This window comes from Rhodanobacter sp. T12-5 (genome assembly GCF_008329435.1).
Classification (GTDB): Bacteria; Pseudomonadota; Gammaproteobacteria; order Xanthomonadales; family Rhodanobacteraceae; genus Rhodanobacter.
Genome location: NZ_NPKN01000006.1, coordinates 57,672 through 114,934, shown reverse-complemented (window position 1 = coordinate 114,934; position 57,263 = coordinate 57,672). Strand labels below are relative to the sequence as shown.

Below are 57,263 nucleotides of genomic sequence, written 5' to 3'. Positions count from 1 at the left end.
TAGCGCAGGCGCTCACTGGCCCGTGCTTTGGCGTGCGCGGCGATCGGCTGCTCGATCAGCTTGCTGTCCGTCTGCCCCGGCAGTTTGTAGCGCAGGCGCAGGAAAGCCAGTTCGTTGCTGCCCTCGGCCGGCGCGGCGTGCTCGGCATAGCGCAGCGGGTCGATGCGTGCCGCAGCCGAACCGGTCGGGGTGATCTCATAGATCGCGGTGACGTTGGCACCCGCGCCGATCTCGCCGGCGTCGACCTTGTCGTTGTTGAAGTCCTCGCGCTTGAGCATGCGCTTCCCGTAGCCGATCAGTCGGTACTCCTTCACCTGCGCCGGGTTGAACTCGACCTGGATCTTGACGTCTTTCGCGATCGTCAGCAGGGTCGCGGACATTTCATCGACCAGTACGCGGCGACCCTCCTGCAGGTTGTCGATGTAGTGGTGGCTGCCGTTGCCCACGTCGGCCAGCGTCACCGCCATCGCGTCGTTGTAGTTGCCTTCGCCGAAGCCCAGCGTCGTCAGTGCGACGCCGCTCTTGCGGTGGTCCTCGATCGTCGTCTTCAACGCTTCCTGGTTGACCGTGCCCACGTTGAAGTCACCGTCGGTGGCCAGGATCACCCGGTTCACGCCGTCCTTGATGAAGCCCTGCTCGGCCTGTGCATAGGCCAGTTCGATACCGGCGCCGCCGTTGGTGGAGCCGCCCGCGCCGAGGCTGTCGATCGCCGCGTCTATGGTGGCGTGCTGGTCGCCGGCGGTGGAGGGCAGGGCGACGCCGGCGTAACCGGCATAGGTGACGATGGACAGGCGATCCTCCTTGCGCAGCTCGTGCACCAGCTGCTTCAGCGAGGCTTTCAGCAGCGGCAGCTTGTCAGGTTCGTTCATCGAGCCGGAAGTGTCGATCAGGAAAACCAGATTCGATGCGGGAATTTCCGTGGCCGGTACGCGATAGCCCTGGATGCCGATCAGCAGCAGCTGGCGTTCTGCATTCCACGGTGCCGGTGCCAGCTCGGTGGCGACGCTGAACGGCTGCGTGCGATCCGTCGGCGGCGTGTAGCCGTAATCGAAGTAGTTGATGAACTCCTCCGCGCGCACCGCATCGGCCGGCGGCAGCTGGCCTTGGTTCAACATGCGGCGCACGTTCGTGTACGAGCCGGTGTCGACGTCGATGCTGAAGGTGGACACCGGCTGCTCGCTCACCAGTTGCACCGGGCTGGAGTCGCGGTGGGCGTAGTTTTCGGTGTCGATGTCGCTGGGCATCGGCTGCATGGGCGGCATCATTATCGGCGTCACGCGGTGTCCGCGGGCCGCCATGCCCTTGCCCGTCGCCAAGAGCTGCATCGACAACGCAGGTTGTTCCGACGGGAGGGATCTCACGGATACTGGCGCTCGGACCTCGTTGAAAGCCTTGTCGGCAGGTTCGGCCGGGGGAGGCGCGGTCGGCGGTAATGCGGGTGGTGTCCGGTCGGTCGTTGCCGGCGTGTCCGCGATGGGTTTGGATACGCTGCAGCCGGCCAGTATCACCAGCAAGGCAAGCAGCAGACTGCGCAACAGGGCCTTCGTGTTCATGGGGTGCTTCTCCTCCGGGTCGTGGAAGATGAAACGCGGTCGTGGCGCAAACGGGGTTGACCGTCGCGCGGTAACATGGCGCCCTGTGCAAGATCCATCGGAACGACATGATCAACAACGACGTACTGCGCGCGATCCGCTACATGCTCGACCTCAGCGACGGCAAGGTGGTGGACCTCATCCACCTGGCGGACGCCGGTTACCCGATCGAAAAGGAAGACGTGCAGGCGTTCCTGAAGAAGGACGACGAGGCCGGCTACGTCGAGTGCAGCAACAAGGTGCTTGCGCTGTTCCTCGACGGCCTGGTGTTCCACCGTCGCGGCAAGGACGACAGCCTGCCGGCGCGCCCGCCGGAGAAGCGCGTCACCAACAACGTGGTGTTGAAAAAACTGCGCGTGGCGTTCGAGCTGAAGGACGTCGACATGCACGAAATCCTAGAAAGCGCCGGCTTCCCGGTTTCCAAGCCGGAACTCAGCGCACTGTTCCGCCAGGCCGACCACAAGAATTTCAAGCTGTGCGGCGACCAGCTGCTGCGGAATTTCCTGAAGGGGCTGACGATGCGGGTGCGTGGAAATGCCTGATTTGTCTTGACCACGCGGTTGCGCAGTGGCCGTGCCAACCTGAGAAAGCAGCTTCGCACCGGTTCGACGGTCGCGGCGATGATTACAGCGATACCGCCGGATAGTGTTCGACGTACGACTCGCCATCGCAGCCGTAATAGGTCACGCGACGTTCAAACAGATCGACGTCGTAGTGGATCACGCCAGCGTTCCATGCCGCAAGCAGAAAGGCCGGGAAGCTGCTTTCCCCGGCCTGGTCGGTACGCAGTGCCTGGATCAGCGCTGACTGGTCGAAGCGAGGCACGTCGACGCTGCCCGATACCAGTGGCGTACCTTGCTGCAGCACCGCGCCGCGATCGGTCAGGTAAAGGCTTTGACAGGCGGGGAGTTGCCACACATTCCGCGTCACTCCCACGCTCCGCAGGGTTTCGGCAAGATACGGAAAGCCGCCTACTCGCGGGCGACCGGCCATGGCCTGCGCCTGCGCTGCCTGCAGATGGGCAATCGCTTCACTCATGGCGTTTCTCCTGATGCGTGCATGAAAGATCGGGGTCCGGGCTTCGATGCGTACTGCCTAGTCGACAGGTACCGTGCTGATCTGGTGGGCGTCGGCAAGTTTTTGCAGAAGTCTGCGAAGCTCGCGCCGCTCGCTGGTGGCGAGGGCGGCAAAGAAGTGTTCGTCGTTGTCGTTTGCGATACGGGTGAGGGTGGGCAAGAGGCGCTTTCCGGACCGGGTCAATGCCAGCAAATTCGCGCGGCTGTCGTGCTGGCTTGGGGTACGCACCAGCCATTCCTTGGTCTGCAGCTTGTCCAGCACTTTCGAGATGGCGCCGCGGGTCATGCCCATTGCATCGGCGAGGGACGCGGCGGTGATGTCGGGATGCGTTTCGATCTGGTTGAGTGCTACCCATTCGGCGACGGAAAGCTGTCGCTCCTGCAAGGCGCCGGCGAAAGACCCGGACACCTGATTGGAGACCAGCCGAAGCCAGTAGCCCAGATGGATCTGCAGGGGGTTAGGGGAGGTTTCGCCTTTCGAGGAGTTCTGCATGGTTGGCTTCGCCAGACGAGTTCCATGGAACTCATATTGTTTCCATGGAATTCATATGTCAAGTGCCTCGCCTGAGGCTGCGGATGCGACTCAGGATGCCAACGTCTCGTCTGACCTCACGGTCGCCTTGCGCTCCTGTTTGCCCCAGCCCACCGAGGGTCCGCGAATGGCTGTCCATACCGAGCGCACCACCACGTAGTACATCAGCTGGCGGTAGCCGAAGCGTTGCAGGACGAGCCACCACAGCAGGCTCCACTTTTCCTTCTTTTCCATCGCGAAGGCGAGCGCGGCGGCGGCCAGGTCGACGGCCATGAAGGCGGCGTAGAACACCAGCATCCTGATGAGGTTGGTGTCGTCGAATTGGCCGCGATGCTGCAGGTAATCCAGGCCGGTGCCGACGATCTGCCACACGAGCACCAGATCGACCAGCGGCGACGCCACCGAGAAGAGAATCTGGAACAGCCACACCTGCGGCAAGGCGATCGTGCCGAGCGCGCCGTAGCGCGGGTTGAAGGTGGCGTTGCGGTGTTTCCACAGGCATTGCAGGGTGCCGTAGGCCCAGCGGAATCGCTGGCGGGCGAGGCCGCGGGCGGTGTCGGGGGCTTCGGTCCAGGCGATCGCATCGGCGTCGAACAGGGCGTGGTAACCGGCTTTCTGCACGGCGATGGTGAGGTCCTGGTCTTCGGCCAGGGTATCGGCGGGAAAGCCGCCAAGCAGTTCCAGCGCCTCGCGTCGCCATGCGCCGACGGCGCCGGGCACCACGGTGATCGCACCCAATGCCGCCAGCGCGCGACGTTCCAGGTTTTGCGCGGTGATGTATTCCAGTGCCTGCCACAGCGTGATCAGGTTGATGCGGTTGCCGACCTTGGCGTTGCCGGCCACGGCGCCGACCCCGGGGTCGACGAACCAGCGCACCAGACGCGGGATGGTGTCGGGTTCGAACTGGGTATCGGCGTCCAGCGCGACCACCACGGCACCGTTCGATTCGCGCAGTGCGGTGTTGACCGCATGCGCCTTGCCGCCATTGGGAATGGTGATGAGCCGCACGCGCGGATCGTCTGCATAGTGCTCGGTGACCACCGCCGAGGTGGCGTCGATGGAGCCGTCGTCGACCACGATGATCTCGAGATTCCGGTAGCGGCTGCGGAGGATCTGGCGGATCGAGCTGGCGATCACCTTCTCCTCGTTGTAGGCGGGGATCAGCACGGATACCAGCGGCGGATCTTCGCCGAGCACCGGCGGCACGCGGCGTCGTTCGCGTGCACGGTTGAGCAGGGCGAGGCCGCCGAGCAGCAGTAGTCGAGCGACACCGAGGGTGATGGCGGCGGTCAGCAGCCAGCGGATGAAATGGCCGAACCATCCCAGCGCCAGGAACACCGAACGATCGGCCCATTGCGACAGCGAGCCGGGCGGAAGTTCCGGCATGGTCTGCGCGCGGGTGAGGCCGGCCAGCGCCGACACCGTGACGAAGTCGTAGCCCTGCGCGCGCAGGCCGTCAATGATGCGCGGCAACGCGGCAATCGTCTGCGAACGCTCGCCGCCGCCGTCGTGCAGCAGGACCACCTGACCCTTGCGATCCGGGTTGGTGGTTTCGATGCCGCCGAGCACGTTATGGACAATGGCGTCGACGCCGGGGCGCTGCCAGTCTTCGGCATCGACATGCAGGCCAACCGAGAGGTAGCCCATTTTCTGCGCGATCTGGATCGGCACCAGTTCGTCGGCGGTGGTCGGCTCGGCATCGCCGAAGTAGGGCGCGCGGAACAGCCGCATCGAGTGGCCGGTGAGTGCTTCGAACAGCCGCTGGGTGGCGTTGAGCTCCAGCGCCACGATGCCCGGCGGGCTGTCGCCCAGGTTCGGGTGGGTGAAGGTGTGGTTGCCGACGTCGTGTCCTTCGGCGACCTCGCGCTGCACCAGCCGCGGCGACATCTCGGCGTTCGCGCCGATGATGAAGAACGTCGCCGGTACGTGCTTCGCCTTGAGGATGTCGAGGATCTGCGGCGTCCACTCCGGGTCGGGGCCGTCGTCGAAGGTCAGTGCGATCTTGTGCGGCAGGGTGCCGGCGCGCTGGATCACGTAGGAGCTGGGCAGGGCGGTGTAGCTTTCGTCGTCGATGCTGCCATCGTCCTTGTCCAGTTCGATGGTGCGCGCGCCGGGCGACGGTTGCGAGGCGATTTCCAGCACCTCGCCCTGGCCCTCGATGTCGATGTCCTGGCCCTGGCCGATCGTGCGCAACTGGTCCGGTGCGGCCGCACCGTAGTTGCGACCGAGCACCGACCAGACCGACGGATCTTCCGAGCCCAGCCGCCAAAGGGCGTAGCCGTAGGGCTTGTAGTCGTCGGCGGCGTGGATCTGGTTGTACGCCGTGGCACCGTCGAGGAACCAGACCTGGTGCGTGCTGCCGTCGTCTTCGCTGTAGGAGAAGTGCGGGTTCTGCGTGTCCGGATCGAAGCTGATCTCGGCCTGCGCATCGGCGGCGCGGTCCATCGCGTCCTGGAAGGTCAGTGCCTCGGCATTCTGTCCGTGCGACCAGTCGTAGCCGTAGCTGCCGATCGCCACGATGGTCTGGTCCGGATCGAGCGTCTTCATGCGCTTGTCCAGCGTCTGCTCGAACCAGTCTTCGGCGGCGATGCTGCCCGGGTCCTTGCCGGCCCAGTGCTGGTCGTAGGCCATCAGCAATTCGAAGTCGACGATGTCGGCGTAGCCGGCGTAGTCCCAGTCGGCGTCGTCGAATGGCACCGACAGCACGATGCCCCAGCCGTGCGGATCGAAAGCATTGTTGAGTTCGGACAGGAACGCCTTGAGGTCCGGTTGCGCGCTTGCCGGGATGTCCTCGAAGTCGATCGTCACGCCTTGGAAATGGTTGGCGGAAAGGAACGCGACGATCTGCGCGATGCGGGCCTGGCGCATCGAGGGATCGGCCAGCAGGCGCGCCAGGCCCGGACCGTCCCAGGTGCCGCCAACCGCGTTTTGCAGCAGCGGCAGGATCGGGGTGGACGGCTTCTGCGTGCGGATCAGGTTCAGCGCCTTGGCGTCGATGCTGGTATGCAGCGCCATGTCCGCGCCGCTCACGCTCATCCAGGTCGGGATCACCCAATCCAGCGTGGGCAGCGCGCGCTTCAGCGACGGGTAGCTGCTGTCGTCCCAGTTGACGTAGAAGCCGATCGCCAGCGGCCGGTCGGCGGGCTTGTCCAGCGATGGCGGCGGGATGTGCAAGGCGGCCGCCTTGCTGGCATGCGTGCGCGGGGCGTGCAGCTGCTTCTGCCGTGCGCGCACTTCCGCGGCCAGCTTCGCCGCCGGCTTCAGCAGTTCCGGCGCGGCGGCCTTCACCCCGGCCAGGGCGTGGCGGGTCCTGGCGTGTTCGCCGATATGCAGGCCGACCATGTTCGGCCCGACGAAAAGGCTGGCGGCGCATGCCACCACGAACAGCGTGCTGATCACGCCGGCGAGCAGTGCCAGACGCGAGACATGGCTGGCGCGCCGGCCGGTGGGGTCGAAGAAGATCGGTTTCTTTTGCATGCCGGGGTCGGATCGACGAATGCCGCAGGTCGCCAGTTGGAATGGACCCGAACGGCGTTGGCGTGACTGCTGAGGTCGGGGATGCGCAGTATCGCCTATCCATCGGGTTTCCACGCGGGATCGGACACCGGGTCGGTCAGCCGGCGTTGCCCATCGGCCAGGCTGCCGCGAAGGACGCAGAAGCTGTTGATACTCACAACTTCTCGAATGTGCCGCCGACGTGGTGCGGCGGCATGGTCCTGAGTCGGGTTGTCGGCCTTCCGGTGGTCGAGCTTGGATGACGCCACCCGGCCGGCGATATCGCAATTTTCCGCGGATGCACGCTCCAATACGCTTAGCAGAGCCACCCGCTGCCTGCAAACAGGGAGTTTTCGGTGCCTATTCGATCACCGGACCCGGGACTGGCTCGCTGAAGTCCTCTGGCGTCAACCGCTGGGTCAGCCGGAACACGCCTTCGTGGATCTTGCGCGGCAGTACCACGTCGAGGACGGTGGTCTGGTGCGGACCGAGCATGCTGAAAAGGTCGTCGCGCGCAACGCTTTTTGCCAGTGCGTGGTGCACCAGGCCGCTGAGGTCGAGCGGCTGCACGCTGGCGCCGTAGGGACGATGGCTGGCGACGGCAGGGCGCAGCGTCTTGCGGCTGTTGCGTGGATCGGCAACGCGGTCGTCGCCGGCCAGCAGGCTGTGGTCGAGGAACAGCGAAATGGTGGTGCGGTTGTGCGAGTTGGCCTGGCGGTCGAGCATGAAGCCGGCCGGCAGGAGGTCCGGGCTGGCCTGGATACCGGCGGTGAGCAGGAAGCCGGCGCCGGTCAGCGGTTCGCCGGCTTCGTCGGTGAGGCGCACGATCAGCTGGCTGCGCGGGTCGTGGATGTGCACGCGCGGTGCGAACGGGCCGGCCGGTTCCAGTTCCACCTTGTCCGCGTCGCGCGCGGCGTTTTCGCGCTCGAACGCATCGCAGAGTGCGGCGTAATCGTCGGCGCTGCGGATCAGCAGGCAGCGCAGGATCGCCTGCACGGTGGCGGGCGCGGCGCTGGCCATGATGCCGTGGGCCTCGCCGGAGTGTGCCGCGCCGGCGATCAGCTTGAATGCACAGCGCGGGCCCCGGCTGAGGGTGAGCGCCAGCGCATCGACGCCGCCGGACGCATCGGCTTGCGGCGACAGCACGGCATGCTGGCCATTGAGATTGGCCGCCGCGATGCGCACCACGCCGTCGGACCCGTCTTCGCCGGTGTAGCTGTTGAGGTGGTCGTACAGCGACCGGTCCGGGCGGTCGCCGATCAGCACGAACTGGAACTGCCCTCGTTTGAGCGGATCGTCGCTGTGGATGTAGTCGAGGTTGAGCGACAGCGATTCGGCGCTGCCCAGTTCCAGCCAGTCGAGAATGCGCTGGCCCGGATCGACGCCGGCGAACCACGACTTGAGCCGGCCCAGCATGCCCTTGCCGAGTTGCGCCAGCGCCGAGCCGTAATTCGCCGGGGCCAGCATCACCAGGTGGCTGAGCTTGATCGTGCTGTGCGTGGCGGGCTTGTCGCGTTGCGCGCGCAGCCATTCACGCACCACCGGGCCGCCGGTCGAGTGGGTGATGCAGGCGAAGCTGGCATCGCGCAGATGCAGGTCGCGCAAGGCATGATCGAACGCGCGCACCAGATCGGGCATGGTGACCGCATCGTCGAAGCTGACGTATTCGGACAGCCAGATATCGGCGAGTGTGAGCGACAGGCCGGCCGCGGCCGCTTGCTGCTGCAGTTGCTCCGGCAGCTGACCATAAGTGGACGTGCTGGTGACGCTCCAGCCGTGGACGAAGACGAGAGTGGTCATGGCCCGCTCCTGCTGCGATGGCCAAGCCTAACCAAAGTCGCGCAGCGGAACAGCATGTATTTTCCATCGGCGCGGGCCGCACCGGCATAATCGCGCTTCATTCCTGCTGCCCTGAAAGTCGACGGCGTCCATGACCCAGACTGTGCTGCTCATCCTGGTCCTGCTGGCGATCGCGTTGGCGTCGTTGCAATGGCATCGCTGCAGCCGCGCGTTGCTGGCGCTGACAGTGATCGTGGGGCTGGCGATCGGCTGCGGCCCGGTGCCGATCGGTTTGCTGATCCGACTGCAATCCGGTGGCACCGCGGACGCGCCGGTTGACTGGGGCCAGCGCAATGCGATCGTGCTGCTCGGCGCAGGTACGGTACGGACGGCTGGCGGACAGGTGGAGCCGAAGCTTTCCGCGTATGGGCGCATCAGCAAGGCGGTGATGCTCTATCGCGCCTGTCGGCAAGTTGGCCGGCTCTGCAAGGTCGAGGTGAGCGGCGGCGATGCGCAGCGGTTGGGCAAGTCCGAAGCTGCAGTCTATTCGGATGATCTGCGGCAGCTCGGCGTCGACCCGGCCGACCTGCTGCTCGAGTCGCGCAGCATGAACACTTGGCAGAACGCGCAATTCAGCGGTCCGCTGCTGCGTGCATGGGGCGCCGACCGCGTGCTGCTGGTTACGTCAGGCTTTCATCTGCGCCGGAGCATGCTGTATTTCACTCACTTCGGGATTCAGCCGACACCGGTGCGCGCGGATTACCTGGACGGCGAGATGTCATGGCTGCCGCTGTCGCGCAACTTCAGCATGACCGACGTGGCGCTGCACGAATACGCGGGCATCGCGCGGTACTACTGGTACAACGCGATGGGCTGGAACGTGCAGGCGACCAAGCCCGGCGCGTTGTAGAAGGCGATGCTTTGCTGTGCTGTGGGAGCGACTTCAGTCGCGATGCTCTTGGCTTCAAGATCGGAAAGCATCGCGACTGAAGTCGCTCCCACAGAAGGAAGGCAATCCTGGCGTCACGATTCGCGCATCACCATCAGCCGGATCTCGCTCATGTCCTCGATCGCGTAGCGCACGCCTTCGCGGCCCAAGCCCGACAGCTTGATGCCGCCGTAGGGCATGTTGTCCACGCGGAAGCTGGGGATGTCGTTGACTACCACGCCACCTTGTTCAAGTTCGTTCCATGCGCGCATCGCGTGGGCGAGGCTGTCGGTGAAGATGCCGGCCTGCAGGCCGTAATCGGAGTCGTTGACCATTGCGATCGCGTCGTCGAACTTCCCGAACGGGGCGAGCAGGGCGAACGGACCGAAGGCTTCCATGGTGTTGGCTTTGGCGTCGGCCGGTACGCCTTCCATCAGAGTGGCGTCGAGCATGTTGCCGCTGCGCTTGCCGCCGCAGAGGATCCTGCCGCCAGCCTTTTTCGCTTCGAGGATCCAGCCATGCAGACGCTCGGCGGCGGCCTCGTCGATCATCGGGCCGAGGAACACGTTCTTGTCCTTCGGATCGCCGGCCTTGAGCTGCTTCGTGGCGGCGACCAGCTTGCGCTTCAGCGTGTCGTAGACGTCGGCATGGGCATAGATGCGCTGCACGCCGATGCAGCTCTGGCCGGACTGGTAGAACGCGCCGAAGATCAGCCGCTCGACCACCTTGTCCAGCTTCGGGCCCTGGTCGGCGTCGACGATGCACGCGGCATTGCCGCCCAATTCCAGTGTCACCTTCTTGTGCCCTGCGCGCGCCTTCAGGTCCCAGCCGATCTGGCCACCAGTGAAGGAGAGCAGCTTGAAGCGCGGATCCTCGACCAGCGGGGATGCATGCGCACCGTCCAGGGTGAGGATCGAGAACGCGCCCTTCGGCAAGTCGGTCTCGGCCAGCACCTCGCCGATGATCAGTGCGCCGATCGGGGTCTTCTCCGACGGCTTCAGCACGAACGGGCAGCCGGCCGCGATCGCCGGCGCTACCTTGTGCGCCACCAGGTTCAGCGGGAAGTTGAACGGCGTGATGAACGACACCGGCCCCAGCGGCACGCGTTTCGTGTAGCCATGATAGCCGTCCAGACGGCTGGCCAGTTCCAGGTTGATCGTCTCGCCGTTGATGCGCACGGCCTCCTCGGCGGCGATGCGGAAGGTCTCGATCAGCCGGGTCACCTCGCCGGCGGCATCCTTGATCGGCTTGCCGGCCTCGATGCACAGCGCCTCGGCGAGCTCGTCGCGGCGTTCGGCGAAGCGCTGCGCGCAATGCTGCAGCACCGCCTGGCGCGCCCACGGCTTGTATTCCCGCATCGGCTTGGCGGCCTTCACCGCGGCGGCGATCGCCTTCTCGGTGACCCTGGCATCCGGCACGGCGACGCGGGTGGCTAGCTTGCCGCTGAACTTGTCGCGCACGTCGAGCATGTCCTTCGACGTCTGCGGCTGGTTGGCGAGGTAGTAGGGATAGGTTTTCTTGAGCATGGAGGTCTCCCGGTCAGACGGCAGCGCTCAGTGCGCGGATCTGCTCGTCGAGGATGCGGTGATTGTCGGAGTAATCGATGGCCAGGTCGATAAGGTGCACGCCGCCTTCGGCATAGGCGCGCTGCAAGGTCGGCAGGAACTCGTCTGCGCTGGCCGGTCGGTGGCCGTGCGCCCCGTGTGCTTCGGCGAACAGCACGAAATCCGGGTTGCCGAACTGCATGCCGTAGTCGGCGTAGCCCATCTCGGCCTGCTTCCAGCGGATCATGCCGTAGGCGTCGTCGCGCAGCAGCAGGATCACCAGGTCGAGCTTCAGCCGCACGGCGGTTTCCAGCTCCTGCGCATTCATCATGAAGCCGCCGTCGCCGCAGATCGCCAGCACCTTGCGTCCGGGATACACCATCTTCGCCGCCATCGCCGAGGGCAGGCCGGCACCCATGGTGGCCAGCGCGTTGTCCAGCAGCACGGAGTTCGGCTGGCGCGCACGGTAGTAGCGGGCGTACCACAGCTTGTACATGCCGTTGTCCAGGCACAGCACGCCGTCGTCGGGCATGAAGCGGCGGGTGTCGGCGACGATGCGCACGGGATGCATCGGGAAGCGCGGGTCGTCGGCGTGTTCCTCCAGCTGCGCGTGGAACGCGGCGCGCACCTTGTCGAAATAGCCGAAGTCCCAGTGCGTCTGCGGGTCCAGCGCATCGGTGAGCCGCTCGACCGTATGGGCGATGTCGCCGACCACCTCGATCTGCGGGAAGTACACGGTGTCCACCTCGGCCGAGGCGAAATTGATGTGGATCACCGTGCGTCTTCCCTTCTGCATGAAGAACGGCGGCTTCTCCACCACATCGTGGCCGACGTTGACGATCACGTCGGCGGCATCGATCGCGCGATGCACGAAGTCGCCATCGGACAGGGCGGCATTGCCAAGCCACAGCGGGTGATCCTCGTCGACCACGCCCTTGCCCATCTGGGTGGTGAAGAACGGCAGGCCGAGCTTGTCGATGAAGGCGCGCAGGGCGACGGCCGTGCGCTGGCGGTTCGCGGCGGCACCGATCATCAGGATCGGCTTGCGTGCATTGCTGATCGCTTCGGCCGCCTGAACCAGCGCGGCATCGTCCGGCGACGGTCGCCGCGCGTATCCGGTGGGCAGCAGGATCGCGTCCTCGACTTCGTCGCGGGCGATGTCCTCGGGCAGTTCCAGATGCACCGCGCCGGGACGCTCCTCCTCGGCGCGACGGAACGCCTCGCGCACCCGCGCCGGGATCGTCGGCGCCGAAACCAGTTGGCGCGTGTACTTGGTCAACGGCTGCATCATGTCGACCACGTCGACCAGTTGGAACAGACCCTGCTTGTGCGTGCGGATCGGTTTCTGGCCGGTGATCATCAGCATCGGCATGGCGCCGAGCTGGGCATAGGCCGCCGCGGTGACCAGGTTGGTAGCGCCGGGCCCGAGCGTGGCCAGCGCCACGCCGGCCTCGCCGGTCAGCCGGCCCCAGGTCGCGGCCATGAAACCGGCGGCCTGCTCATGGCGGGTCACGATCAAGCGGATCGAGGAATCGCGCAGCGCTTCGACCAGATCGAGGTTTTCTTCGCCGGGTACGCCGAAGATGCTGTGCACGCCCTCCGCCTCAAGGGCCTTCACGAACAACGCTGCTGCCTTCATGCCACGGCTCCGAGTTAAAAGCGTGCAGGATGCGAGCCGCGGCGTTCAGTTTCCGTGTAGGTCAGCCCCTGTCGACTCGCAACGGCAATTCGCCATCGGCAAGACGTGCGCGCAAGGGCGTGCCCACCGCGACGCCCTGCGCCGAGCGCAGCACCTGGCCGTCCGCATCGAACAGGATCGCGTAGCCGCGCTCCAGCGTGGCCAACGGGCTGACCGCGTGCAATGCATGGCCGGCATGGCGCAGTGTTGTCTGCCTGCGTTCGAGGAGGTGGGTGATCGCGCGGCGCAGACGTTGATCCTGTTCGACCAGCCGGCGCGCGAGCAACGACAGGTGCGCGCGCGGATGCTGCGCCAGCAATCGTCCATGCAGCCGCTCCAGCCGCGTGTGGCGCAGTTGGCTTTGTTCGCGCAGCACGGCGGTGAGGCGGTGTTGCAAATGCTCCAGCCGCTCGCGATCGCGTTGCAGCCGCGCCTGCGGCCGCTGCGCCTGCAGGCGTGCCAGCAGGTGGTCGACGCGTTGCGCATTCGCCTGCAGGCGGCGTTGCTCCAAGGTAGCCAGGCGCTGCTGCAGTTGTCGCAGGTGGTGGCCGACCGCCACCGCATCGGGCACCAGCAATTCGGCGGCAGCCGAGGGTGTGGGTGCGCGCAGGTCGGCGACGAAGTCGGCGATGCTGAAGTCGATCTCGTGGCCGACGGCGGAAACCACCGGCACCGCGCTGGCATGGACGGCCCGCGCCACGGCTTCGTCGTTGAACGCCCACAAGTCTTCCAGAGAACCGCCGCCGCGGGTCAGCAGGAGCACGTCGTAGCGCGTGCTGGCCGAAGCCTTGCGCAGCATCGCCACGATCGCCGGTGGCGCCTCGCGACCTTGCACCGGCACCGGCAATATCTCGACATCGGCCAGCGGCCAGCGTCGGGCCAGCACGCTCAAGACATCGCGCACGGCGGCGCCGGTGGCCGAGGTGATCACGCCGATGCGCCGCGCGTAAGCGGGCAGGGCGCGCTTGCGCGCTGGATCGAACAGGCCTTCGGCATCGAGCCTCGCCTTGAGCTGCTCGAACTCACGTTGCAGCGCGCCTTCGCCGGCCGGCTCCATGTATTCGGCGACCAACTGGAATTCGCCGCGCGGTTCGTACAGGCCGACCTTGGCACGCAATAAAACCTGCATGCCGTCGACCGGGCGAAAACGCAGCGCGGATGCCTTCATCTTGAACATCGCGCAGCGCACCTGGGCGCCGCTGTCCTTCAACGTGAAATACAGGTGACCGGAGGCGGGCTTGGCCACATTCGAAAGTTCACCCTCGATCCACACCTGCGGCAGCGCGTCGCCCAGCAGGTCGCGCACCAGCCGGTTGAGCGAGCTGGGAGTGAGGACGTGGCGTGGCGTGGCGTTGTCGGACGGCGCTGGCATAAGGGCGTGAGCCTAGCATGCACGCAGTATCAAGTTGTGAGAAAACATCCGCTTGACGCAGGAAACGCATGAAAGACATCAAGAGAAGAACCCGGCCTCAATCGTCGTCGACGTCGCGCAGTTTGCGCCAGCGGCGTTTGCGGTCACGCCAGCTGCGGATACCCAGGTTCAGCGCGAACCAGGCGGCAATGACGCCGAACGGCCAGCCGATCCATGCCGGCCATGCGAAGGCGATCACGGCCAGCGCGGCGAGCGCGATGGTGCCGATCAGCAGCGGCCCGCTGGAGGTGTCGCCGAGCACGCGGCGATTGGTCAGCGCGGCGCCGACGCTGTTGGCGATGCGCAACGCGCCGGCGGCAGCGCGACCGGAACTGCCGCCGGCATGACGCACCCGCGGCGGCCGCGATTCGCTGCTGCGCACGTGTTCGCCGCTGCCCCGGCGTCGACGGCGGGCAAGCACGATTTCGGTGGCGTTGCCGAGGTCGCGTTCGTATTGCTCGGCCAACTGGCCGGCGAAGCCGGCATCCTCGACGGCCACGTCGAGTTCGCGGTTGCTCAGCCAACTGGCGATGTTGAGGTTGGACGAACCGACCCGCGCCCATTGCCCGTCGGCTACCGCGGTCTTGGCATGCAGCATCGAACCGTTCCATTCGAACACGCGAATGCCGGCCTTCAGCAACGGTCGATAACCCGAGCGCGACATGCCGGCCACCACGGGGATGTCGCTGCTGCCCGGCACCAGCAGGCGCACGTCGACGTCGTCGCGCGCGGCCGCCACCAGCGCCTGGACGTAGGGGGCGAGACCGACGAAATAGGCATCGGTAAGCCACAGGGTCTTGCGTGCCGTCGAGGCAATCAATTGGTCGAGCCGATACATGCCGGCGGTGGCCGGCTGGGTGGCGATCAGCCGCAGCGAGACATGGCCGGGGGGAGTGGCCGGTGCCGGAATGGGCGCGAATTCCCGCAGCGAGGCCCCGATCTCACCCCAGCTTTGCGCGAATGCGGTCTCCAGCTCCGCCACCGCCGGACCGCGCAGCGCCACGCCGGTGTCGCGCCACGGCGGTACGTCGCGAGCCGGGTCGCCGAGCCATTTTGCGCTGATGCACACGCCGGACAGGAAGCCGTGCACGCCATCGACCACCAGCAGTTTGCGATGGTCGCGGCTGATCCAGCCGAACGGCTCGCCGAGCTGCGGCGGGTTGAATACGCGCACTTCGCCGCCGGCTGCGCGCAACGGCGCCCAGAACGACCCGCGCGACTGACCGAAGCAACCGATCCAGTCGACCACGACCGCGACGAAAACGCCCGATTGCGCCCGTTCCACCAGCGCATCGCGAAACGCCCGGCCGACCTCGTCGTCGCGGATGATGTAGTTCTCCAGCAGCACGCGCTGCCGAGCGCCGCGGATCGCCGTCAGCCAGGCGTCGTAGTGGGCGGCCGCATCGATCAGCAGTTCGACCGCGTTGCCGTTGAGCAGCGGTGCGCCGGCGGCACGGCTGAGCGCCTGTTCCGCCAGCAGGCGACTGGGCGTGGAGGGAATCAATGGCTTGGGCATGTGCCTGAGTGTAGGTCATCACCCGAGACCTGCTTCATCAGCTCGACACTGCGCGGTGCGGCCAGTCCACCGTAGCGGGTGTCGATGTCCTGCAGCAGCTTGCAGGCGGCACCGTGGTTGCCGTTTTCCAACCGTGCCTGCGCTTTCCGCAACTGGTCGCGCAAGGACGCGTCGATGCGGGCACGGCATGCCGCGAGCTGTTTCGAGGCGGCCGGCACGGGTTGCTCCAGCGCAGACAACGCCTGGGACCATGTCGCCTGCCCCGGCGGCTCGTGTCCGCTGCGGGGTGCATTGATGCTGGTCATTCCAGCGACGCACCAGTGCTGCATCGCTTCGCGGCTGCGGCTGTCCATTGCCTGGTGGAGGTCGTCGCGCTGGCCGGTCAGGTACACCAGTCGGGTGCCCTGCTGGAATCGGCGGAACAAAGATGCCGGCGGCAGCGGCAGCTGTGCGGTGCCGATCGGGTCGCTGCCTGCGATCAGCAGGGCGCCGCGAAAAAGATCGGGATAGCCCAAGGCAAGACGCAGGGCGACCCGCGCGCCGCCGGAGAAGCCGCCGACGTAGACGCGCTGCGGATCAATCGGGTAGCGCTGGCTGAGGTTGTAGGCGGCGAGCAGGGCGAGTGGTTCGCGCCGGTCGAGCACATCGGCGTCGTTGCCCGCATGGGCAGGGCTGACGAAGATCATGCCGTGGCGATCCAGCGCCGGGATCCATGCCGCGGGCACGCGTGCGTCGTCCCAAGGCGGCACGAATACCAGTAATGCGTAGCCGTGCGCAGGTGCCTGCGCGGGCACGTGGACGACGAACTTTTCCTGGCTGAGGTCGACGGATTGCTGGCGCACGGCGTGACCGGGCCATGTCGCTTCGAGGGTCACGCGGCCGGCGTTCAGCGGGCTCAGCAAGCGACGGATCATTTCCGTGCTGCGTGACAGCGGCGAGTATCGGGCGAATACCGCGTCGTGCTGCGTGCCGGCCGCAGATGCGCCGGGCACGTCGCGGGCGCCTGCGAGCAACGGCAGCAGGAAGGCAACGGCAGGGAGAAGGCGACGCGCGATCATGCGCGGACGGTAACACTGCACGGCCAGCCGTTCGAACGTTGCGGTCGTGCCGGCAAGTGATTCCGGACCGACCTGTCCGTCCGACAGGGAAAGCGCAGACGCTGTTGCGCCAGCGCTTCAGGCCAGCGTGCGCAGCTTCGGTTCGCGCGCCCACTGGCGCGTCTTCGCCGCCTTGATGAAGGCCGCCGTGTCGCCGGCATCGACGACACCGGCATCCTTGCCGACGCCACCGGCCTTCAACACGGCTTGTGCGCCGGCGTCGGCGGCGATCGCCTTGAGGTGGCCGAAGGCGTCACGCACGAAGTCGACGGCGGCGGCTTCCTTCGCCAGCAGCTTGCCGGCGTCGGCGGACAGCACCAAAGCGACGGCGTCGAATACCAGCGACGGCGTGCCGGCGAGTTGACCGTCCGCCGGCTGCAGCTTGCCGTCGCCGAGTTTCGCGCCGCCGACCTTCAGCGCGACGATCTTGACTGTGGCGCCGGCGGATTCGGCCGCCTTGCGCAGCGCCTTGATGGTGGCGGCGTCGGAGCCGTCGTGGATCAGGATGCCGACGGCGCGGCCTTTGAGCGTGTCTTTCATCTTGCCGATGATCTGCAGGGCGGGCGACACTGGCTGGTCTTTCGCCGGCACGGCTTTGGGCTGCGCCGGCGGGAAGCTCGGCAGGGCAAGGCCGTTGGCGACGCGATGGGCGAGATCCTCGTCGACGTTGCGCAGGTGGCCGACCATCGCTTCACGCACGTGCAGCGTTTCCACCTTCGACAGTTCGAACACGAAGGCGGAGGCGATATGCGCCTGTTCGGGTTTGCTCTGGCTGAGGTAGAACTGGCGTGCCTGGCTGTAGTGGTCGGCGAAGCTCTCCGCACGGATGCGGCCTTTGGCACCGTCGCCGGCCGGCTCGGCAAAGCTGGGAAAGCCGGCGGGTGTGGCGCGGGCCGAGGCGGGATCGAGCGAACTCGGCTCGTAGTTCACGCGGCCCTTGGGTACCTGCATCTGCATGTGGCCGTCGCGCTGCTGGTTCGCGAAGGGACATTTCGGCGCGTTGATCGGCAGCTGGTGGAAGTTGGGTCCACCGAGGCGGATCAGCTGCGTGTCGAGGTAGGAGAACAGTCGGCCCTGCAGCAGCGGATCGTTGCTGAAGTCGATGCCCGGCACGATATTGGCGGGGCAGTAGGCAGCCTGTTCGGTCTCGGCGAAGAAGTTGTCGGGCCAGCGGTCCAGCACCATGCGGCCGATCACGGTCAGCGGTACCAGTTCCTCGGGAATGATCTTGGTGGCGTCGAGATGGTCGAACGGGAAACTGTCGGCCTGTGCCTGGGTGAACAACTGCACGGCCAGGTCCCACTCCGGGAAGTTGCCGGCCTGGATCGCTTCGAACAGGTCGCGGCGGTGGAAGTCGGGATCGGCGCCAGCCACTTTCACCGCTTCGTCCCACACATGCGACTGCAGGCCGAGCTTTGGCCGCCAGTGGAACTTCACGAAGGTGCTGTCGCCGCTCTCGTTGATCAGGCGGAAGCTGTGGATGCCGAAGCCCTCGATCATGCGCAACGAGCGGGGAATCGCGCGGTCGCTCATCGCCCACATGATCACGTGCATCGCTTCGGGCGTCAGCGAGATGAAATCCCAGAACGTGTCGTGCGCGCTGGCGGCCTGTGGAAAGCCGCGATCGGGTTCCATTTTCACCGCGTGCACCAGGTCCGGGAATTTCATCGCATCCTGGATGAAGAACACCGGGATGTTGTTGCCGACCAGGTCCCAATTGCCCTCCCTGGTGTAGAACTTCACAGCGAAGCCGCGGATGTCCCGCGGCGTGTCGATCGAGCCCGCTCCGCCGGCCACGGTGGAGATACGCGTGAACAGCGGCGTTTTCACCCCGACCTCGGTGAGGATTTTCGCGGTGGTGTATTTCTTCAACGATTTGGTCAGTTCGAAATAGCCATGCGCCGCCGAACCACGCGCATGCACGATGCGCTCGGGGATGCGCTCGTGGTCGAAGTGGGTGATTTTTTCGCGAAGGACGAAATCCTCCAGCAGGGTCGGCCCGCGCGGGCTGGCGCGCAGCGAGTTCTGGTTGTCCGCAACCGGGATGCCCTGGTTGGTGGTCAGCGGCGGGTGCGAGCCGCCGGCCATCTGCTGCAGTTCGTCGCCATGGCCACGGGAGTCACGTGGGTTGCCGGGCGTGCTGTTTTTGGCGGCGGGGGAAGATTTGCCGACTGTCCTGGACTTGGCCATGGTGTGCTCCGGATACGGGGATGGTGCAAGGCGCCAGTGGACATCCTTGCGCCAGCGGCGTGAACGCGACGTCGCCCGTCTTCCGCGTCGGATTGCTGACCCGTCGTGTTCCACAGGGCGCGGCTGAGCGGCCGGGATGGGCATGGTCGGTGAAGTCGCAGGCGTGTGCGATGGCTGCGGCGGTGAGTGATGTGGTTCGGTGCAGTTCAATGCCGCATGCGTTCGGGCCTGCAGCAAGGCCTCCGCCACATCGCGTTCGCAGTCCCGCCGGGAACGCGATCATCCGCTTCGACGGCCCTGATCCGCGCGAGTTGTCGCTCGCCGACGCACGTCAGCCGCTGCGCATCACGCCGGCCGGTACGCCGATGGAGTTGACCGTCCGCCGTGGCAAGGCAACGCCCACGGCAAAGCTGGCTTTGCGCGATCTCATTCCCGCGCATGCACCGCCGCTGGAACGCTGTGCCGGGCTTCCGTCTTGTTGCCGGTGGCGCCAAAGCCACAAGAAAAAGGCCTCGCATGACGAGGCCTTTTCGGTGGCAGGTGGCGACAGGCGGAAGGTTTACGCTTCGGCCGTCTCCTTGTACGCATCCACCGGGATGCACGCGCACATGATGTTCTTGTCGCCGTAGACGTTGTCGACGCGGGCGACCGGCGGCCAGTACTTCTGCAGCTTCAGGCTGGCCAGCGGGAAGGCGGCCAGTTCGCGCGGGTAGGCGTGGGTCCACTCGCTGGCGCTGACCATGGTGGCGGTGTGCGGGGCGTTCTTCAGCGGGTTGTCCTCGCGGTCCAGCTTGCCTTCCTCGATCGCGCGGATCTCGTCGCGGATCTGGATCATCGCGTCGATGAAGCGGTCCAGTTCGTGGCGCGATTCGCTCTCGGTCGGTTCCACCATCAAGGTGCCGGATACCGGGAAGCTCAGCGTCGGCGCGTGGAAGCCGAAGTCAATCAGCCGCTTCGCCACGTCCTCGGCGCCGATGCCGGTAGCGTCCTTGAGCGGGCGCAGGTCGAGGATGCACTCGTGCGCGACCAGCCCGTTGCGACCGGTGTAGAGGGTCGGGTAGTGCGCTTCGAGCCGTTTGGCAATGTAGTTGGCGTTGAGCAGGGCGACCTGGGTTGCCTTGCGCAAGCCCTGCTGGCCCATCATCGTGATGTACATCCAGCTGATCGGCAGGATGCTGGCGCTGCCGAAGCTGGCCGCCGAGACCATGCCGACCGGGCTTTGTTCGCCAAGCCTGCGTGGCAGGAACGGTTCAAGGTGCGACTTCACCGCGCACGGGCCGACGCCCGGGCCGCCGCCGCCGTGCGGGATGCAGAAGGTCTTGTGCAGGTTCAGGTGCGACACGTCCGAGCCCCACTGGCCGGGCTTGGCCACGCCGACCAGCGCGTTCATGTTGGCGCCGTCGGTGTACACCTGGCCGCCGTGCGCGTGCACGATCTCGCAGATCGCCACGATGTCTTCCTCGAACACGCCGTGCGTGGACGGGTAGGTGATCATCAGCGCGGCGAGACGATCCGAATATTTCTCGGCGGCGCGACGGATGTCCTCGACGTCGACGTTGCCGTTGGCGTCGCACTTGGTCACCACCACCGTCATGCCGCACAGGTGCGCGGAGGCCGGGTTGGTGCCGTGGGCGGATTCGGGAATCAGGCAGATGTCGCGATGCGCTTCGCCGCGCGAGCGGTGGTAGGCGCGGATCGCCAGCAGGCCGGCGTACTCGCCCTGCGCGCCGGAGTTCGGCTGCAGGCTCACCGCGTCGTAGCCGGTGCATTCGACCAGCATGGCTTCCAGGCCGTCGATCAGTTCCTTGTAGCCTTGCGCCTGCGTGGCCGGGGCCAGCGGATGGATGTTGGCGAATTCCGGCCAGGTGACCGGGATCATCTCGGCGGTGGCGTTGAGCTTCATGGTGCAGCTGCCCAGCGGGATCATCGTGCGATCCATCGCCAGATCCTTGTCGGCCAGCGCGCGCATATAGCGCAGCAGTTCGTGCTCGCTGTGGTGCGTGTTGAACACCGGGTGGGTGAGGAAGTCGCTCTTGCGCAGCAGCGTGCGTGGCAGCGCGTCGTGGACTTCGGCATCGAGCGCGTCGATGTCGATCGCGGCACCGAACAAGCCCGCCAGTGCGACGACGTCGGTGCGGGTGGTGGTCTCGTCAAGGCTGATGCCGAGGCTGCTGGCGTCCAGCTCGCGCAGGTTGATGCCGGCAGCGCGGGCCTTGGCATGGACAACGGCGGCGTCGATGCCGGTGATGTGCAGCGTATCGAAGAAGTCGCCGCCCACCTTCACGTCGGCCCGACGCAGCGCGACGGTCAGGATCGCGGCCAGGCGATGCGTGCGGCGCGCAATGCGGGTGAGCCCGGCGGGGCCATGGTAGACCGCGTACATGCTGGCCATCACCGCCAGCAGCACCTGCGCGGTGCAGATGTTGGAGGTGGCCTTCTCGCGGCGGATGTGCTGCTCGCGCGTCTGCAGGGTGAGGCGGTAGGCGGCCTTGCCTTCGGTGTCGATCGACACGCCAATCAGGCGGCCCGGCATCGAGCGCTTGTACGCGTCGCGGCAGGCCATGAAGGCGGCGTGCGGGCCGCCGAAGCCGAACGGCACGCCGAAGCGCTGCGAGTTGCCCACCACGATGTCCGCGCCCCATTCGCCGGGTGCGGCGATCAGGGTCAGCGCGAGCAGGTCGGTGGCGACCGCGACCACACCGCCACGCGCGTGCACGGCATCGGCGATCGCCTGGTAATCGTTGATGCTGCCGAAGGTGTCCGGGTACTGCAGCAGCACGCCGAATGACTCGGTGCCGGCCGCATCGCTGTCCGCGCCGACCACCAGTTCGATGCCCAACGGCTCGGCGCGCGTGCGCACCACTTCCAGCGTCTGCGGATGCACGCCGCTGGACACGAAGAACACGTTGGACTTCGACTTGCACGAGCGCTTGGCCAGGGTCATCGCTTCGGCCGCGGCAGTGGCTTCGTCGAGCAGCGAGGCGTTGGCGATCTCCATCCCGGTGAGGTCGGCGCACATCGTCTGGAAGTTGATCAACGCCTCCATGCGGCCCTGCGAGATCTCCGCCTGGTACGGCGTGTACGCGGTGTACCAGGCCGGGTTCTCCAGGATGTTGCGCAGGACGACGTTCGGCGTGAGGGTGCCGTAGTAGCCCTGGCCGATGAAGCTGCGGAACACGTCGTTCCGGTCGGCGATGGCGCGGATCTTGGCCAGCGCCTCTTCTTCGGTGATCGCCCTGGGCAAGGCCAGTGGCGCGGCGGACTTGATCGCGCCAGGGACGATGGCGTCGGTCATCGATTCGAGCGAATCGTGGCCGATCACGCGCAGCATCTGCGCGATCTCGGCGTCGTCCGGGCCGATGTGGCGTTCGATGAAGGCGCCGTGGTGTTCGAGGTCGCGCAGGGAGGTCGGGGTGTTCGGGGTCATGACTTGGGCATCCGCAGACAACGTGCCGTGCCGCACGCGGGCGCCCCTCTGTCCTTTTGCCTGAGAGTTTGGAAGCGCGATGGCTGCGCTTCGTGCACCTTCGGCGCCGGATTCAACCGGTCTCTCCAGAGTGTTCGCACATGATGGTATGGGAGCCTGAGCGATTACGGGCGTTGCGTCTTCGGCAGCGGCCGTACCTGTGAGGGCCGGCTGCTTCTCCCACCATGCGTTTACCTCCACGATTATACAGGGCGCGCGGTGCGTGTTGCGGTCCGCCGGAGTGCGGTTCAGAAACCTCCCGCGTTATGCTCGAACGCCCATTCCCCGACCCGCTGGAATCCCATGATCCGTATCGGTGAAATCGACCATGTGGTGTTGCGCGCCATCGACATCGCGGCCATGCAACGCTTCTACTGCGACGTGCTGGGATGCCGCGAAGAGCGACGGCAGGACGAGATCGGCCTCGTGCAGTTGCGTGCCGGTGCGTCGCTGATCGACCTGGTTGGCATCGACGGCAAGCTCGGCCGCCACGGCGGCGCGGCGCCGGGAAGCGAAGGCCACAACATGGATCACCTGTGCCTGCGCGTGGAAGACTACGACGAGGCCGCGATCCTGGCGCATCTCAAGGCGCACGGCGTGCGCATCGGCGAGCTGGGTTCGCGCTATGGCGCGAAAGGCGAAGGTCCGTCGATCTACCTGTACGACCCGCAGGGCAACATGGTCGAGCTGAAGGGGCCGGCGGTCGGTTGAAGCGGGCCTTCCGGGCTTTTAACAAAACCCGGAAAAGACGAAGGCCACCATAAAGGCGGCCTTCGTTTACAATTGGTGCCCAGGAGAGGACTCGAACCTCCACGGAGTTGCCCCCGCTAGCACCTGAAGCTAGTGCGTCTACCAATTCCGCCACCTGGGCAGGTGTCACGTTGCTCGGCGAGCTGCGTGAGCCGCGTAATCTAGGCATCTCCCCGCGGCTTGTCAACACTTTTTCACATCCGTTCACTGCGACGTGGCATTCTCCGCGGCGCAATCATCACAAGGATATTGAGTGACCAGAAAAACTCCCCCCTCATCCGGCAATCCCCCAGTCCAGCGTTCCGCGAAGAGGCCTGCCAGGCAGGCGCCGCGCGCCGCATCCGCACCGGACAAGCGCAACAAGGCCGCTACAGGCGCCGTGCGCGACCCGCAGGCCGATCGCGAGGCGCAGCGTTATGCGCGTCCGATTCCCAGCCGTGAAGCGATCCTCGCCCTGCTCGAAGAACGCGGCGAACTTCTGACCGAGGCGCGCATTGCCGAAGCCCTCGCGATGCATGACGAAACCGATCTGGAGGCGTTGCGCAAACGGCTCGCCGCCATGGTTCGTGACGGTCAGTTGTTGCTCGGCCGGCGCGGCGGTTATGCACCAACGCAAAAACTCGATCTGATCGCCGGCCGCGTGCTGGCCAATGCCGAGGGCTATGGCTTCCTGCGCCCGGACGAAGGCGGCGAAGACCTGTACCTGTCGCCGCAGCAGATGCGTGCGGTCATGCACGGTGATCGCGTGCTGGCCAGTGTGGTCGGCATCGATCGCCGCGGCCGCAAGCAGGGGGCGATCGCCGAGGTGCTTGAACGCCGTTCGCCGCGGCTGGTCGGCCGGGTCGTGATCGACAACGGCGTCACTCTGGTGGCGCCCGACGATCGCCGCCTGAATCAGGACGTGATGATCAAGCCCGGCCAGGAACAGGGGGCACGTTCGGGTCAGATCGTGGTGGTGGAAATCACCGACCCGCCGACCTCGCAACGCGGCCCGATCGGCGAGATTCGCGCGGTGCTGGGCGAGCGCCTGCAACCGTCGCTGGTGGTGGAGATGGCGATCGCCAGCCACGATCTGCCGCACGAATGGCCGGCCGAAGTGCTGCGCGATGCGGCGCAGGTGGAATCCGTGGTGACCGCGGCTGAGCGGAAAGGCCGCACCGACATCCGCGAGCTGCCGCTGGTGACGATCGATGGCGCCGATGCGCGCGACTTCGACGATGCGGTCTATGCTGAACCGAAGCGCGGCGGCGGCTGGCGGCTGATCGTGGCGATCGCCGATGTCTCGCATTACGTGCAGGTCGGCAACGCGTTGGATCGAGAAGCCTACGAGCGCAGCACCTCGACCTACTTCCCCGGTTTCGTGGTGCCGATGCTGCCGGAGACCCTGTCCAACGGCATCTGTTCGTTGATGCCGAAGGTCGAGCGGATGTGCATGGTGTGCGACATGGTGGTCGATGCCGAAGGCAACGTGACCAAGTCGAAGTTCTACGACGCGGTGATGCTGTCGCATGCGCGGCTTACCTACGACAAGGTGTGGGAAGCGGTGGGCCTGAATGATGCCGACGCCCGCCACGAAGTGGCCGATGTGCTGCCGCAGCTGGAAAACCTGCACGCGCTGTACAAGGCGATGGCGCAACAGCGCAAGCGTCGCGGTGCGATCGATTTCGAGACGCCGGAAGTGAAGTTCCGCCTCGACCAGACGGGCAGCGTCGAGTCGATGGGCGCCACCGAGCGCAACGATGCGCACAAGCTGATCGAGGAATGCATGATCGCCGCCAACGTGCAGGCGGCGCTGTTCCTGGAGAAGAAGAAAATCTCCGCGCTGTTCCGCGCGCACGAGCCGCCGCCGGCGGAGAAGTACGAGGACCTGCAGCAGTTCCTGCGCGAATTCAAGCTGCGCATGCCGCCGGTCGACGAAGTGACGCCGGCGGATTTCTCCGAGATCCTGCGCATGGTCAAGGATCGCCCCGAGCGCGAGCTGATCCAGAACGTGCTGCTGCGCTCGCAGAGCATGGCGGCGTATCAGCCCGACAACCGCGGCCACTTCGGCCTGGCGCTCACGGCGTACGCGCACTTCACCTCGCCTATCCGCCGCTACCCCGATCTGCTGGTGCATCGTGCGATCCGCTACGCGTTGACCGGCCGCAAGCCAGTCGAATACACCTACAGTCCCAGCGACATGGCGGCGATGGCTATCCATTGTTCGCAGCGCGAGCGTCGTGCCGAGGAAGCCGAGCGCGACGTCGACGAGCGCTTCAAGTGTGCGTGGATGGAAAAGCACATCGGCAGCGAGTTCGACGGTCTAGTCACGGGCGTCACCTCGTTCGGCCTGTTCGTGGAACTGGACGAATCGAAGGTGTCCGGCCTCGTGCACATCAGCCAGCTCGCCAACGACTATTACCACTTCGACGCCACCCGCAAGCTGCTCAAGGGCGAACGTACCGGCGCGCAGTTCCGCCTCGGCGACCACGTGCGCATCCAGGTGCTGCGCGCCAGCCTGGAGGATCGCAAGATCGACTTCCGGCTGGTCTCGCCACGCACGCCGGCGACGCCGCCCGTGGGCAGTGGCAAGGCGTATGACTATGCGGCCAGCGGTGAGCGCTATTCGCTGCCGAAGAAGGCAACCGCCACGAGCAAGACATCGGGCATGTTCGGTCGCGCCGCCAAGGCCATCGGTCGTGCGTTTGGCCGGAAGGAAGCCGAGGCCCCAGCACCAGCGTCAGCCCCGGCCCCGCGCAAGGCAGCGGCAAGCGATAATCCGCCGCGCCGCGCGCATGGCTCGTCCACCGGCCAGCATGCCGGCGAGCAGCGCCCGGGACGCAAGGCCGAGCAGTCGTCGGCCAGACGTCCGCGCAAGGAAGGTTCGGGTAGTGGGTCCGCCCGGCGCGGCGCAGCACCGGCGCCGGCTCCGGCGGCGGCCGCCGCGCCGAAGAAGAACGCCCGGCGTCGTTCGAAACCGAAACCGAAAGGCCAGTCATGAGCGAGAGTTGGATCGTCGGTATCAATCCCGTCGAAGGTGCGCTGAGCAATGATGCCGAGCGTGTGCGCGAGGTGTTGGTCGAGAACGGCCAGCGCAACGCGCGCGTGCTGGATCTGGCGGAGCGCGCGAAGAAGCTGAAAATTCCGGTGCAGCATCGTCCACGCGATGAACTGGACAGGCTCGCCGGTGAAGCGCGCCACCAGGGCGTGGTGGCGCGTTACGAGGCGGCGCCGTCGGCGCACGAGAACGATCTGGCCGCCTTGCTCGAACGCGACGGCAGCGACACCCTGGTACTCGTGCTCGACGGTGTCACCGATCCGCACAACCTCGGTGCCTGCCTGCGCAGCGCGGCCGCGGCGAAGGTCACCGCGGTGATCGTGCCGAAGGACCGTGCGGTCGGCCTGACCCCGGTGGTGCGCCGTGCTTCGGCAGGCGGCGCCGATCGGGTGCCGCTGATCGCGGTGACCAACCTGGCGCGCACGCTGCGCGAGCTGAAGGATGCCGGTGTGTGGATCACCGGCCTGGCCGGCGATACCGACACCACGGTTTACGACGTGGACTTCAGAGGACCTGTGGCGCTGGTGCTGGGCAGCGAAGGCGAGGGCATCCGTCGCCTGACCCGCGAGCTGTGCGATTTCGTGGCGAAGATCCCGATGCCGGGCACGATGGAAAGCCTCAACGTTTCCGTCGCCACCGGTGTGGTGCTGTTCGAGGCCTTGCGCCAGCGGAGTGCAAAGCGATGACCACCTTGTTCTGGCATGACTGGGCCGGCTACGTCGGCGTGGTCCTGGTGTTGTTGGCGTTCCTGCTGCTGCAGGCGCACAAGCTGCACGGCAATGGCCTTGTCTACCAGTTGATGAACATCTTCGGCGCGCTCGGCGTGTTGCTGTCGCTCGTGTTCGGCAGCTTCAACCTGTCGGCGTTCGTGATGGAAGTGGCCTGGGCCGCGATCGGCATCTACGGCGTGCTGCGCGGGTTGCGGGTGAGTCGCGAGGAGCGTTCGCGATTGCCTTGATGAGAGGGCATTGCCTCTCGCCGTCGACTCACTTGCCCAGCTTGGTCATTTCCGGATTCGCGGTGAAGTCGCGCTTGCTGCGCTGCTTGTTGAGCGGTTCGCCGGTGACCTGGAACCACACGTTCTCGGCGATGTTGGTGGCGTGGTCGCCGATGCGTTCGATGTTCTTGGCCATGAACAACAGGTGCGTGCACGGCGTGATGTTGCGCGGGTCTTCCATCATGTAGGTGAGCAACTGGCGGAAGTAGCCGGTATAGGCCTCGTCCAGCACCACATCGTTTTTCCACACCTGGTAGGCCGCTTCGGCATCGCGATCGCGATAGGCAAGCAGCACTTCGCGCACCTCGCTTGCCGCCAGATCGGCCAGGTGGCTCAGGCCTCCGACCGGAGCCACCGGGGCGACCATCGACAACGGGATCGAGCGCTTGGCCACGTTGGCGGCGTAGTCGCCGATGCGTTCGATGTCGGCAGCGATGCGCAGCGCAGCGTAGACATTGCGCAGGTCGCCTGCCATCGGCGCACGCAGCGCCAGCAGACGGATCACGTCGTGGCTGATCTCATGCTCCAGCTGATCGATCGCTTCGTCATTGCCGACCACGTGTTGCGCCGCACGCTGGTCGCGGCGTTCGAGCACGTCGATCGCCGCTTCCAGCTGGGTCACCGACAGTTCGCCCATGTGCACGATTTCGCCGGTGAGGCGGGTCAGCTCGCTGTCGTAGCTCTTGATGATGTGGTCGGTGCCGGTGTTCATGGTATGCCTCGTGTCTTGTTCCCTTCTCCGTCGGGGAGAAGTTGCCCCGAAGGGGCGGATGAGGGTTCGGGCGGAGCGTGAACCTTCTTCCCGGTCCCTCTCACCCACAAGGGAACTCCCTTCGGTCGCGGAGGGAGAGGGAGTATCTAGTTAACCAAACCTGCCGGTGATGTAATCCTCGGTCTGCTTCTTGCTTGGCTTGGTGAAGATCTTCTCGGTCTGGTCGAACTCGATCATTTCGCCCAGGTACATGAAGGCGGTGAGGTCGGAGACGCGCGCGGCCTGTTGCATGTTGTGGGTGACGATGACGATGGTGAACTGGCTTTTCAGTTCTTCCACCAGTTGCTCGATGCGGCCGGTGGCGATCGGGTCGAGCGCGGAAGTCGGTTCATCCAGCAGGAGCACCTCGGGCTTCAGTGCAATCGCGCGGGCAATGCATAACCGCTGTTGCTGGCCGCCGGAGAGGCCGAGTGCGTTCTGCTTGAGCTTGTCCTTCACCTCGTCCCACAGCGCGGAACTGCGCAAGGCCTGCTCGACGCGGTTCTCCATGTCCGCTTTCGACAATTTTTCGTGGTGGCGGATGCCGTAGGCGACGTTCTCGAAGATCGTCATCGGGAACGGCACCGGTTTCTGGAACACCATGCCGACCTTGCTGCGCAGGCGGTTCATCGAGTAACCGGGATCGAGGATATTCTCGCCGTCCAGTTCGATCGAGCCTTTCGCTTCGAGCTTCGGGTAGATCGCGTAGATCCGGTTGAAGATGCGCAGCAGGGTTGATTTGCCGCAGCCGGACGGACCGATGATGGCAGTGACCTGCTTCTCCGGGATATCCATGTCGATGCCTTTCAGCGCATGGAAGCCGTTGTAGTAGAAGTGCAGATCGCGCACGGTGAGTTTCGGAGACACCGCCGCTGCGGCCACCACCGGCGTCGGGTTCGTGGCGATGGCGGAATCAGTCATGGGACACCTTGGTGCGGGAAAGGATCAGGCGCGAGCCGAGGCTCAGCAGCAGCACGAACATGGTTATCACGAAAGCGCCGGCCCAGGCCAGAGCGTGCATCGCATCGCCGGGGTCGTTGGCGTATTGGTAGATGATCTGCGGCAAGCTGGACATCTTCTCGATCGGGTTGATAGCCATGTAGTTGTTGCCGAACGCGGTGAACAACAGCGGTGCGGTCTCGCCGCTGATCCGCGCCAGCGCCAGCAGCACACCGGTGATGATGCCGGAGCGTGCCGCGCGTATCAGTATCTGCAGGGTCAGCTTCCACTGTGGAACGCCGAGCGACAGTGCCGCCTCGCGCAGCGTCGACGGCACCAGCCGCAGCATCTCGTCGGTGGTGCGCACGATCACCGGCAGCGCGATCAACGCCAGCGCCACGCCGCCGGCGAAACCGGAGAACGAGGTCGAGCCATGGGTCAGCGCGGTGCTCGGCAATACGATGATGGTGTAGACGAACAGGCCCATCACGATCGACGGCGCCGACAGCAGGATGTCGTTGAGGAAGCGGATCGACTCGCCGAGTTTCGTGCGGTTCGCGTATTCGGCCAGCCAGGTACCGGCCAGCACGCCGATCGGGGTGGCGATCGCGATGCCGATGAAATTGATGATCAGGCTGCCGACCATGGCGTTGGCGAGGCCACCATCCTCGCCGTAAGCCGTGATTTTGGTGAACAGTTTCAAGTCGAGCGCGCTGATGCCCCGGCGCAGGGTTTCCCACAGTATCCAGGCCAGAAACGCCAGACCAACCAAGGTGGCCAGCGTGCTCAGCAACATCGCCAGCGCGTTGGTGATACGACGGCGCAGGTAGGGCGAGTTCATCAGCGACCTTCCTTGCTGGCCAGTCGGCGCAACATCAATCGAGCAATCAGCAACACGATGAAAGTGACCACGAACAGCAGGAAGGCCAGCGCCATCAGCGCGGACTTCTGCAGGCCGGACGCCTCGCTGAACTGGTTCGCGATGGTCGACGCGATCGAGGTCCCCGGATCGAGCAACGAGGCTGACAGATGCATGGCGTTGCCCAGAACGAAGGTCACTGCCATCGTCTCGCCCAGCGCACGGCCGAGGCCGAGGAAGATGCCACCGATCACCGCAGAGCGGGTGTACGGCAGCACGATGTCCCACGACACCTCCCAGGTGCTGGAGCCCAGCGCATAGGCCGACTCCTTCAACCGTGTCGGCACGGTCTGGAACACCTCGCGCATCACCGATGAGATGAACGGGATGACCATGATCGCCAGCACGATGCCGGCGACCAGGATGCTGGCGCCGAACGGGTAGTCGCTGCCGAACAGTTTGCCGACGAACGGCACGTGTTGGGCCACCCACGACAGCTTCCCGTCGTCGGGCTTGTTGCCGAGGTTGCTGGTCAACCACGGCTTGATATGGTCGGCAAAGAACGGGGCGAAGATGAAAAGCCCCCACATGCCGTAGATGATCGAGGGGATGCCGGCGAGCAATTCGATCGCCGAGGCGACTGGCGTGCGCAACCAGGCCGGCGCGACTTCGGAAAGATAGAGTGCAATGCCGAAGCTGATCGGTACCGCGATCAGCAGGGCGATGAGCGAGGTGACGATGGTGCCGTAGACCGGCACCAGGGCGCCGTAGACGTCGTTGCCTGGATCCCACTCCGAACTGACCAGGAAGTGCCAGCCGAACGTGGCAAACGCATCGCGACCGCCCCACAGCGTGGCGCCGGCGGCACCAAGCAGCGCGGCCAGAACGATCAGCGCGCAGCCCTTCAACAGCCAGCGGAACAGCCGCTCGTGACGGGCGTCACGGCGGCTGCGCTGTTCGAGGATGCTGGGTGCGATGTCGACAACTGGCATGGGGCTTGGTGTTCCGATGGGTTATCGAATTGATCTGTGCGGCCTTTGCGGGAACGGCTTCAGCGCGATGCGTCTGTCGCGAGAGCATCGCGGCTGAAGCCGCTCCCACAGCGTCAACCAGGCATCAATGCTTGAATTCTGCAGCCCAGTACGCCTCGATTTTGCTGACCAGCGCATTCGGCAGTGGCACGTAGTCCAGCTCGCTGGCGGACTGCTGACCATGCTCCAGCGCGAACCTGAAGAAGTCGAAGGCGACCTTGCTGTTGCTGGCGTTCTTCGGTGTCTTGTACATGATCATCCAGGTGGTAGCCGTGATCGGCCATGCCTTGGCGCCCGGTGCATTGGTCATGATCAGGTTGAAGTCCTTGGCACTGGCCCAGTCGGCAGTGGCGGCCGCGGCGGCAAAGGCATCAGCGCTCGGCTTCATGTAGTTGCCGGCGGCATTCTTCAGGTCGACCCAGGCGAGCTTGTTCTTCACCGCATAGGCGTATTCGACGTAGCCGATCGAACCCTTGATCTGGCGAACGTACTGCGAGACGCCTTCGTTGCCCTTGCCGCCCACGCCGGTCGGCCATTCCACGGCGGTGCCGAACTTCACCTTGCTGGCCCATTCCGGGCTGACCTTGGACAGGTAGTTGGTGAAGTTGAACGAGGTGCCCGAACCGTCCGAGCGATGCACCACGGTGATCTTGCCGGCCGGCAGGCTGAGGCCGGCGTTGAGCGCGGCGATCTTCGGGTCGTTCCAGTTGGTGATCTTGCCCAGGAAGATGTCGGCGAGGGTGGCGCCGTCCAGCTTGACCTGGTCGGCCTGCACACCGGCGATGTTGACCACCGGCACGATGCCGCCGACCACGATCGGGAACTGGCCGAGGCCGTATTTCTGCAGGTCTTCCGCCTTCATCGGAGCGTCGGAGGCGCCGAAGTCGATGGTGCCTTCCTTGATCTGGGCGATGCCGGCGCCGGAGCCGACCGACTGGTAGTTGAGATGATTGCCGGTCTTCTCGGCGTACGCGGCCGACCACTTGGACATGACCGGGTAGACGAAACTGGATCCGGCGCCGGTGATGTCGGTGGCGTGGGCGGCCACACCGAAGCTCGAGGCCACGGCAAGCGTGGCGACGGCGGCGAAGCGAAGCGGGAGTTTGCTGATGGTCAACACGGTAGCTCCTTGGAGGGAAGTCGGATGCGACCCCGCTATTTCAGGCTTTTCGTGTTGCCATTGGATGAAATGAATGTTTCAGGAAGATGACAAGCTGTCATCTTTAGACCGGGAACGGGAAATAGGGAACCGGAAACAGGGGGACAAAAGCCGAGTTTGCGGCAGGCTGCCGTCCCCTCAAGCCGCATCGAGGCCGCTGTGTGCCTGCTCGAGCAGCTCGAGCTGACGCCAGCGATTGACCACCGTGCAGAACAGTTCTCCGGTTCGTTCGGCGTCATACACCGCTGAATGCGCTTCGCGACTGTCGAACGCATGGCCGGCAGCCAGCACGGCCTTGCTCAATACGGTCTGCCCGAAGGCCAGGCCACCGAAACTGACCGTGTCGAAACAGCTGAATGGATGGAACGGATTGCGTTTGTGTCCGCAGCGGCGCACGGCCTGATTCAGGAAGCCCAGATCGAACCCGGCGTTGTGGCCGACCAGGATCGCCCGCTGGCAACCGGCTTCGCGCACGGCCTCGCGCACGGCATGGAAGATATGATCCAGCGCCAATCGCTCCGCCAGCGCGCCGCGCAGCGGGTTGTATGGATCGATGCCGGTAATTTCCAGGGAGCGCGGATCGAGATTCGCGCCGGGGAACGGTTCGACGTGCGTGGACACGGTGGGCTGCAGCCGCAGGTAGCCGTCTGCATCCATGAGCAGGGGGATGGCGGCGATTTCCAGCAAGGCATCGTGTTCGGCATCGAAGCCGCCTGTTTCGACGTCGACCACCACCGGAAGAAAGCCGCGAAACCGTTCCGCCATGCGTGGCGCAGTGCTGTTGCTGAAAATTTCCATTCACAAAGCATATCAGCGCGCTCCGGATGGCGTGCGTAGTACCGTCCCCCGGGACTGTCTTGAATGTGTCACGAAAGATGCATCCAAACGTCAAATTGGCTCGGCACACTTGTTAACTAATCGCTAGCCGGCTATCGGATCGAGGGGGCGGTTGAGATGTTTCCCACCAAACTTGCGGAGAATGACATGCGTTCCAAACTGATTGCGGTGGCGATTGCTGCCGGCCTGGGCGTCACCAGTTTCACCGTCGCCGCGGCCCCGGCACAGCACCGGGCGACCACGACACCGGCTGTCAGCAACAGCGACGTCGAGTTGCTGAAGGCGCAGCTTGCAGCGTTGCAAGCCAAGGTCGACGAGCTGGAACATCGCACCGACGCGCAGTCCGACATCAACGTCAGTACTGGCCAGGCGGTCGAAAAGGCGACCAATGTAACCGCGGCCAGCGACAAGAAATTCGCTGCGCTGGAAAAGGCCATCAACAACACGACCCTGTCCGGCAAGATGTACTTCGACTTCACCAGCATCGACCAGAAGAACAGCGACACGGGCAAGACCAATGCATCCGGCCTGGGTCTCGACGTGAAGCGCTTCTACCTCGGCGTCGACCACAAGTTCAACGATGTGTGGTCGGCCAACCTCACCACCGATTTCAACTACGTCAGCAGCGACGGCGAAACCAACCTGTTCGTCAAGAAGGCGTACGTGCAGGCGAAGTTCGACCAGGCGGCCGTGTTCCGCGTTGGTTCGGCCGACATGCCTTGGATCCCGTTCGCCGAGAAGTACTACGGCTTCCGTTACGTCGAGAACACGCTGACCGATCGCCTGAAGTACGGCAACTCGGCTGACTGGGGCCTGCACCTCGGCGGCGACATCGGCAGCAGCAAGTCGCTCAACTACGCGGTCTCGATCGTCAACGGCAATGGCTACAAGAACCCGGGCCGCAGCAAGGGTGTGGACTTCGAAGGCCGCGTCGGCTTCGTTCCTTTCGAGAACATGATCGTGGCGATCGGCGGCTACAGCGGCCATCGCGGCCAGGAGACCGAGAACACCAATGCACCGAACACCGCCCAGCGCGGCGACCTGATGGTGGCCTACGCCAGTGACGCGTTCCGTCTCGGTGCCGAGTACTTCACGGCGAAAAACTGGAACAACGTGCTCACCACGGCGACGGACAAGGCCAATGGCTATTCGCTGTGGGGCAGCGTGGCGATCGCCGATGGCGTGAACCTGTTCGCCCGCTACGACAATGCCAAGCTCAGCAGGACCCTGGATCGCGACAACAAGGACGTCTACTACAACGCCGGCGTCGAGTTCCAGATCACCAAGGGTTTCAAGCTGGCCGGCGTGTGGAAGCACGAGAAGGCCGACAAGTCGGTGACCACGCCGGTGCCGCTGCACGTGCAGAACGTGAAGACGAACGAATTCGGCGTGTTTGGCGAAGTGGCGTTCTGAGCTGGCTCATCCCTGCGCTGCAGGGATGAGCCTCGAAAAGAGTTTCAACAGTTATCGCAAGGGAGTTCCACCCATGGACGGAAAACGGCGGGCAGATGCCCGCCGTTTGCTTTTGTCGATCCCGAAGGTGTCGTCAGCGATGATCCAGGGTTACCCCGGTCAGCAGGCCGCGTGCCAGCATGCTGCACTGGCGTCGGTACAGCAGCAACTGCCACTGGCGACCGCCGACCTGTCGCCACAGCACCGCCGAACGCATCGCGGCGAGAAGATTGGCGCGCACCTTTTCCACCACAATGGGCAGCTGCAGTTGCTGCGGGTTGCCGCTGACCATCACCCGCGGCTTCAGGATCGACAGGGTGGATGCGTAGAGCTCGGCCAGGCGGCTGCTGACCTGGGGCGAGCCCTGGCCGAAATGCTCGACCTGCCGTTGCGCGGCGACGATGCCCTGTTGAAGCTTATCGAGCAGGTCGGGCCGGCCGGACAAGCTGCGTTCCAGCCGCATCACGGTCACCACCATGCGCGTCACCGCCATGTCGCGGTCGCTTTCGTCGAGCTGTGCGATCAGGTTGCGCAGGCCGATGCGCACATTGGAGATGTTGCCGTAAACCCCGACCACCGATGGCGCGTCGATGCGGAACACGCTGGCGATGCTGGCTTCCATCGCGCTCTCGTCGCAGCGTCCCTCGTTGGCAAGTTGCTGCGCGAGCGCGCAGGACTGGAAGAGGCCGGCAAGCGCGAGCACGCGCTCTTCATTCATGGAAAAGGTTTCAAACACGGGGTTGCTGTTCTCTTGCGGGGAGCGTGGGGGAAGGGTCGAACGTCGGCAGCAGGCTGCCGTAAGGTGCATCGGTGGCGGCGATTACTGCACCGCCCAGGCAAACCTCGCCATCGTAGAGGACCACCGACTGGCCCGGCGTGACAGCGCGTTGTGGTTCATCGAACCGAATATCGAGGCCGTCGTCGCGCACGCTGACGAGGCAACCCTGGTCGGACTGGCGATAACGGGTGCGCGCGGTGCAGCGGAATTCGGCGGATGGTGCACGGCCTGCGACCCAGTTCGGCGCTTCCGTCTGCAACCGCTGCGAAAACAGCCAGCGGTTCTCGCCGCCCTGGGCTACGTACAGCACGTTCGCCGGTACGTCCTTGCCGACCACGTACCACGCTTCGCCGCTGGCGCCGTGACGCCCGCCGATGCCCAGGCCGTTGCGCTGGCCGAGGGTGTAATACATCACGCCCTGATGCTCGCCGATCAGCTCGCCGTCCGGCGTACGGATCTCGCCGGGCCGGGCAGGCAGGTACTGGGCCAGGAAGCTGCGGAAATCGCGTTCGCCGATGAAACAGATTCCGGTGGAGTCCTTCTTCGCGTGGGTCGGCAGCGCCGCCTCGCGGGCCAGCTCGCGCACACGGGATTTCTCGATCGCGCCCAGCGGGAACAGGGTGGCGGCCAGTTGCTGCTGGCCCAGGGCATGCAGGAAATAGCTCTGGTCCTTGGTGTCGTCGACCGCGCGCAACAGGCGGTAATGGCCGTCATGAAAGTCCACGCGGGCGTAGTGTCCTGTGGCGATTTTCTCGGCACCCAACGCGTGGGCCTCGTCCAGAAAGGTCTTGAACTTGATCTCGCGATTGCACAGCACATCGGGATTGGGCGTGCGCCCGGCGCGGTATTCGGCGAGGAAATGCGTGAATACGCCGTCCCAGTACGCCGCCGCGAAGTTGCGTGCATGGAACGGTATGGCGAGCCGGCCGCACACCGCCACGGCATCCTTGCGGTCGGCGTCGGTGGTGCAGGGCCCGGAACGATCATCTTCCTCCCAGTTCTGCATGAACAGACCCTCGACGTCGTGCCCGGCCTGCTGCAGCAGCAAGGCCGCGACTGACGAATCGACGCCGCCGGAAATGCCGAGCATCACCTTCACTTCGCGCCACCGTCAGGCAGGTAGTCGAGGGCGTCCAGCGGCAACCGCCGGCCCGCCAGCCACGCGTCGATGCTCAGCAACACCAGCGGACTGCGCAGGCGCTCGCCCAGGGCGGCGATCTCGCCCCGGGTCAGCCACAACGCGCGGATGATGTCGGTATCCAGCGGGCGCTGCGGGTCGTGGCTGACGCCGCGGGCGGCGAAGCTGAAGCGAATCACCGCGTCACCATGCTCGGTGCTGCGCCATTGGTGCACGCCGATCAGGTGCTGCAATTCCACGGTCCAGCCGGTTTCCTCCAGCGTCTCGCGCAGGGCTGCGGCACTCAGGCTCTCACCGTCGTCGAGATGGCCGGCTGGCTGGTTGTAGGCGAGCCGACCGTTCACGGTTTCCTCCACCATCAGGTAGCGGTCGCCGTCGGCCACCACGCAGGCGACGGTGACGTGCGGTCGCCAGATCTCGGTGCTGGTAGTGGAGGCGGCCATGAGCGGGACGGGACTGGAAAAGCCGCCATTGTGCCACTACCTCGATTGACGCACTGCCGGACGGGCCGGATCCGCCGCGGCGTATACTTCGTATCAGAGAAGACACCCCAGGAAACCATGGCCCACGAACCCGAACATGAGCACGACAGCGGTCGCGGATTGGCGCTGGAGACCACTAAGCCCGAAGTGGCACGACCGCCGCTGTTTCAAGTGCTGCTGCTGAACGACGACTTCACGCCGATGGATTTCGTGGTGGAGGTATTGCGCAGCTTTTTCAACCTGGACCAGGAGCAGGCGGTGCAGGTGATGTTGCATGTGCATACCCGCGGACGCGGCGTGTGCGGCGTGTTTACCCGCGAAGTTGCTGAAACCAAGGTAACCCACGTCAACGAATATTCACGTTCCCATCAGCATCCGTTGTTGTGCACTATGGAAAAGCTCTGAGCGGCCCCCATTTTGTGTCCATCGCGGTGTTGCAGGCCGCTCAACATTGCACCCGGAGACGATCCGAATGTTCAGCAAGGATCTTGAAGTCACCATCGGCCATTGCTACAAGCAGGCCCGTGAGCAGCGCCACGAATTCATGACGGTGGAGCACCTGTTGCTGGCGCTGACCGAGAACCAGTCGGCGCTTGGTGCCCTGCGCGCCTGCGGCGCCGACCTGCCGCGGTTGTCGGCCGAACTGGCGCGCATCATCAGCGAGACCGTGCCGATGCTGCCGCCTGGCGATGAACGCGACACGCAACCCACCCTGGGCTTCCAGCGCGTATTGCAGCGCGCCGTGTATCACGTGCAATCCTCCGGCAGAAAGGAAGTCACCGGTGCGAACGTACTGGTGGCGATCTTCGGCGAGAAGGATTCGCATGCGGTGTATTTCATGCATCAGCAGGAGATCACCCGGCTCGACGTGGTCAATTACATTTCGCACGGCATCGCCAAGATCGGCGACGAGCCGGCGGCCGGTGCGTCCGGCAGCGAGCGCGAAGGCGAGGAGGGCGGCGAACCGAAGGGCAACCCGCTGCATGAATTCGCCAGCAACCTCAACGAACTGGCGCTGGAAGGCAAGATCGATCCGCTGATCGGTCGCAGCGACGAGATCGAGCGCACCATCCAGGTGTTGTGCCGCCGCCGCAAGAACAATCCGCTCTACGTGGGCGAGGCGGGCGTGGGCAAGACCGCGCTGGCCGAGGGCCTGGCCAAGCGCATCGTCGACGGCGAAGTGCCCGAGGTGCTGGAAGACGCCACGATCTGGTCGCTCGACCTGGGCGCGCTGGTGGCCGGCACCAAGTACCGCGGCGATTTCGAGAAGCGCCTGAAGAGCGTCATCGCGCAGCTGAAGAAGCAGCCGGGCGCGATCCTGTTCATCGATGAAATCCATACCATCATCGGCGCCGGTTCGGCGTCGGGCGGCACCATGGATGCGTCGAACCTGATCAAGCCGATGCTGGCCTCAGGCGAGCTGCGCTGCATCGGTTCGACCACGTTCCAGGAATACCGTGGCGTATTCGAGAAGGATCGCGCGCTGGCCCGCCGTTTCCAGAAGATCGACGTGGTCGAGCCGACCGTGGCCGACAGCATCGAGATCCTCAAGGGCCTGCGCTCGCGCTTCGAGGAGCACCACCACGTCGCCTATACCAATGAAGCGCTGAAGGCCGCGGTGGATCTGTCGGTCAAGCACATCCCGGATCGTTTGCTGCCGGACAAGGCGATCGACGTGATCGACGAGGCCGGTGCGCGCCAGCGGCTGTTGCCGGAAGACCAGCGCACCGGCACCGTCGATGTCACCGAGGTCGAATACATCGTCGCCAAGATGGCGCGGATCCCGGCCAAGCAGGTGTCGGCGTCCGATCGCGACGTGCTGCGCAACCTCGAGCGCAACCTCAAGATGGTGGTATTCGGGCAGGACCCTGCCATCGAGGCGCTGGCCGCGTCGATCAAGATGGCGCGTTCGGGCCTGGCTGATCCGTCCAAGCCGATCGGTTGCTTCCTGCTCGCCGGCCCGACCGGCGTGGGCAAGACCGAGGTGACCAAGCAACTGGCGATGCAGCTCGGCATCGAGATGATCCGCTTCGACATGTCCGAATACATGGAGGGCCACTCGGTGTCGCGGCTGGTCGGAGCGCCTCCGGGCTACGTCGGCTTCGACCAGGGGGGGCTGCTGACCGAGGCGGTCACCAAGCATCCGCACGCGGTGCTGCTGCTGGACGAGATCGAGAAGGCGCATCCGGACGTGTTCAACATCCTGCTGCAGGTCATGGACCGCGGCGTGCTGACCGACACCAACGGGCGCGAGGCGAACTTCAAGAACGTGGTAGTGGTGATGACCACCAACGCCGGCGCGGCGATCGCCGCGCGCCGAAGCATGGGCTTCGTCGAGCAGAAGCACGAATCGGACGCGATGGAAGTGATCCGGCGCATCTTCACGCCGGAGTTCCGCAACCGGCTGGACGCGGTCATCCAGTTCGGCGCGCTCGACTTCGAGCACATCCTGCGCGTGGTCGACAAGTTCCTGATCGAGCTGGAAAGCCAGCTGACCGAGAAGCGCGTGAGCCTGGACGTGGATGCCGATGCCCGCCGCTGGCTGGCCGAGCATGGCTTCGATCCGCAGATGGGCGCGCGGCCGATGGCGCGGGTGATCCAGGAGAAGGTGAAGCGCGCGCTGGCCGACGAGCTGCTGTTCGGCAAACTGGCCGACGGTGGCGTGGTTCGCCTGAGCGTGGCCGATGGCGAGCTGAAGGTCGATTGCAAGGAGGCCGAAAAGTTGCCGGCGGTGGTCGGATAAGCCAGGCGGGCCGAAGAAACGACAGGCAAAGCAAAGGCGGCGCATTGCGCCGCCTTTTGCATGTCCGACACCACCATCACGCCGCCGGGACGCTGCGCGCCCGGACGTGCCGCCTTATTTCATGCGGTAGGTGATGCGTCCCTTGCTCAGGTCGTACGGGGTCATTTCGATCTTGACCTTGTCGCCCGTGAGGATGCGGATGTAGTGCTTGCGCATGCGGCCGGAAATGTGGGCGATGATTACGTGCCCATTCTCCAATTGCACACGAAACATGGTGTTGGGCAGGGTCTCCTGGACCGTGCCTTCCATTTCGATGACGTCGTCTTTGGCCATGTGTTCCGGGGTTCACGCGCAACCGTCATGGCTGCGTAAGCCGACGAGTATGCCACGAACAGGCGGTTGGTTAAAGAATCATCAAGGCATCCCGGCGCTCTCAGGCGAAGTGTTCATCCAGCTTGCGCCGGATCTCCTGCTCGATCATGCCTTTCAACGGCGCCAGCATCAGGCCCAGTTGCGCCTTGACCTCGATGGCGTCGCCGCCGACGGCGATCGTGCCGCTGACCCCGGACCGGGAAAACCGCAATGTATCGCCCTGCCACTGGCCGTCCATGCCGAATTTTTCGTGCATGCGCGCGGCGACCTTGTCGACCACGGCGCGGGCCTCGGCGATCGACAGCTGATGCGGTCGGCGGATATCGATGGTGGGCATGGCGGACTCCGGACGAAAACGCGACATGTTAATGCCTGCCGTGCACCGGGGCGTGACGGGCTGCATGCTAGAGTTTCGCGGTCTATCGACTGGTTCACACATGCGCATCGAATTTCCCAACGCGGCTCGCGAGGATTTCCATTGGGAACACGCACAACTGCGTATCGGCAGCGCCCCCGACAACGACGTCGTGCTGGCCACCAGCCAGGCGGCAGCGCGGCATCTGCGCATCCAGCAGGATCGCCGTGGCTGGGTGCTGCATGTGCTGCCGTCGGCCGATCGCATTCATGTCAACGCACGGCCGGTGCGCGAACGCGCATTGCTGCGTGCCGGTGACGTGGTCAGCGTGGGCGACTGCCGCATGCTGTTGCGCGACGACGATGATCCGAAGCTGCGCATACCGCTGATCGTGCCGGAGCAGAGCCGTTGCACGGTGGCCTTGCGCGCGGTGGCCGGACCGCTGTCCGGACGCGTATTGTCGCTGGAGGACCGCCTGGAACTCGGGCCGCAGGGCCGCTGCCCGCTCGAGTTGCCGCAAGGCGACACTGTCTCGTTGCGCATCTACTGGGAAGCCGGCCAATTGCTGCTGGAAGTGCTCCAGCCGTGCGAGCGCCATCCGTTGCGGGTCAATGGGGTCGTGGTGCAAAAGCTGGCGTTGCGGCCGGGCGATCAGCTCGGCGTGGCGATGCATCGCTTCGTGGTGGATGCGCCGGGGATGGAGCCTGAGCCGGAGATCGTGCTGCCTGCGCCGCTGCCGGCCCAGTTGCCCGAAGAAGCGGCGGGTCCGACCGGCGAAGTGTGGTGGCTGATCGTGACTGCCGCCGTGCTGGCGCTGGGCATCGCCCTGGTGCTGCTGATCCGATTCTGAGGTTGCGGAAGGGCAGTTGACCGCCCCATGCTGCGCCGCGCCATAATGCGTGAAACACCTCGACAGGATCACTCGCACGTGAGCAGAGTCTGGAACTTCAGCGCCGGCCCGGCAGCATTGCCGCAGGCCGTACTCGAACGCGCACAGAGCGAGATGCTGGACTGGAACGGCAGCGGCGCGTCGGTGATGGAGCAATCCCATCGCGGCAAACGCTTCATTCAAATGGCCGCACAAGCCGAGGCGACCCTGCGCGAATTGATCGGCATTCCCGCCGATTACGCCGTGCTGTTCCTGCAGGGCGGCGCCACCCAGCAGTTTGCGCAGATCCCGATGAACCTCGCCGGCGAGGGCGATAGCGCCGATTACATCGTCAGTGGACACTGGAGTGCCAAGGCGGTCAGCGAGGCGGCGCCATACGTGCGGGCGAACGTCGCCGCCAGTGGCGCGGCCGACGATTACCTGAAGCTGCCGGCGCGCGACACCTGGCGACTCGATCCGCACGCGGCCTACGTGCACTACACGCCGAACGAGACGATCCACGGCGTCGAGTTCCATGACATCCCCGAGGTCGGCGCCGTGCCGCTGGTGGCCGACATGTCCTCGAACATCCTGTCCGAGCCGCTGGACATTACCCGCTTCGGCCTGGTCTACGCAGGTGCGCAGAAGAACATCGGCCCGTCCGGCCTGGTCGTGATGGTCATCCGCCGCGACCTGTTGCAACGAGCGGGCCGGCCGATGGCACGGATTTTCCGTTACGCCGAGCAGGCGGCCAACGATTCCATGCTGAACACGCCAAACACCTGGGGCTGGTACGTGGCCGGGCTGACCTTCCAGTGGCTGCAGGCACAGGGTGGTCTGGCCGTGATGGCCGAACGCAACCAGGCCAAGGCCGGGTTGCTGTACCGGACCATCGACAGTTCCGGCGGCTATTACCGGAACCCGATCGAGCCGTCCGCGCGATCGCGCATGAACGTCCGCTTCACCCTGCACGACAGCGCCCTGGACGCCGCCTTCCTCGAGGAATCGGAAGCTGCAGGCCTGCTCGCGCTGAAGGGTCACAAGGCGCTGGGCGGCATGCGCGCTTCGCTGTACAACGCGGTCCCGCCCGAGGCCGTCGACGCCCTCGTCGCGTTCATGCAGGATTTCGCGCAACGGCATGGCTGAGTGGCCATGCACGGCACTATCAGGCAAGATGCCAGTTCGTTCATTTGGACTTCTATCCATCCAGGCGGCTGAATCATGACTGACCCAAAGACACCGCTGAGCGAAATGCGCGAGCGCATCGACAGCATCGACCGGCAGATCCAGCAGCTGATTTCCGAGCGCGCGAACCATGCGCAGACGGTCGCCAAGGTCAAGGGGACAGGGCTGTCGGCCATCGACTATTACCGCCCCGAACGCGAGGCCCATGTGTTGCGCATGGTGGTGGACCGCAATGACGGCCCGCTTTCCGACGCCGAGATGGTGCGGCTGTTCCGCGAGATCATGTCGTCGTGCCTGGCGCAGGAGGATCCGCTCAAGATCGGCTTTCTCGGTCCGGAAGGCACCTTCAGCGAACAGGCCGTGCGCAAGCATTTCGGCCACGCCGCCTACGGCCTGCCGCTGGGCAGCATCGAGGAGGTGTTCCAGGAGGTCGCCGCCGGCCATGCCGATTTCGGCGTGGTGCCGGTGGAGAATTCCGGGCAGGGCATGATCCAGGTCACCCTGGACATGTTCCTCACCTCGGAGGCGACCATCTGCGGCGAAGTGGAACTGCGCGTGCACCAATGCCTGCATTCGCTGACCGGCAAGCTGGACGATGTCAAGCGCGTCTACGCACATGCGCAGTCGCTGCAGCAATGCAAGACCTGGTTGCGCATCAACCTGCCGGGTGTCGAATGCGTTGCGGTCGGCAGCAATGCCGAAGCGGCGCGACTGGCACGACATGCCGATGACGCAGCGGCGATCGCCGGCGAGACCGCCGGCAAGATCTACGGGCTCAAGGCCGTGGCGCAAGGCATCGAGGATCGCGCCGACAACACCACGCGTTTCCTGGTCATCGGCCGCTCGCTGTTCCCGCCGTCGGGCAACGACCGCACCTCGCTGCTGATCACCGTCAACGACAAGCCGGGTGCTCTGTACGATGTGCTCAGCCCGTTCGCCAAGCATGGCATCAGCCTGAACCGGATCGAATCGCGGCCGGCACATACCGGCAAGTGGCAGTACGCGTTCTTCATCGACGTCTCCGGCCATATCGATGGCGACGCGCTGCAGGCCGCAGTGCACGACATCGGCGAATCGGCGGCAACCATCCGCGTGCTGGGTTCCTACCCGGTGGCGTTGCCCTGAGTCGATGACGCGCATGGAGAAAGCCGCTTGAATCGTCTCGACTGGAGTAGTGAATCGGGTTCGCCACTGCACGGCAGCGTGCAGATACCCGGCGACAAGTCGATCTCCCATCGCGCCTTGATGCTGGCCGCGATCGCCGAAGGGGAGTCGCGCATACATGGCTTTCTCGAAGGCGAGGACACCCGCGCCACCGCCGCCGTGCTGGCCAGGCTGGGCGTGCATATCGAGGCACCCGCAGCGGGCGATCGCGTCGTGCAGGGCGTCGGCCTGCATGGCTTGCGCGGCTCAGCCGATCCGCTCGACTGTGGCAACGCCGGCACCGGCATGCGCCTGCTGACCGGCCTGCTGGCCGGCCAGGAATTCGACAGTCGCCTGATTGGCGATGCGTCACTGTCGCAGCGACCGATGCGCCGGGTGACCGATCCGCTGGCCTTGATGGGTGCGCGCATCGACACGCGCGACGGCCTGCCGCCGCTACAGGTACACGGCGGCAGGCGCCTGCACGGCATCCGCTACGAACTGCCGGTGGCCAGTGCCCAGGTGAAATCCGCGCTGTTGCTGGCCGGCCTGTATGCCGCCGGTGAAACCGAGATCATCGAGCCGCATCCGACCCGCGACTACACCGAGCGCATGCTGGCCGCGTTCGGCTCGCCGATCAGCTTTGCGCCGGGTCGGGCGAAGCTTGCCGGCGGCCATGCGCTGCGTGCCACCGACGTCGACGTGCCCGCCGACTTTTCCTCGGCCGCGTTCTTCATGGTTGCCGCCAGCATCGTCCAGGGGTCCGCACTGCGGTTGCCTGCGGTCGGCCTGAATCCGCGGCGGACCGGGCTGCTGCAGGCGCTGCGCCTGATGGGTGCGGACATCACGATCGCACACGAGCGCGAGAGCGGCGGCGAGCCGGTGGGCGATCTGCTGGTGCGCCACGCGCCGTTGCACGGGGTCGAGTTGCCCGAGGTACTGGTACCGGACATGATCGACGAGTTTCCCGCCCTTTTCATTGCCGCCGCGATGGCCAGCGGCAGCACGGTCATTCGTGGGGCAGGCGAGTTGCGGGTGAAGGAGTCGGACCGCATAGCGACCATGGCTGCCGGCCTGCGCGCACTCGGCGTGGCGATCGACGAAACCCCGGATGGTGCGATCATCCACGGCGGCCGGCTCGGCGCCGGCGTGGTGGAAAGTCATCTCGACCATCGCATTGCGATGAGCTTCGCGGTGGCCGGTCTGGTTGCCGATGGCCCGGTGCGGATCAACGACTGCCGTCATGTCGCCACGTCCTTTCCCGGTTTCCTTGAACTGGCCAACGGCTGCGGTTTCGTGTTGCAGGCGGTCGGCTGAGATGCCGATGCAGGCGTGTATCGTTGCGACCTACCTTGCCGTCTGATCGAAGGGCCATCATGTCTAACGCCGTCCCCCCGTTCATCGTCGCCATCCCCGCGCGGTATGGCTCGACCCGTTTGCCGGCGAAGCCGTTGCGCGAGATTGGCGGCGTGCCGATGGTGACGCGGGTCACGCAGCGTGCATTGCAGGCCGGCGCAAGCCAGGTGGTCGTGGCGGTGGACGATCGGCGCATTGCCGATGCACTGGCGGGCCTCGACGGCGTGGATATCTGCATGACCCGCAGCGACCATGCCTCCGGCAGCGACCGGCTGGCCGAATGCGCGTCACATTACGGCTGGCCGGACGACAGCATCGTGGTGAACCTGCAGGGCGACGAGCCATTCGCGCCCGCGGCCGGCATCCGCGCGGTGGCGCAGGCGCTGGCCGGCGACGACGCGCCGATGGCCACGCTGGCGACACCGATCATCGACGCCGAGGAACTGTTCGATCCCAACGTGGTGAAGCTGGTTCGCGCCGTGAACGGCCGCGCGCTGTATTTCAGCCGGGCTCCGCTGCCGTGGGCGCGCGATGCATTTGCCGCCGATCGGCATGCGTTGCCATCCGGCTCGCCGTTCCTGCGGCACATCGGCATCTACGCGTATCGCGCCGGCTTCCTGGACCGCTACAGCCGCCTGTCGCGCACGCCGCTGGAGCAGACCGAATCGCTGGAGCAATTGCGCGTGCTGGAACACGGCCACGGTATAGCCGTGCGGCTGACCCCCGAACCGTTTCCGCCTGGAGTGGACACGGAGGCCGACCTGGAACGCGCCGAACTGTGGTTGCGCACGCACCATTGAGCCACCACATCTGAAGATAATGCCGGTGCATCCGGCTTTCCGGCACCGCTAGAATCCGAAGCATGCAGCCTGCACAACCGCCACCGTTCGACGGCAAGGCCTTCGTCCATACGCTCACTTCCTCGCCCGGCGTCTACCGGCATTTCGACGCCGCTGGCGAGCTGCTGTACGTGGGCAAGGCCGGCAACCTGAAGAAACGCGTCAGCAGCTATTTCCTGAAGCCGCGGATGGAGCCGCGCATCGCCGCGATGGTGGCGCAGATCGCCCGCGTGGAAATCACCGTGACGCGCACCGAGGGCGAGGCGCTGCTGCTGGAATCGCAGCTGATCAAGTCGCTCAAGCCGCGCTACAACATCCTGCTGCGCGACGACAAGAGTTATCCGTACATCTACCTGTCCAGCGGCGAGGACTATCCGCGGCTGGCCTTCCATCGCGGTGCGCGCAACCTGCCCGGGCGCTACTTCGGGCCGTACCCGAGCACCTACGCGGTGCGCGAAAGCCTCAGCCTGATGCAGAAGCTGTTCAAGGTGCGCCAGTGCGAGGACAGCTATTTTCGCAACCGCTCGCGGCCGTGCCTGCAGCACCAGATCGGCCGCTGTACCGCGCCTTGCGTGGGCCTGATCAGCGTGGACGATTACCGCAACGACGTGCGTCACGCCGAGATGTTCCTGGAAGGGCGCAGCAACGCGGTCATCGACGAACTGGCCGAGGCGATGGAGCGTGCCAGCAAGGCGCTGCAGTTCGAGCGTGCGGCCAGGCTGCGCGATCAGGTCTCCGCGCTGCGCCAGTTGCAGGCGCAACACCACGTGCACGGCGCCAGCGCCGACATGGACGTGATCGCCTGCCGCATCGAGGCCGGCATGGCCTGCGTCAGCGTGCTGTTCTTCCGCAACGGCATCAGCCTGGGCACGCGCGACTTCTTTCCGCGGCTGCCGCTGGATGCAGAACCGGCCGACGTGCTGACCCAGTTCATCGCGCAGTACTACCTGGACCGGCCGGTGCCGCGCGAACTCATCCTCGGTGAACCGCTGGCCGACCAGGGCATCCTGGCCGAGCTGCTGAGCCAGCATGCCGGCCGCGCGGTGGAACTGAAATCCAGCGTGCGCGGCGATCGCGCGCAGTTCCTGCAGATGGCCGAGCGCAACGCGCAGGCCTCGCTGACCGCGCGGCTGGCCAGCCGGCAGACGCTGGGTACGCGCTTCGACGACCTGCAGAAGGTGCTGGAGCTGAGTGCGCCGCCGCGCCGGATCGAATGCTTCGACATCAGCCACACGATGGGCGAGCTGACCGTGGCCTCGTGCGTGGTGTTCGGGCCGGAGGGTCCGGAGAAATCGCATTACCGGCGCTTCAATATCGCAGGCATCACCCCGGGCGACGACTACGCCGCGATGCATCAGGCGCTGACCCGGCGCTTCCGCAAGGTGGCCGAGGGGGAGGGCGCACGCCCGGACATTCTGCTGATCGACGGCGGCAGCGGGCAGGTGGCGCAGGCACTGGATGTGTTGCGCGAACTCGGTGTCAGCGGTATCGAAGTCGTCGGCGTGGCGAAGGGCCCGGGTCGACGCGCCGGCGAGGAGACCCTTGTGCTTGCAGACTCCGGGCGCGAACTCCATCCGGGCTCCTCGTCGCCTGCGCTGCACCTCGTCGCCGCCGTGCGCGACGAGGCACACCGCTTCGCCATCAGCGGCCATCGCAAGCGGCGCGAGAAGGCGCGCGAGCGCAGCGTGCTGGAAGACGTTCCAGGCATCGGTGCACGTCGGCGATCGGCCTTGCTCAAGGCCTTCGGTGGCATGCAGGGAGTGGAAGGCGCAGGCATCGAGGAACTGATGCAGGTGAAGGGCATCGATCGCGGACTGGCCGAACGCATCTACGCCAGCATGCATGGCTGAACACCTGCCGGATGTTCACTCCGCGCTGGCGCGACGACGTGCGAAACTGTGCCAAATCACTGGATCAAATCATGCGCATCAACCTGCCGACCTGGCTCACCCTGTTTCGTGTCGCATTGCTGCCGGTCATGGTGGTGGCGTTCTACCTGCCATTCCCCGGGCACAACATCACCGCGGCGATCGTGTTCCTGCTGGCGGCATTCACCGACTGGCTGGACGGCTATCTCGCGCGCCGGATGAACCTCACCTCGGCGTTTGGCGCCTTTCTCGATCCGGTAGCCGACAAGTTGATGGTCGCGGTGACGCTGTTCCTGCTGGTGGAATCGCATCGCGGCGGCTGGCCCGGCATCCTCATGGCGGTGACGGCGGCAGTGATCGTGGGACGCGAGATCAGCGTTTCGGCATTGCGCGAATGGATGGCCGAGATAGGCATGCGCGCCACCGTCAAGGTGGCCTTCATCGGCAAGCTCAAGACCGTCATGCAGATGGTCGCGCTGGTCGTGCTGATCGTGCAGCATGAAAAGGCCGCCGAGGCGCTGCGCCTGTATCACATCGGCGAGGCCTTGCTGGTGATCGCCGGCGTGCTCACCATCTGGTCGGGCATGTACTACTTGCGCGCCGCGTGGCCAATCCTGAGCGGCGACATGCCGGGAGCGCCGCGCGAGGGAAACGGTGATGCGTGATTGGCGTTTCGCCGAACGGGTGATCCGGACTTGACGATCGTCATTCACGTATTAGAATGCCCCGCTCCAATGCGGGAATAGCTCAGTTGGTAGAGCACGACCTTGCCAAGGTCGGGGTCGCGAGTTCGAGTCTCGTTTCCCGCTCCAGTTTGCAGACAAAGCCCCGACATGTTCGGGGCTTTGTCGTTTCCGGCCGGGACTGATGATGGTTGCACGGGATGGTTCAGTCCCGCGCCGCGTCCGGATGCGCAGCCGATTCGAAAAGTGTCATTGCGGCTATTCACAAACGCCGGCACTCTGCTATCATTCACGGCTCAGATGCGGGAATAGCTCAGTTGGTAGAGCACGACCTTGCCAAGGTCGGGGTCGCGAGTTCGAGTCTCGTTTCCCGCTCCAGTTTTTCGCAAAGCCTCGGCTCACCGGGGTTTTGTTTTTTCCAGGCAACTGCGATCATCACGGTCGCGATGCACCAAGCAATGGCCAGGTGGCAGAGTGGTCATGCAGCGGCCTGCAAAGCCGCGTACGCCGGTTCGATTCCGACCTTGGCCTCCATTGCGCAAAGGCTGTAGTTCAGCCCTAAAAACCCGCCGCTGGCGGGTTTTTTGTTGCTGCCGGATGCAGGACCCCGAGCCTCAGGCTGGCGTCGGGCGTGGGACTCAAGTCAGCGGCTGGTGCCCGGGGCGGGGGTCGAACCCGCATCGCCTTGCGGCGGAGGGATTTTAAGTCCCTTGCGTATACCAGTTTCGCCACCCGGGCAGGATGTCGGAGGGCACTGCAGGCGAGGCTGCAGGCGGCGCGCATCGTAGCATGCGCGGGCTGCGGCCCAGCCGGCTGGTCGATCAGAACAGGCTCTTGAAAATGTGGATGCCGGCGCTGTACTCGCCGATGATCGTGCCCACGCTGACCAGGAAGAAGTTCAGCAAGGTGCGGGCGACGCGGTTCTTCCACCAGCCACTCCAGTGCACGATGTCGTCGCGCAGGGTGTCGAAGTCGATCACGCGCGGGCGGCGCACCCAGGCTTCGGCCATCGCGCTGATGCCGCCGGCGGGGATGCCGGGACGAAACGGCTTGATCGGAGCGGCGATGAACGCGGCGAGGATACTCAAGGGGTGACCGCCGGCGGCAAGTGCGCCCAGAGCCGCGAAGCCGCCGGTGAACAGCACCCAGTCAAGCAGCGCCTGCGCACCCAGCGCCGTGTTGCGATGGAAGGCCCAGGCAATCGCCGCGAACACCAGCAATACCAACCCGGCGGCCAGCCACTTCGGCCAGCGCGCCTTGGGCGGTGTGGCGGCCAGTTCGGCGACCTTGTCCGCAGGGTCATCTCGTTGTGAACGCAGCAGTTCGCCCAGGCCCTTGAGATGGCCGGCGCCGATCACCACCAGCACGCGGCGGCTTTCCGAGGAAGCCGCCTGAGCGGCTTCCTCGCGCAGGCGCGCCGCCATGAAGGCGTCACGCTCGCCGATCAGGCTTTCGTACAACGGTTTCGATTCGCTGGCGAATTCGCTGAACGCACCCTCCAGCAGATCGCCCTGCTTGAGCCTCTCGATCTCGACCTGTTCGATCTGCTCCCGCTCGAACACACTGGCGAGCAGCCCACCTAGCAGGCCGAAGCGTTGCCAGAAGCCGACACTTCGCCAGGCGCGCTTGAGCGTGGTACCGACTTCGCGGTCGATCAGCCACAGCGGCAGGCCGCGTTGTTCGGCGCGATCCATTGCCGCCTTCATCTCGGCGCCGGGCTGGATGCCGGACTGGTCGGCCAGGCGCTTCTGGAACGTCGACAGCACCAGGCTTGCCGCGACCATGCCAGCCTTGCCCTGGCGGATGACCTTGAGAAGGTCCATCTGCTTGAACGCTTCGGGATCACGCATGCTCTGTGCGCGGCTGTCGCACAATTCCACCGCGACCGCGTCGAAGTGTTCGTGTTCGAGCAGCGCTTCGACCGCATCCACGCTGCTGCGCGAGACATGCGCGGTACCCAGCAACACGTATTCCACGCCATCGCGGTGCACGTGCTCGATCGGCTGGCCTAGCAGGGCCGGCAACAACAGGGCGGGATCGGTTTGGGAAACACTCATGCGATCAGCAGGCCGGTCTCGGGGAAAACCCAAGCATGGGGACGATCGTCATGCGGAACAAGCAGCGGGGCCTCAGTCACGGAAGCGCCTTAGCAGATCGGCATAGGCGTCGATGCGACGATCGCGCAGGAACGGCCAGATCCGCCGCACGTGTTCGCTGCGCGCCAGATCGACCTCTGCAAGCAACAGTGCACGCGCATCGTTGCCGGCCTGGGCGAGGAATTCTCCCTGCGGGCCGGCGACGAAGCTGGAACCCCAGAACTGGATGCCGGCACCGACGCCCGATGGATCGGGCTCGTAACCGGTGCGATTGCATGCCAGCAACGGCAGCCCGTTGGCCACCGCGTGGCCGCGCTGCACGGTGATCCACGCATCGCGCTGGCGATCCTTTTCGGCCTGTTCGTCGTTCGGGTCCCAGCCGATCGCGGTGGGGTAGAGCAGCAGCTCGGCACCGGCCAGCGCCATCAGGCGCGCTGCCTCCGGATACCATTGGTCCCAGCACACCAGCACGCCGAGGCGGCCGACCGAAGTGTCGATCGGCTCGAAGCCGAGGTCGCCCGGGGTGAAATAGAACTTTTCGTAAAAGGCGGGATCGTCCGGGATGTGCATCTTGCGGTAGATGCCGGCGATCGCGGCCGAGCGATCGAACACCACGGCGGTGTTGTGGTACAGCCCGGCGGCACGCCGCTCGAACAGCGAGGCGACCAGTACCAATTGCAACTCGTCGGCCAGTTTGCCCAGGCGCGCGGTGGCGGGACCGGGAATGCTTTCGGCCTGGTCGAACAGCTCCACCGATTCGTGCTGGCAGAAGTACGGGCCGTTGTGCAGTTCCTGCAGCAGCACCAGTTCGACGCCGGCAGCGGCGGCTTCGCGCAGGCCGGCTTCGATCGCGTCGAGGTTGGCGTCGTGGCTGCCGCGGTCGGTTTCCTGCAGCAGCGCGACCTTGAGGGTCTTGCGGGTCATGGCGGTTTTCCTGCCGGCGGTGACGTAGCCTCGTAGTGTAGCGAAGCGACGCCGGGCTGTTCGAAACCGAAGGGCCGTGGGCAGGACCTGGCGTGTGCGGCACATGGCGGCGGTCGGCTTCGACAGCCGGATCCGGGCATGCAACGAACCACCTGATAACCCGCAGCCATTCAGCTAACCTCGGCGGCATCGGTCCTCCGGCGGGGACGATTCCCGCCTGGCGATGGTCATGTCATCGTCGCCTGAATGCGCCGATATCGGTTTGCCAAAGAAGGGGATCAATTCAGCATGAGCAGGATCGGGCACTTTCTCCGGCGCACCTACCAACGCTGGAAACAGGACACGCTGAGCCAGAGCGATTTCCGGCCCAGCTTCAGCATCCTGAAACTTTCGCTGATGGCGGTGTTCATCGGCGTCGCCGCGGCACTGGTCGCGTTGCTGCTGTACGGCATGATCAGTTTCGTCACCAATCTCGCGTTCCGCCAGCAAATCTCGTTTGCGTTCGTGGTGCCGGCGCTGCACACCTCGACGTGGGCGATCCTGCTGGCACCGTTGGTCGGCGGTTTGCTGGTGGGATTGATGGCGCGCTACGGGACCGAGCGCATCCGTGGCCACGGCATCCCCGAGGCGCTGGAGGCGATCCTTTTCCGCAAGAGCAAGATGATGCTGAAGGTGGCGATTCTGAAGCCGCTGTCGGCGGCGATCGCGATCGGCACCGGTGGGCCGTTCGGTGCCGAGGGGCCGATCATCGTGACCGGCGGCGCGGTCGGTTCGCTGTTCGGCCAGATGTTCTACCTGACCTCGATGGAACGACGCACCTTGCTGGTCGCCGGCGCCTGCGCCGGCATGGCAGCCACCTTCGGCACGCCGATCGCGGCGACCTTGCTGGCGGTGGAGCTGCTGCTGTTCGAGCTGCGTCCGCGCAGCACGATACCGGTGGCGATCGCCTGTTTCGTGGCCGATGCACTGCGCGCGTCGCTGCTGGGGCCCGGTGCGCTGTTCCCGGTCGATGTGCAGTTCGACCTGACCTTGCCGGTGTTCGGCATGGCCGTCGTCTGTGGCTTCCTCGCCGGCCTGCTGGCGACTTTGTTGACCGCGCTGGTGTATCGCGCCGAGGACATGTTCCACAAGCTGCCGGTGCACTGGATGTGGTGGCCGCTGATCGGTGCGGTCGCAGTGAGCATCGGCGGCTGCATCGAGCCGCAGGCACTGGGCGTGGGCTATGACGTGATCGGCAAGCTGCTGACCGGGCAGATCGTCGGGGTGGCGATCCTGGTGTTCATGCTGGTGAAGTCGCTGATGTGGATCATCTATCTCGGCTCGGGCACTTCCGGTGGCGTGCTCGCGCCGTTGCTGGCGCTGGGGGCCGGCCTGGGCGGGCTGGAGTCGATGGTGTTCCCGGGCCACGGCTCGCTGCTGTGGCCGCTGCTCGGCATGGGCGCGATACTGGCCGGAGTGATGCGGCTGCCGTTCACGTCGATACTGTTTGCGCTGGAACTCACCCACAACGCCAGCGCGTTGCCGGCCTTGCTGGTCGCCTGCACCACCGCATACGGGGTCAGCGTGTTCCTGATGAAGCGCTCTATCCTGACCGAGAAGATCGCGCGTCGCGGCTTCGACATCTTCCGCGAATACTCGGTGGACCGGCTGGAACACATCCCGGTCAAGGACGTCATGACCACCGACATGCTGACCGTATCCGGCAACCTCACGGTGCGCGAGCTGGCCGATCGATACTTCGGCGCGGATCAGAAATACCGCGCATTCCCGGTGGTCGACGACAGCGGCGGCCTGCTCAACGTGGTCAACCGGCAGGACGTCGCGCAATGGCTGAAGGATGACCCGACCGGCGCTTGCCGGTTGGCCGACCTGGTCGACAAGGAACCGGTGATCGCGCTGCCGGGCGAAAGCTGCCAGAGCGTGGCGGTGCGCGCTGCGGTCGAAAAACTCGATCGCGTGCCGGTCGTTGCCGCTGATCGGCGCACGCTGCTGGGCATGGTGACGCGTTACGACCTGCTGAAGCCGTATACGCACTATCACCACGAGGAAAAGGTGCGCGAACGGTTTTTCCGGAACAAGCCGGTGGTGTGAGGGGTTGGATTGGGGGGCGGGGAACAGGGAACAGGGAACAGGGAACAAGAGCGTGGCAATTCGCAATTCGCAGTTCGCCGTTCCCCGTTCCCCGACTCAGACAATCCCCGCCGGCAACTGCATGGTGATGCAATGCAGGCTGCCGTTCTGCCAGATCAGGGGACGGCAGGGCACTTGCACCACTTCGCGGCCCGGATGCGCGCTGCCGACGACGCGTGCAGCCTCGTCATCGGCCGGGTCGCCATAGGCCGGCACCAGCACGGCGCCATTGACGATCAGGTAGTTTGCGTAAGAGGCCGCGAGCCGGCGACCGTCGTCGAGAATGGGCTGGGGCCATGGCAGCGGATGCAACTGGTATGGACGTCCATCGGCGGTACGCAACGCGGCCAGTTCGGCGGCCATCCGTTGCAGCTCGTCGTGATGCGGATCGCCGGCATCGTCGCAGGCCTGGAACACGATGTGGTCGTCCGGCGCGAAGCGGGCGAGGGTGTCGATGTGCGCGTCGGTGTCGTCGCCTTCGAGGTAGCCGTAGTCCAGCCACAGCACGCGTTTCGCGTGCAGCCCGTCGCGCAGGATCGCGCTCATTTCCTCGCGTGATTGCTCGGGGTGACGCTGCACCAGGCAGCGCCAGGTGGTGAGTACGCTGCCCTTGCCGTCGCTCTCGATGCCACCACCTTCCAGCGCCCAGTCGATGCGCTCGTGCGCCGCGTGGCCGAACACGCCAGCCTCGACCAACCCGGCGACCAGGGCATCGTCCTGCGCTGCGCCAAACTTGCCGCCCCAGCCGGTGAAGCGGAAGTCGGTGAGCTGGAAGCCTTCCGCGCCACCGGCAAGCGTGATCGGACCGGAGTCGCGCAGCCAGGTGTCGTCGTATGGCAATTCGACGAAACGGACTTTCGACAGGTCCACGCCGGCGTCACCCAGCAACGATTGAACGTGGGCGTTCAACTCGGCATCGGCAACCACGATGATCAGCCGTTGGAACCGCGTCACCGCGGCGGCCAGCGCCACGTACGTGGTTTCCACCGATGCCAGCCGATCGGCCCAGTCGGTGCCGGCATGCGGCCAGGCGATCAGCACCGCGGCCTGCGGTTCCCATTCCGCCGGCAGGCGCAAGGAGTGGTCGGTCATGCTGGGGATCTCGATCGGGGCAGGACCGCGCATTATAAGACGCAGCTGCGGCACACACGAAAACGCGGCCCGCGTCGCCACGGGCCGCGTTCGTTGACAGCCGGTTCAGTTGACGGCAGCGGGATTGGTGTTGTTGCCGGCTGGCGTGTTGAGCACCGAATGAATCACGTGGCTGTGCTCGAAATACACGATGAAATTCGCGTATTCCCAGCGGTTGATCTGCGGATGCTTGCTGGTATCGCCGCCGCGCGGCGACAGTTTGCGCTGTGGCGCGCCCCAGGTCTTCTCGACCTGGCCCATGCTCATGCCGCGGCTGGGCAGGTTCATGCCCTTTTCCTGCTGTACGCGATGGATCAGCAGGCTGTCCCCATGCTGCCTTGCCTGGGCGACCTGCGGCGCGGCAAAACCGGCGGCTATCGCCAGCACGACGATGATCGGCAAACTGCTCGTGAACTTGACCATGGCTCCCCTCTCCCTGCAAGGCTGTTGTGCGGCGTCGTTGTAGCAGACCTGCCCATGCTACGCCATGGCCGCTGACGCCGATTGCGATCGGTTGCGCATTCAGTCATCGCACAGGCACGGCGGCCGGTTCGCGGAGAATAGCGCCATCACCGCTATCATGGGCGGCTGCAGATGACTGCATGCCTGTTCCGGACCTTGTTTTTCCATGATTTCCTTTCGACATTTTGCCTTGCGCCGCGGCACCCGCCTGCTACTTTCCGATATCGACCTGGTGATCCAGGGTGGTTGGCGCCTCGGCGTGATCGGCCGCAATGGCTGCGGCAAGTCCAGCCTGTTCGCGGCATTGCAGGGCAAGCTGGAGGGCGATGCCGGCGAACTGGAGATGTCCGGCAAGCTGCGGCTGGCCTCGGTGGCGCAGGAAACCCCGGCATTGCCGGATGCGGCGATCGACTACGTGCTGGGTGGCGACGAGGAGTTGGCCGCCGCCATCAATGATGAAGCAGACGCGGGCGAGCGCGGCGACATGGAGGCCATGGCGAGAGCGCACCACCGCATCGAGGAGCTGAACGGCTACGACGGCCGCGCCCGCGCCGGCCGTCTGCTGCATGGCCTGGGTTTCCCGCCGGAGACCCACGAGCGCGCGGTGCAGGAGTTTTCCGGCGGCTGGCGCGGACGGCTGAACCTGGCGCGTGCGCTGATGTGTCCGTCCGACCTGCTGCTGCTGGACGAACCGACCAACCATCTCGACCTCGACGCCGTGCTGTGGCTGGAGGAATGGCTGCGCCGCTACCAGGGCACCTTGCTGATCATCTCGCATGATCGCGAATTCCTCGACGGCGTGATCACCCACACGCTGCACCTCAACGACGGCAAGGCCAAGCTGTACAGCGGCAACTACAGCGCATTCGAGCGACTGCGCGCCGAGCAGTTGCGCCAGCAGCAGATCTCGCACGAGCGCGAGCAGGCCGAGCGGGCGCACCTGCAATCCTTCGTCGACCGCTTCAAGGCCAAGGCCAGCAAGGCCAAGCAGGCGCAGTCGCGCATGAAGCGGCTGGAAAAGCTGGCCGGCACCGAGGCGGTACGCGCCGAGCGTCCCTTCAGTTTCCAGTTTCCGGTACCGGGGCGGCTGCCCGACTCGATGCTGCAACTGGAAGACATTACCGCCGGCTACCTGGCCGATCCGTCCATGCACGGCGAAGAGGTGGCCAACATCGTCCTCGCCGACGTGCGCTTCAGCATCGAGGCGGGCGAACGGATCGGCCTGCTCGGTCCGAACGGCGCCGGCAAATCCACGCTGGTGAAAACCCTCGTCGGCGAGCTGGAACCGTTCGGCGGCGAGCGCAAGGCGCACAAGGACCTGAAGATCGGCTACTTCGCCCAGCACACGGTGGAAAGCCTGCGCGAAGGCGCCAGCCCGCTCGACCACCTGATGGACAAGGCGCCGGGCGTGGCCACGCAGGTCATGCGCGATTTCCTGGGCACCTGGAATTTCGCCGGCGACCGTGCCTTCGAATCGGTCGATGGCTTTTCCGGTGGCGAGCGCGCGCGTCTGGCGCTGGCGTTGATCGCGTGGGACAAGCCGAACCTCTTGCTGCTCGACGAGCCGACCAATCATCTCGACCTCGACATGCGCGAGGCGTTGGCCGACGCACTGGCCGACTTCGACGGTGCGCTGGTGCTGGTCTCGCACGACCGCCACCTGCTCGGCATGGTTTGCGACAGTTTCTGGCGCGTCGCCGATGGCGTGGTCGAAAGCTTCGACGGCGACCTGGACGACTACGCGCGCTGGTTGAAGACCCGCGGCGCGGCCAACAAGAAGGCGGCCAAAGCCGGGGCGGCTGCGGTCAAGCCGGTGGTGATGGAAGTCGTGGAAGAATCGCCCGAGGAACGTCGTCGCAACGCAGCGACCCAGCGCGACAACGAAAAAGCCGCACGTCAGCGCGTGAAGAAGATCGAAACCCGCACGGCCGCGATCGATGCCGAACTGACGGCGCTGGAGACCCGGCTGGCCGACCCGGCCACCTACAACGGCCCCACCCAGGAGCTGATGCGGCTGGGTCAGTGCCAGGCCGAATTGCGCAGCGAAAAGGAAGTGCTGGAAACGGAGTGGCTGGAACTGGTCGGCCAACTGGAAGCCTAGACATGTCGACACCGGTGCTGTCATTGCAACTGTGGCTACCCGCGCTGGCGCATTTCGAGCCGGGTCATCCGCTGCGCGAGTGGTTGCCTCGCGCCGATCGATTGAGCGCGGGCGGCAGCGGATACCTGGGCGGGCTCGGCGATTACTTCAGCGATGTCGATGCCAGCGTGCCTGCCGCGGCGATCACCCGCGAGTTTCTCGCCGGCGATGCCGGCGACGCGCTGTGGTTGTCGGCCGATCCCGCCTGGGTGGAGCCGGACATGAACGGCGTGCGCCTGCTGGCGTGCGGTCAACTGCGGTTGAGCATGGGCGAAGCGCAGGCGTTCGCCACGATGCTGCGACCGGCGTTCGACGAGGCCGGCATGCACCTGGAGGTTTCCGCACCGGATCGCTGGCATCTGCGGCTGCCTGCCGACACCTCGTTACCGAATTTCGCCGCGCCCGAGCAGGCGCTGGGCGAGGATCTGTCGCAGCACCTGCCGCAAGGCGCGGA

General features: G+C 65.4%; 47 protein-coding genes, 5 tRNA genes and 1 riboswitch (2 of these 53 cut by a window edge). Of the genes, 23 read left to right on the top strand and 29 right to left on the bottom strand.

Going from position 1 to position 57,263, the window contains the following annotated elements; genetic code table 11:
- A protein-coding gene (locus CIW53_RS12835) for a VWA domain-containing protein (RefSeq protein ID WP_149365126.1) crosses the window boundary here: on the bottom strand, window positions 1-1,553 show its 5' portion. 208 nt of this gene lie to the left of the window's left edge; only the first 1,553 of its 1,761 coding nucleotides appear in the window; its start codon is at window positions 1,551-1,553; the stop codon falls past the left edge of the window.
- Window positions 1,554-1,660: 107 nt separating this feature from the next.
- Between CIW53_RS12835 and CIW53_RS12830 the strand changes: the two genes are divergently transcribed.
- Window positions 1,661-2,134: a DUF1456 family protein gene (locus CIW53_RS12830; protein WP_149365125.1), complete on the top strand. Its 474-nt coding sequence runs from the start codon at window positions 1,661-1,663 to the stop codon at window positions 2,132-2,134.
- Window positions 2,135-2,216: 82 nt separating this feature from the next.
- On the opposite strand, the gene CIW53_RS12825 is transcribed toward CIW53_RS12830, so the two are convergent.
- From CIW53_RS12825 to CIW53_RS12810, 4 genes are all read right to left on the bottom strand, one after another.
- Entirely contained in the window at window positions 2,217-2,630 is a 414-nt protein-coding gene (locus CIW53_RS12825) for a DUF1398 family protein (RefSeq protein ID WP_149365124.1), read from the bottom strand.
- Window positions 2,631-2,687: 57 nt separating this feature from the next.
- Window positions 2,688-3,161 carry a MarR family winged helix-turn-helix transcriptional regulator gene (locus CIW53_RS12820; protein ID WP_149365123.1) on the bottom strand — a complete coding sequence of 158 codons (474 nt, stop codon included), beginning with the start codon at window positions 3,159-3,161 and terminating at the stop codon, window positions 2,688-2,690.
- A 90-nt stretch (window positions 3,162-3,251) separates the two neighbouring features.
- Window positions 3,252-6,677, bottom strand: a complete 3,426-nt coding sequence (locus tag CIW53_RS12815; RefSeq protein WP_149365122.1) for a glycosyltransferase — start codon at window positions 6,675-6,677, stop codon at window positions 3,252-3,254.
- A gap of 378 nt (window positions 6,678-7,055) precedes the next feature.
- Window positions 7,056-8,495: a phospholipase gene (locus CIW53_RS12810; RefSeq protein ID WP_149365121.1), complete on the bottom strand. Its 1,440-nt coding sequence runs from the start codon at window positions 8,493-8,495 to the stop codon at window positions 7,056-7,058.
- A gap of 130 nt (window positions 8,496-8,625) precedes the next feature.
- On the opposite strand from CIW53_RS12810, the gene CIW53_RS12805 reads away from it, so the two are divergent.
- Window positions 8,626-9,384: a YdcF family protein gene (locus CIW53_RS12805; protein WP_149365120.1), complete on the top strand. Its 759-nt coding sequence runs from the start codon at window positions 8,626-8,628 to the stop codon at window positions 9,382-9,384.
- Window positions 9,385-9,497: 113 nt separating this feature from the next.
- On the opposite strand, the gene CIW53_RS12800 is transcribed toward CIW53_RS12805, so the two are convergent.
- The 6 genes from CIW53_RS12800 to CIW53_RS12775 form a co-directional block, all read right to left on the bottom strand.
- Window positions 9,498-10,928: an aldehyde dehydrogenase family protein gene (locus CIW53_RS12800; RefSeq protein WP_149365119.1), complete on the bottom strand. Its 1,431-nt coding sequence runs from the start codon at window positions 10,926-10,928 to the stop codon at window positions 9,498-9,500.
- Between the two features lie 13 nt (window positions 10,929-10,941).
- On the bottom strand, window positions 10,942-12,585 hold the full coding sequence (locus CIW53_RS12795; protein ID WP_149365118.1) for an acetolactate synthase large subunit: 1,644 nt from the start codon (window positions 12,583-12,585) through the stop codon (window positions 10,942-10,944).
- A gap of 61 nt (window positions 12,586-12,646) precedes the next feature.
- Entirely contained in the window at window positions 12,647-13,996 is a 1,350-nt protein-coding gene (gene xseA, locus CIW53_RS12790; protein ID WP_149365117.1) for an exodeoxyribonuclease VII large subunit, read from the bottom strand.
- Between the two features lie 97 nt (window positions 13,997-14,093).
- Window positions 14,094-15,551 carry a phospholipase D-like domain-containing protein gene (locus tag CIW53_RS12785; RefSeq protein ID WP_149365116.1) on the bottom strand — a complete coding sequence of 486 codons (1,458 nt, stop codon included), beginning with the start codon at window positions 15,549-15,551 and terminating at the stop codon, window positions 14,094-14,096.
- Window positions 15,536-16,609: a hypothetical protein gene (locus tag CIW53_RS12780; RefSeq protein WP_197736658.1), complete on the bottom strand. Its 1,074-nt coding sequence runs from the start codon at window positions 16,607-16,609 to the stop codon at window positions 15,536-15,538. Before CIW53_RS12780 ends, CIW53_RS12785 begins: the two co-directional genes overlap by 16 nt.
- A gap of 117 nt (window positions 16,610-16,726) precedes the next feature.
- Entirely contained in the window at window positions 16,727-18,736 is a 2,010-nt protein-coding gene (locus CIW53_RS12775) for a catalase (protein ID WP_242451915.1), read from the bottom strand.
- Between the two features lie 122 nt (window positions 18,737-18,858).
- Here CIW53_RS12775 and CIW53_RS12770 point away from each other — a divergent pair, with 122 nt between their 5' ends.
- Window positions 18,859-19,467, top strand: coding sequence for a hypothetical protein (locus CIW53_RS12770; RefSeq protein WP_149365114.1), 609 nt, complete (start codon window positions 18,859-18,861; stop codon window positions 19,465-19,467).
- Here the strand turns inward: CIW53_RS12770 and gcvP are convergent.
- Window positions 19,398-22,265, bottom strand: coding sequence for an aminomethyl-transferring glycine dehydrogenase (gene gcvP / locus CIW53_RS12765; RefSeq protein WP_149365113.1), 2,868 nt, complete (start codon window positions 22,263-22,265; stop codon window positions 19,398-19,400). The genes CIW53_RS12770 and gcvP overlap by 70 nt on opposite strands.
- A gap of 38 nt (window positions 22,266-22,303) precedes the next feature.
- Window positions 22,304-22,404: riboswitch (glycine riboswitch) on the bottom strand.
- 203 nt (window positions 22,405-22,607) lie between these two features.
- Between gcvP and CIW53_RS12760 the strand changes: the two genes are divergently transcribed.
- A complete protein-coding gene (locus tag CIW53_RS12760) occupies window positions 22,608-23,015 on the top strand; it encodes a VOC family protein (protein WP_149365112.1) in 408 nt (135 codons plus the stop codon).
- A gap of 73 nt (window positions 23,016-23,088) precedes the next feature.
- Here CIW53_RS12760 and CIW53_RS12755 read toward each other — a convergent pair.
- Window positions 23,089-23,175 (bottom strand) — tRNA-Leu (locus tag CIW53_RS12755).
- Window positions 23,176-23,433: 258 nt separating this feature from the next.
- Between CIW53_RS12755 and rnr the strand changes: the two genes are divergently transcribed.
- Genes rnr through CIW53_RS12740 form a run of 3 tightly spaced genes read left to right on the top strand, consistent with a single transcriptional unit; the run spans window position 23,434 to window position 27,049 of the window.
- On the top strand, window positions 23,434-26,034 hold the full coding sequence (rnr, locus tag CIW53_RS12750) for a ribonuclease R (protein WP_149365266.1): 2,601 nt from the start codon (window positions 23,434-23,436) through the stop codon (window positions 26,032-26,034).
- A complete protein-coding gene (gene rlmB / locus CIW53_RS12745) occupies window positions 26,031-26,777 on the top strand; it encodes a 23S rRNA (guanosine(2251)-2'-O)-methyltransferase RlmB (RefSeq protein ID WP_149365111.1) in 747 nt (248 codons plus the stop codon). The genes rnr and rlmB overlap by 4 nt, the downstream gene beginning before the upstream one ends.
- Entirely contained in the window at window positions 26,774-27,049 is a 276-nt protein-coding gene (locus CIW53_RS12740; protein ID WP_149365110.1) for a hypothetical protein, read from the top strand. Before rlmB ends, CIW53_RS12740 begins: the two co-directional genes overlap by 4 nt.
- A gap of 28 nt (window positions 27,050-27,077) precedes the next feature.
- On the opposite strand, the gene phoU is transcribed toward CIW53_RS12740, so the two are convergent.
- From phoU to rnt, 6 genes are all read right to left on the bottom strand, one after another.
- Window positions 27,078-27,800 carry a phosphate signaling complex protein PhoU gene (phoU, locus tag CIW53_RS12735; protein WP_149365109.1) on the bottom strand — a complete coding sequence of 241 codons (723 nt, stop codon included), beginning with the start codon at window positions 27,798-27,800 and terminating at the stop codon, window positions 27,078-27,080.
- Between the two features lie 150 nt (window positions 27,801-27,950).
- A complete protein-coding gene (gene pstB / locus CIW53_RS12730) occupies window positions 27,951-28,760 on the bottom strand; it encodes a phosphate ABC transporter ATP-binding protein PstB (protein WP_149365108.1) in 810 nt (269 codons plus the stop codon).
- Complete coding sequence (gene pstA, locus CIW53_RS12725) at window positions 28,753-29,619, bottom strand: phosphate ABC transporter permease PstA (RefSeq protein WP_149365107.1); 867 nt, start codon at window positions 29,617-29,619, stop codon at window positions 28,753-28,755. The genes pstB and pstA overlap by 8 nt, the downstream gene beginning before the upstream one ends.
- Window positions 29,619-30,629 carry a phosphate ABC transporter permease subunit PstC gene (gene pstC / locus CIW53_RS12720; RefSeq protein ID WP_149365106.1) on the bottom strand — a complete coding sequence of 337 codons (1,011 nt, stop codon included), beginning with the start codon at window positions 30,627-30,629 and terminating at the stop codon, window positions 29,619-29,621. The genes pstA and pstC overlap by 1 nt, the downstream gene beginning before the upstream one ends.
- Window positions 30,630-30,753: 124 nt before the next feature.
- Window positions 30,754-31,785 (bottom strand): phosphate ABC transporter substrate-binding protein PstS, encoded by a 1,032-nt coding sequence (pstS, locus tag CIW53_RS12715; RefSeq protein WP_172969677.1) that lies wholly within the window; start codon window positions 31,783-31,785, stop codon window positions 30,754-30,756.
- 180 nt (window positions 31,786-31,965) lie between these two features.
- Window positions 31,966-32,625, bottom strand: a complete 660-nt coding sequence (gene rnt, locus CIW53_RS12710) for a ribonuclease T (protein ID WP_149365104.1) — start codon at window positions 32,623-32,625, stop codon at window positions 31,966-31,968.
- A gap of 186 nt (window positions 32,626-32,811) precedes the next feature.
- Between rnt and CIW53_RS12705 the strand changes: the two genes are divergently transcribed.
- Window positions 32,812-34,077 (top strand): porin, encoded by a 1,266-nt coding sequence (locus CIW53_RS12705; RefSeq protein ID WP_149365103.1) that lies wholly within the window; start codon window positions 32,812-32,814, stop codon window positions 34,075-34,077.
- A 133-nt stretch (window positions 34,078-34,210) separates the two neighbouring features.
- Here CIW53_RS12705 and hflD read toward each other — a convergent pair whose 3' ends face one another.
- From hflD to CIW53_RS12690, 3 genes are read right to left on the bottom strand one after another with little or no spacing between them, the layout of a single operon-like run.
- On the bottom strand, window positions 34,211-34,834 hold the full coding sequence (hflD, locus tag CIW53_RS12700; protein ID WP_149365102.1) for a high frequency lysogenization protein HflD: 624 nt from the start codon (window positions 34,832-34,834) through the stop codon (window positions 34,211-34,213).
- A gap of 10 nt (window positions 34,835-34,844) precedes the next feature.
- Window positions 34,845-35,993: a tRNA 2-thiouridine(34) synthase MnmA gene (gene mnmA / locus CIW53_RS12695; RefSeq protein ID WP_149365101.1), complete on the bottom strand. Its 1,149-nt coding sequence runs from the start codon at window positions 35,991-35,993 to the stop codon at window positions 34,845-34,847.
- Window positions 35,990-36,475, bottom strand: a complete 486-nt coding sequence (locus CIW53_RS12690) for an NUDIX hydrolase (protein ID WP_149365100.1) — start codon at window positions 36,473-36,475, stop codon at window positions 35,990-35,992. The genes mnmA and CIW53_RS12690 overlap by 4 nt, the downstream gene beginning before the upstream one ends.
- Before the next feature lie 117 nt (window positions 36,476-36,592).
- Between CIW53_RS12690 and clpS the strand changes: the two genes are divergently transcribed.
- Both clpS and clpA read left to right on the top strand, forming a co-directional pair.
- Window positions 36,593-36,919: an ATP-dependent Clp protease adapter ClpS gene (gene clpS / locus CIW53_RS12685; RefSeq protein ID WP_149365099.1), complete on the top strand. Its 327-nt coding sequence runs from the start codon at window positions 36,593-36,595 to the stop codon at window positions 36,917-36,919.
- Between the two features lie 67 nt (window positions 36,920-36,986).
- A complete protein-coding gene (gene clpA / locus CIW53_RS12680; RefSeq protein WP_149365098.1) occupies window positions 36,987-39,257 on the top strand; it encodes an ATP-dependent Clp protease ATP-binding subunit ClpA in 2,271 nt (756 codons plus the stop codon).
- Between the two features lie 114 nt (window positions 39,258-39,371).
- On the opposite strand, the gene infA is transcribed toward clpA, so the two are convergent.
- Both infA and CIW53_RS12670 read right to left on the bottom strand, forming a co-directional pair.
- Entirely contained in the window at window positions 39,372-39,590 is a 219-nt protein-coding gene (infA, locus tag CIW53_RS12675) for a translation initiation factor IF-1 (RefSeq protein WP_007508585.1), read from the bottom strand.
- 100 nt (window positions 39,591-39,690) lie between these two features.
- Complete coding sequence (locus CIW53_RS12670) at window positions 39,691-39,966, bottom strand: polyhydroxyalkanoic acid system family protein (protein WP_149365097.1); 276 nt, start codon at window positions 39,964-39,966, stop codon at window positions 39,691-39,693.
- A gap of 100 nt (window positions 39,967-40,066) precedes the next feature.
- On the opposite strand from CIW53_RS12670, the gene CIW53_RS12665 reads away from it, so the two are divergent.
- The 10 genes from CIW53_RS12665 (at window position 40,067) to CIW53_RS12620 (ending at window position 48,460) form a co-directional block, all read left to right on the top strand.
- Window positions 40,067-40,834 (top strand): FHA domain-containing protein, encoded by a 768-nt coding sequence (locus CIW53_RS12665; RefSeq protein ID WP_149365096.1) that lies wholly within the window; start codon window positions 40,067-40,069, stop codon window positions 40,832-40,834.
- Window positions 40,835-40,912: 78 nt separating this feature from the next.
- Entirely contained in the window at window positions 40,913-41,998 is a 1,086-nt protein-coding gene (gene serC / locus CIW53_RS12660) for a 3-phosphoserine/phosphohydroxythreonine transaminase (RefSeq protein ID WP_149365095.1), read from the top strand.
- Between the two features lie 75 nt (window positions 41,999-42,073).
- Window positions 42,074-43,162, top strand: a complete 1,089-nt coding sequence (gene pheA / locus CIW53_RS12655; RefSeq protein ID WP_149365094.1) for a prephenate dehydratase — start codon at window positions 42,074-42,076, stop codon at window positions 43,160-43,162.
- Window positions 43,163-43,189: 27 nt separating this feature from the next.
- Window positions 43,190-44,497, top strand: a complete 1,308-nt coding sequence (gene aroA / locus CIW53_RS12650) for a 3-phosphoshikimate 1-carboxyvinyltransferase (protein WP_149365093.1) — start codon at window positions 43,190-43,192, stop codon at window positions 44,495-44,497.
- Between the two features lie 59 nt (window positions 44,498-44,556).
- Window positions 44,557-45,336 carry a 3-deoxy-manno-octulosonate cytidylyltransferase gene (gene kdsB, locus CIW53_RS12645; protein WP_149365092.1) on the top strand — a complete coding sequence of 260 codons (780 nt, stop codon included), beginning with the start codon at window positions 44,557-44,559 and terminating at the stop codon, window positions 45,334-45,336.
- 62 nt (window positions 45,337-45,398) lie between these two features.
- A complete protein-coding gene (gene uvrC, locus CIW53_RS12640) occupies window positions 45,399-47,225 on the top strand; it encodes an excinuclease ABC subunit UvrC (protein ID WP_149365091.1) in 1,827 nt (608 codons plus the stop codon).
- A gap of 71 nt (window positions 47,226-47,296) precedes the next feature.
- A complete protein-coding gene (gene pgsA, locus CIW53_RS12635) occupies window positions 47,297-47,908 on the top strand; it encodes a CDP-diacylglycerol--glycerol-3-phosphate 3-phosphatidyltransferase (protein ID WP_149365090.1) in 612 nt (203 codons plus the stop codon).
- A gap of 71 nt (window positions 47,909-47,979) precedes the next feature.
- Window positions 47,980-48,055: transfer RNA gene (locus CIW53_RS12630), tRNA-Gly, on the top strand.
- Window positions 48,056-48,228: 173 nt separating this feature from the next.
- Window positions 48,229-48,304 (top strand) — tRNA-Gly (locus CIW53_RS12625).
- Between the two features lie 82 nt (window positions 48,305-48,386).
- A tRNA-Cys gene (locus CIW53_RS12620) sits at window positions 48,387-48,460 on the top strand.
- Between the two features lie 117 nt (window positions 48,461-48,577).
- Here the strand turns inward: CIW53_RS12620 and CIW53_RS12615 are convergent.
- The 3 genes from CIW53_RS12615 to CIW53_RS12605 all read right to left on the bottom strand — a co-directional run bounded on the left by CIW53_RS12615 (window position 48,578) and on the right by CIW53_RS12605 (window position 50,946).
- Window positions 48,578-48,664: transfer RNA gene (locus CIW53_RS12615), tRNA-Leu, on the bottom strand.
- An 83-nt stretch (window positions 48,665-48,747) separates the two neighbouring features.
- Window positions 48,748-49,983 (bottom strand): TraB/GumN family protein, encoded by a 1,236-nt coding sequence (locus CIW53_RS12610; RefSeq protein ID WP_149365089.1) that lies wholly within the window; start codon window positions 49,981-49,983, stop codon window positions 48,748-48,750.
- A gap of 72 nt (window positions 49,984-50,055) precedes the next feature.
- A complete protein-coding gene (locus CIW53_RS12605; RefSeq protein ID WP_149365088.1) occupies window positions 50,056-50,946 on the bottom strand; it encodes a carbon-nitrogen hydrolase in 891 nt (296 codons plus the stop codon).
- 288 nt (window positions 50,947-51,234) lie between these two features.
- On the opposite strand from CIW53_RS12605, the gene CIW53_RS12600 reads away from it, so the two are divergent.
- Window positions 51,235-53,037, top strand: a complete 1,803-nt coding sequence (locus CIW53_RS12600) for a chloride channel protein (RefSeq protein WP_149365087.1) — start codon at window positions 51,235-51,237, stop codon at window positions 53,035-53,037.
- A gap of 96 nt (window positions 53,038-53,133) precedes the next feature.
- Here CIW53_RS12600 and CIW53_RS12595 read toward each other — a convergent pair whose 3' ends face one another.
- Both CIW53_RS12595 and CIW53_RS12590 read right to left on the bottom strand, forming a co-directional pair.
- Window positions 53,134-54,168, bottom strand: coding sequence for an agmatine deiminase family protein (locus CIW53_RS12595; RefSeq protein ID WP_149365086.1), 1,035 nt, complete (start codon window positions 54,166-54,168; stop codon window positions 53,134-53,136).
- A 105-nt stretch (window positions 54,169-54,273) separates the two neighbouring features.
- Window positions 54,274-54,630, bottom strand: a complete 357-nt coding sequence (locus CIW53_RS12590; protein WP_149365085.1) for a hypothetical protein — start codon at window positions 54,628-54,630, stop codon at window positions 54,274-54,276.
- Window positions 54,631-54,835: 205 nt separating this feature from the next.
- Here CIW53_RS12590 and CIW53_RS12585 point away from each other — a divergent pair, with 205 nt between their 5' ends.
- Window positions 54,836-56,770, top strand: a complete 1,935-nt coding sequence (locus CIW53_RS12585; protein WP_149365084.1) for an ATP-binding cassette domain-containing protein — start codon at window positions 54,836-54,838, stop codon at window positions 56,768-56,770.
- A gap of 2 nt (window positions 56,771-56,772) precedes the next feature.
- Window positions 56,773-57,263, top strand: the 5' portion of a protein-coding gene (locus CIW53_RS17960) for a phosphoglycerate mutase (RefSeq protein ID WP_242451896.1). 430 nt of this gene lie beyond the right edge of the window; only the first 491 of its 921 coding nucleotides appear in the window; its start codon is at window positions 56,773-56,775; its stop codon lies beyond the right edge, outside the window.

Coding starts and splice junctions, on each gene's coding strand:
- CIW53_RS12740 (WP_149365110.1), top strand. CDS start 26,774: ATGACCACCTTGTTCTGGCATGACTGGGCCGGCTACGTCGGCGTGGTC.
- CIW53_RS12585 (WP_149365084.1), top strand. CDS start 54,836: ATGATTTCCTTTCGACATTTTGCCTTGCGCCGCGGCACCCGCCTGCTA.
- CIW53_RS12705 (WP_149365103.1), top strand. CDS start 32,812: ATGCGTTCCAAACTGATTGCGGTGGCGATTGCTGCCGGCCTGGGCGTC.
- CIW53_RS12785 (WP_149365116.1), bottom strand. CDS start 15,551: ATGCCCAAGCCATTGATTCCCTCCACGCCCAGTCGCCTGCTGGCGGAA.
- kdsB (WP_149365092.1), top strand. CDS start 44,557: ATGTCTAACGCCGTCCCCCCGTTCATCGTCGCCATCCCCGCGCGGTAT.
- phoU (WP_149365109.1), bottom strand. CDS start 27,800: ATGAACACCGGCACCGACCACATCATCAAGAGCTACGACAGCGAGCTG.
- CIW53_RS12810 (WP_149365121.1), bottom strand. CDS start 8,495: ATGACCACTCTCGTCTTCGTCCACGGCTGGAGCGTCACCAGCACGTCC.
- CIW53_RS12605 (WP_149365088.1), bottom strand. CDS start 50,946: ATGACCCGCAAGACCCTCAAGGTCGCGCTGCTGCAGGAAACCGACCGC.
- xseA (WP_149365117.1), bottom strand. CDS start 13,996: ATGCCAGCGCCGTCCGACAACGCCACGCCACGCCACGTCCTCACTCCC.
- pstC (WP_149365106.1), bottom strand. CDS start 30,629: ATGCCAGTTGTCGACATCGCACCCAGCATCCTCGAACAGCGCAGCCGC.
- rlmB (WP_149365111.1), top strand. CDS start 26,031: ATGAGCGAGAGTTGGATCGTCGGTATCAATCCCGTCGAAGGTGCGCTG.
- CIW53_RS12665 (WP_149365096.1), top strand. CDS start 40,067: ATGCGCATCGAATTTCCCAACGCGGCTCGCGAGGATTTCCATTGGGAA.
- pheA (WP_149365094.1), top strand. CDS start 42,074: ATGACTGACCCAAAGACACCGCTGAGCGAAATGCGCGAGCGCATCGAC.
- CIW53_RS12670 (WP_149365097.1), bottom strand. CDS start 39,966: ATGCCCACCATCGATATCCGCCGACCGCATCAGCTGTCGATCGCCGAG.
- CIW53_RS12780 (WP_197736658.1), bottom strand. CDS start 16,609: ATGATCGCGCGTCGCCTTCTCCCTGCCGTTGCCTTCCTGCTGCCGTTG.
- clpS (WP_149365099.1), top strand. CDS start 36,593: ATGGCCCACGAACCCGAACATGAGCACGACAGCGGTCGCGGATTGGCG.
- CIW53_RS12805 (WP_149365120.1), top strand. CDS start 8,626: ATGACCCAGACTGTGCTGCTCATCCTGGTCCTGCTGGCGATCGCGTTG.
- gcvP (WP_149365113.1), bottom strand. CDS start 22,265: ATGACCCCGAACACCCCGACCTCCCTGCGCGACCTCGAACACCACGGC.
- rnt (WP_149365104.1), bottom strand. CDS start 32,625: ATGGAAATTTTCAGCAACAGCACTGCGCCACGCATGGCGGAACGGTTT.
- uvrC (WP_149365091.1), top strand. CDS start 45,399: ATGCAGCCTGCACAACCGCCACCGTTCGACGGCAAGGCCTTCGTCCAT.
- pgsA (WP_149365090.1), top strand. CDS start 47,297: ATGCGCATCAACCTGCCGACCTGGCTCACCCTGTTTCGTGTCGCATTG.
- CIW53_RS12760 (WP_149365112.1), top strand. CDS start 22,608: ATGATCCGTATCGGTGAAATCGACCATGTGGTGTTGCGCGCCATCGAC.
- pstB (WP_149365108.1), bottom strand. CDS start 28,760: ATGACTGATTCCGCCATCGCCACGAACCCGACGCCGGTGGTGGCCGCA.
- CIW53_RS12775 (WP_242451915.1), bottom strand. CDS start 18,736: ATGGCCGGCGGCTCGCACCCGCCGCTGACCACCAACCAGGGCATCCCG.
- CIW53_RS12820 (WP_149365123.1), bottom strand. CDS start 3,161: ATGCAGAACTCCTCGAAAGGCGAAACCTCCCCTAACCCCCTGCAGATC.
- pstA (WP_149365107.1), bottom strand. CDS start 29,619: ATGAACTCGCCCTACCTGCGCCGTCGTATCACCAACGCGCTGGCGATG.
- CIW53_RS12600 (WP_149365087.1), top strand. CDS start 51,235: ATGAGCAGGATCGGGCACTTTCTCCGGCGCACCTACCAACGCTGGAAA.
- hflD (WP_149365102.1), bottom strand. CDS start 34,834: ATGAATGAAGAGCGCGTGCTCGCGCTTGCCGGCCTCTTCCAGTCCTGC.
- CIW53_RS12830 (WP_149365125.1), top strand. CDS start 1,661: ATGATCAACAACGACGTACTGCGCGCGATCCGCTACATGCTCGACCTC.
- CIW53_RS12815 (WP_149365122.1), bottom strand. CDS start 6,677: ATGCAAAAGAAACCGATCTTCTTCGACCCCACCGGCCGGCGCGCCAGC.
- CIW53_RS12595 (WP_149365086.1), bottom strand. CDS start 54,168: ATGACCGACCACTCCTTGCGCCTGCCGGCGGAATGGGAACCGCAGGCC.
- CIW53_RS12610 (WP_149365089.1), bottom strand. CDS start 49,983: ATGAGTGTTTCCCAAACCGATCCCGCCCTGTTGTTGCCGGCCCTGCTA.
- CIW53_RS12590 (WP_149365085.1), bottom strand. CDS start 54,630: ATGGTCAAGTTCACGAGCAGTTTGCCGATCATCGTCGTGCTGGCGATA.
- CIW53_RS12800 (WP_149365119.1), bottom strand. CDS start 10,928: ATGCTCAAGAAAACCTATCCCTACTACCTCGCCAACCAGCCGCAGACG.
- CIW53_RS12795 (WP_149365118.1), bottom strand. CDS start 12,585: ATGAAGGCAGCAGCGTTGTTCGTGAAGGCCCTTGAGGCGGAGGGCGTG.
- CIW53_RS12770 (WP_149365114.1), top strand. CDS start 18,859: ATGGTGCAAGGCGCCAGTGGACATCCTTGCGCCAGCGGCGTGAACGCG.
- CIW53_RS12690 (WP_149365100.1), bottom strand. CDS start 36,475: ATGGCCGCCTCCACTACCAGCACCGAGATCTGGCGACCGCACGTCACC.
- infA (WP_007508585.1), bottom strand. CDS start 39,590: ATGGCCAAAGACGACGTCATCGAAATGGAAGGCACGGTCCAGGAGACC.
- clpA (WP_149365098.1), top strand. CDS start 36,987: ATGTTCAGCAAGGATCTTGAAGTCACCATCGGCCATTGCTACAAGCAG.
- CIW53_RS12825 (WP_149365124.1), bottom strand. CDS start 2,630: ATGAGTGAAGCGATTGCCCATCTGCAGGCAGCGCAGGCGCAGGCCATG.